Here is a 55,254-nt window from a genome sequence, read left to right as displayed (position 1 = left end):
GTTGCCTCATTATAGGTAGAATGCCCATGAAGCGATTTTGTTTCAAGAGAGCCGACCTGACACTGTTGCTAAAGAAGCGCCGCTATCTGTCATTAAGCTGTTGAATATATTTGATTTTTGTTGATTTCCGCAGGTTTCTGCCGTACGTTTGGGGGAGGGCAGTATGCGCAGAATTTCTGCGCGCTCGCTTGCGGCCCCCTAATCACTGACTGGCGAGCCCATGAAACCGACAATCGAGGCGTACACCGTGGCCATGCCTTGGTACGAGCCGGAGGATTTCCAGCAGCTTTGGGAACTCGCCCACGATCGTGACGAGATGCCTTCCGATTACGAGACCTGGCATCGGAATGCCGTCGCCGTCATGAATGCGTGGCTCGCAAGAGGCCGGGCGCTGGAAATCGTTACCGTTCGGCCAGCCGAGTTTCTGGCGTGGCTCGCGGAGGCCGGCCTTCCGAACACGGCCGAGACACGCCGCAGCTATGTCGAGCAGCGTGCGAGCCATTGTCACGACGTGGCTTGAACGGTCGGTCCGCGACGTGCCTTCCTTCGGCTGAAGGAGTGCGCGAAACGCGGGCGTTGGCCTATGCGCCGGTAGGGCCGCGGTGACGGGCGGATCATGCGCAGCGGTATTTCGTCTCCTCTGACATGGTATGATTGGGGATGCCAATCTCGGCGTATCTCCAGGCCGTCTTGTTCGTGGTCGCTGCGGCCATCGCATTGTTTGCCGCCGCCGGTACGGTCGCCATTCCGGGCTTTTGGGCGTATCTGGCAATCATTGCCGTCGTCGTGATCGCTTCATTCGCGGCGCTCGATCCGGACCTCCTGCGCGAACGCATGCGGCCTGGCGGCGGCAAGCCGCCGCTCGCACTGCGGGCCTTTTCACTGGTTCTGTTCGTGCACTGGGTCGTTGCCGGGCTCGATCGCGGCCGATTCCATTGGAGCGACGACTTGCCTGGCTGGCTGCAGGCGATTTGCCTGAGCGCGGTCGCGGGCGGTTACGCCCTGGCGCTTTGGGCAATGCGCGTGAACCGCTTCTTCTCCTCGGTCGTTCGCATCCAGACCGACCGTGGTCACCACGTGGTCACCACCGGCCCTTACGCCTTCGTCCGCCATCCCGGATATGCCGCCGGAATCCTGATTCTGCTGGCAAGCGGACCAGCACTCGGGTCGTGGCTCGCAGCCGCGCTCGTCGCCATTTTCAGCCTGCCGTTTCTGCTCTATCGCACGATCACGGAGGATCGAGTTCTTCAGGCAGCGCTCGCAGGCTACGCGAACTACGCTGCGCGGGTTCGGTGGCGGCTGATCCCTGGCATTTGGTGAAGGCTACAGCTGCCCGGGCTGACATTGGTAAACACAGGCATTCGGCCAAACCAAGTTCGGCCTCAACGCTGCTTGAGCGTGCGTGCCAGGCGTGCCCGCCGCTCCACAGGCGGCCAGTCCAGGGAGGCTCCGATGGCGAGTGGCAGTCCGGATCGGCCCCGCTCTCGCCACGAGGCCGGCTCGTTTTCGACCGAGTGGGCAGTCACCCGATAATGTTCCGAGAATACTGATGCGAATCGGCACTCATTTGACAATGCGCTCGCCAAACACCATCTTAGAGGAATCGATCTAGGCCGAACGAATTGGCCCCGCGCACCATCGCGCTTTGCTGACGAACTTCCTGCTCAAATCGAGACATGCGTTGCATTCCGCAGCGTGTGAGCGGTCGCTTTTACAGGAGGTCAGCATGGCCAGCGGCACAGTCAAATGGTTCAACACCGATAAGGGCTTTGGCTTCATTCAGCCGGAAGATGGCGGCCAGGATGCCTTCGTCCATATCAGCGCCGTCGAGCGGGCAGGGCTGCGCACGCTCCGGGAAGGCCAGAAGGTCTCCTATGAGCTGGTGCAGGACAAGCGCTCCGGGAAGGTCTCTGCGGATAACCTGCAGGCCGAGTGAGCTGAGATGCCGTCTGGCGCGGCAATCGAGATATGCGGCGACCGCGGATGCACCGGCGCCGTACGATTGAGCGACGGATGGCCACGGAGGGTCGGGATCAACCCGGCCCTTTTTTGTTTTCACCAGAAGGGAAGTTCGAATGCAGGTTCTTGTCCGCGACAACAATGTCGATCAGGCGCTCCGTGTTCTCAAGAAGAAGATGCAACGCGAAGGCGTGTTCCGTGAAATGAAGGCGCGCCGCTCATACGAGAAGCCGTCTGAACGGCGCACCCGCGAGAAGGCGGAAGCCATTCGCCGCGCTCGCAAGGCTGCTCGCAAGCAGGCCCAGCGTGAAGGATTGCTGCCGGCTCCGAAGCGCGTGGAGCGGCCCGCTCGTCCGGCGCGGCCTGCGCTGGCATAATAAGCGAGGTTTGTGGCTTGGGCTTCGATCTGCAGAATGTCGCCGATCGCCGGACCAGCCCGACCACTGCCAAACAGGCGCGGTTGGAGCGCTTCGAGACACGCCCCAACGGCGATGAGACGCTCTGGGTCCGGCGCGGGGCCGAGCGGCAGGCGGAGAAGACGGCCGGGCTCGCCGATACGGAGCGCCTCCCAGCGGCCGAACGTGAGCGCATCGCCCGGCCGAGCCGCCGAGAGGGGCGTGTGCGCCATGCCCCGCGACGGGCTGAACTGTCGTGGGTCGGCGTCGAGCGGCCTCGGAACGCCCCGCTCGAAACCGTTCGATCACTGCAGGAACGCGCTGCGCGGGAATGACGCTCGCGCTTTTGGCATCGCGCGGGCAGGAAGGAGTTAGCCGATGTCGGATAACAGGATCTCGCCGGAAGAGGCCCGACTACGAGCCCAGAGCAGGGCGACGCTGGCAGCGCAACGTCGCGCCGAGGCTGAAACCGCTCTTGACGCGTTGCGCAAGGAACAGATCGCCATTCGCGAGCGAACGGCGAGATTGCGAGCACAGCGGCTCGCCAAGGAGGCCGCCGACGCCAAGGCAGCTGGCGAAGCTGCAATGCAACCGAAGCCAAAGCGCAGCGCACGGACGAAACCGACTTCTCCCTGATCGTGAAGCAGGAGGTGGTTATGGATACGACAGTTCGCCCGAATCTATCCAATCGATGGGGCGTCACCGACCTGCTGGAGCGCTCGGTCTGCTCGATCGTCCGCGATCCTCATGACCAGTTCTGGATCGTCCTGACCATCGACGAGCTTCCACGGATGGTTGACGTGTTGCGTGGACCTTTCGAGGCGATCGATGGCGCGATGACTGCCATCGGGAAGAACCTGCATGGTTCCTGCCGGCACGGTGCAGCTGTCAGGCCTGCGAATTATTTCCCCTGACGCAGCTGCGGCAACTTCAAACGGCCACAATGGTTCACTAGAAGGTTTCATCGACCGAGCTATTCGGCTGGCCTCGCCGCGACAGGCGCGTTGCCCGATTTTTTACTCTTTCGACAATCGAACGCCGTTTCGCAGCTTACCGCTGCCTGCATTCTGCACGGCAGCCTTACAGGCAGCGCGGACAAGCCGCGCGCCACTGGAACCATATGAAAAATACGACTCGATACGAACATAAGAAATTGCGCGTAGCCGTCACGGCCTTGCAGCCATTGCCTCCGAAAGCTTCATCAAGCTGGAAGCCCGAACCTTGTGGCCTCTCGCGCGAAGAATTGCGCAAAATCGTCGCGCGGATCATGGGCTGAGGAGAAAGCCATGGACCTCCAACACCGCAAGCTGCCGGCTGGCGATATACGCAATCGGGCAGGGCGAGCGGCGGATTTGGATATTCGGGCGCATTTCGAGCGCGCCATGGGCTCCGCGCGAAAGCGTGAAGCGACAGGCGATCGCGTTGAAGCTGAACGCTTCTATCAGCAGGCGGATCATTTTCGCCGCTTGCTGAACCGCACAGCCGCATAGGAGGCGCGGCGCGCCTCCGACAGAAATCGATGCGGCCTCGTCCAAGGCGTGGGCCGGATCACCCCTGCGGTTCGACCGCATGTGCCTTCACTGTCGGTAGGGACGCGCGACGCGATCGAAGTCCTTCGGTCACGGGCAAGCGGCCCCACCATCGGACCAGCGGCCCCCGTCGGCACCCGAAGCTTGAAGGGGCGCCGCGGCCGGCGTTTCAGCGGGCGACCGCAGGTTCCGTCGTCGCCTCGGCGATTACGTAATCCGCAGCAAGCCTCAACTCACGCAGGGGCCGCACCCGTCTTATCGCTTCGGCATAGAGCTCGTGGGCCTTGTACGCCGCGAGGGCTGCGTGATCCGCGAATTCGCCGTAAACGACGATGTCGACTTCGGAACTCAGCGGATCCGACTTCCGATTTTCGGCAATCTCGAGCCTGAGGGCATGAGGGATGCCTGTCAGGATCGACAGGCCTCTGCGAATCGCCTCGATATTCTCCGGAGCCTTGGCGCTGAAAAATACGATGTGCCGGATCATGGCGGCTACTTCTCGACAAAAGCCTTTTCGATCACGTAGTCGCCCGGCTCCCCGTGATTGCCCTCGTGCAGGCCATGCGCCGCGAAGATCGATTTCAGATCGGCCAATAATTGCGGCGAGCCGCAGAGCATGAAGCGATCATTGCGTGGATCGAAGCCCGGCTGCCCGATATCTGAAAAGAGCTGGCCGGAGGTCAGCAAGTCGGTGATGCGTCCGCGATTGCGGAACGGCTCGCGAGTCACCGTCGGGTAGTAGACGAGCTGTTTGCGGATCATGTCGCCGAGGAATTCGTCCTGCGGCAACTGGCTCTGAATCCGCTCGCCATAGGCCAGCTCCGCGACCTGCCGGCAGCCATGCACGAGCACGACGCTCTCAAAGCGCTCATAGGTCTCGGGGTCGCGGATCAGCGAGAGGAAGGGTGCGAGGCCGGTTCCGGTGCCAAGCAGGAAAAGGCGCTTGCCGTCACGGAGATTGTCGAGGACGAGCGTGCCCGTCGCCTTCTTGCCGACGACGATAGGATCGCCGACCTTGAGGTTCTGGAGCCGCGACGTCAGAGGCCCGTTCGGTACCTTGATCGAGAAGAATTCCAGGCACTCGTCATAGTTGGTGCTCGCGACGCTGTAGGCCCGCAGCAACGGCTTCTCGTCGACCTTGAGTCCGATCATCGTGAACTGGCCGTTCTTGAAGCGGAATGCCGCGTCGCGAGTCGTCGTGAAGCTGAACAGCGTATCGGTCCAGTGATGAACGCTGAGAACCTGCTCCTCGTAGAAATTGCTCATCGGACCGCTTTTTCCTTGGCGACGATTCTTGTTTTGCTCGGCTTATCGGCGGCGTTTGATAAGCAGATTTGGCCATCGGAATCAACGGTGGCAATTTTATTCTAAAGAAACCTCTTTTGACATAAATCATTATTTGTAGAAGCGCTTTCGTATAGAATTTTGCTTGCGTCGCGCGCAGCCGATGCCGTCCGTCGATGCGGACGATAAATGGCTTCGGCTGCCCTCCGAAACGCGCTCCTGCGTCGAACAGGCTCGTCAACCGCGAACATGATCGCTGCCGGCGCAGCATGCTGTGGAAGTTGAACATTGCAGACCGTGCGTCGGATCGGCGCAGTATCAGGTTACGTCATTGGCGCTTCCACAAGGGCAAAGCTTCAGGTCGCGTCGCGCCGCGCTATCCGACACGGTCAATGGAGCCATGCCGCAGCCCCAGGCGCCAATTCGATCCGGCACGCATATGGTTGTGCGCCGTCGGGTCCGCCGCTCGCAATGAGGTGGCGCCGCGCGAGGTCGAAGGCAAAGGCAGCTATCTGCCTGAGCCAGCGCCTCGGTTTCTGTTCGATAGTGGTGCCTTGCGATGAATATGCATGTGTCTCGGGTCGATCGCGCGACCGGCCGCGTCGGAATTGGCCAGTCTGTCCCGCGCAACGAGGATGCCGCGCTGGTCCGCGGTCAAGGGCGCTACACCGACGATCTTGCGCTGGAAGGACAGCTCTACGCGGCTTTCGTCCGAAGCCCGCATGCGCATGGCGTCATTCGCGGCATCGATACCGAAGCTGCGAAAGCGATGAAGGGTGTCGTCGCGGTCTACACGGCCGATGATCTGGAGGGGCAGAACTACGGATCGCTGAAATGCCAGGTGGACCTGCCGAACCGGGACGGGACCGCGATGAGGAAGCCGGTCCGCAAGGCACTTGCCGCGGATAAGGTGCGCTTCGTCGGCGACCCCGTGGCGATGGTCGTGGCCCGCACGGCGCAGCAGGCGCGCGATGCCGCCGAGGCCATATCGCTGGATATCGACATCCTGCCCGCCGTCACCTCGGTGGAGGCGGCGCTTGCCCCGGACGCGCCGCAGCTGTTCGATGAGGTTCCCGGCAACCTCATCCTCGACTACCATTTCGGCGACGCTGCGAAGGTCGCGGCGGCCTTTGCCAAGGCCGCGCATGTCACGCGGGTGCAGATCGTCAACAACCGCATCATCGTGAATCCGATCGAGCCGCGCGCCGCGATCGGTACCTATGACCGCAAGACGAAGCGTTACACGCTCCACGCCCCGAGCCAGGGCGCTTTCGGCATGCGCAACAACCTGGCGGCGGCGATGGGTGTCCCGCATGACCGGATGCACTTGCTGACCGGCCATGTCGGCGGCTCCTTCGGCATGAAGTCGGCCGTGTTCCCGGAATATGTCGTGCTGCTACATGCGGCGCGGCTGCTGAATAAGCCGGTGAAATGGACCGACCAGCGGTCCGAGAGCTTCGTTTCCGACCATCACGGCCGCGACATGATCTTCGAGGCCGAGCTCGCCCTCGATGCGCGCGGGCGGTTCCTGGCGACGCGCTTCACCGGCACCGGGAATATGGGCGGTTATCTCTCGCCCCCCGGCCCAATGATGGCCACGCTGAACATCGGCAAGAACAGCGTCGGCATGTACCGCACGCCGCTGGTGGAGGTGCAGACGCGCTGTGCCGTCACCAATACCGTGCCGATCGCGGCCTATCGCGGCGCCGGACGCCCCGAGGGTAACTATTTCATGGAGCGGCTGATCGATACCGCGGCCCGGGAAATGGGCATCGACCGGGCTGTCCTCAGGCAGCGCAACCTGATTGCGCCGAAGCAATTGCCGTGGAAGACCCCGATCGGGACCGTCTATGACAGCGGCGACTTCCCGGCGCTCTTCGCGCGGGCGCTGGAGGCCGCCGACTGGAAGGGCTACCGGACGCGCGAGCGCGCCAGCCGCAAGGCCGGCAAGCTGCGCGGCCGCGGGATCGGCTGCTATCTCGAAGTCACCGCCCCTCCGACCAACGAGATGGGCGGCATCCATTTCGAGCCGGACGGAACGGTCACCATCGTGACCGGGACGCTCGACTATGGGCAGGGACACTGGACGCCCTTCGCCCAGGTCCTGACGAGCCAACTGGGCGTGCCCTTCGAGAAGATTCGCCTCGTTCAGGGGGACAGCGATCGACTGATCGCCGGCGGCGGCACCGGTGGCTCGAAATCGATCATGGCGAGCGGCTCGGCGATCATCGAGGCGAGCCTGCTCGTCATCGAGAAAGGCAAGCTGCTGGCCGCGCACTTCCTGGAGGCCGGTGTCGCCGATATCGAATTCGCCGATGGCCGCTTCGGCATCGCTGGCACCGACCGCTCGGTCGGCATCATGGAGCTCGCCCGCAAGCTGCAGGCGGGCGCAGCCTTGCCCGATGACCTGCCGCGGGCGCTGGATGTCGACCATGTCTTCAAGGCGGCGCCCTCGGCCTATCCCAATGGCTGCCACATCGCCGAGGTCGAGATCGATCCCGATACCGGGCATGTCGAGATCGCGAGCTATGTTATGGTCAACGACTTCGGGGTGCTGGTGAATCCGATGATCGTCGAGGGGCAGCTCCATGGCGGGGTCGTGCAGGGCATCGGCCAGGCGATCTGCGAAATGACCTCCTATGACGAAAGCGGCCAGCTGATGACCGGCTCCTACATGGATTATGCGATGCCGCGCGCGGCGGACGTGCCCTTCTTCACCTTCATCAGCGAGGGCGTGCCGACCCGAACCAATCCTGTCGGCGCCAAGGGCTGCGGGGAGGCCGGATGCGCCGGTTCCCTGCCTTCGGTGATGAATGCGATCGTCGATGCACTCTCGCCCCATGGAGTGCGCCATATCGACATGCCGGCGACGCCGCAGACCATCTGGAGAGCCATTCACTCGCGTTCTTAGTCCCGCGCCGGCACCGGCGCGCGACTAGCCAAGCTCCAACCATAACGAGGAGGAAGCAATGCGCGTCGGTGTACCCAAGGAGATCAAAGTCCACGAATACCGGGTCGGGCTGACCCCGGAAGCCGTGCGCGAATACACCGCAGCGGGCCATGAAGTCCTTGTCGAGACAACCGCCGGAGCCGGCATTTCTGCACCCGACACGGCCTATGAGGCCGCGGGCGCCAGGGTCGTTGCGAATGCAGCAGAAGTCTTCGCGAGGGCCGACCTGATCGTGAAGGTCAAGGAGCCGCAGCCGTCGGAGTGGGTGCAGCTCCGCGAGGGACAAATCCTGTTCACCTATCTGCACCTCGCCCCTGATCCAGAGCAGACGGCCGGGCTCCTGAAGTCGGGGGTCACGGCAGTCGCCTACGAAACCGTGACCGACAAGGCCGGCGGCCTGCCATTGCTGGCGCCCATGAGCGAAGTGGCAGGCCGGCTTTCGATCGAGGCTGCAGGGGCCTGCCTGCAGCGGCATGCTGGGGGGCGCGGCGTGCTGATCGGCGGTGTGCCGGGGGTGCCTCCGGCGCGCATTGCGATCATCGGAGGCGGTGTCGTCGGCACTCACGCGGCGCGCATGGCGGCGGGCCTGGGAGCGGATCTGGTGATTCTGGACCGGTCCCTGCCGCGGCTCAGGCAGCTCGACGAGCACTTCGGCGGCAGGGCGCGGACACGCTATTCCACGCTCCATGCGATCGAGGAAGAGGTCCTCGCCGCGGATGTCGTCATTGGTGCGGTGCTCATCCCCGGCGCGGCCGCGCCGCGCCTGGTGTCGCGCTCCCAGCTGTCCAGGATGAAACGCGGTGCGGTCCTCGTCGACGTCGCAATCGACCAGGGCGGTTGTTTCGAAACCTCCCATCCGACGACGCATGCGGACCCGACCTTCGAAATCGACGGCGTGATCCATTACTGCGTCGCCAACATGCCGGGTGCCGTGCCGCTGACGTCGAGCTACGCGCTGAACAATGCGACATTGCCCTTCGGCTTGGCGTTGGCCGCAAACGGTCTGGATGCGATCCGCAACGATCCGCATCTCGCCGCGGGCCTCAACGTGCATCGCGGCCAGATCACCAACGCTCAGGTCGCGGAGAGCCTGCGCCTGCCGTACACGCCCGCGCAAGCTGCGCTTGCCGCCTGACGGTGCGAGCCAGCGCATGGCTCGCTTTCGCAAGCCCAGGTTATCAGCGCGCTTCCATGAGACAGCCTATGAAATCGCGTACAAGCTGCGATTTAGGCCGGTCGGGCGGCAGGATGAGGAAGCTGCGGCTCAGCACCGGCGGCTCGAAGGGCCGCAGCACGAGGCGACTTTGATCATGGCCCGCGATCGCGTAAGGACTGATCAGCCCGACGCCTACCCCCTGTGCCACCAGCGCGCAAACGGTGGCGGCGTAGATCGTCTCGACGACGACACGCGGCGGCACTGCTCCTGCCTCTGACATGATCATGTCGAAGCGCTGCCGGGCGCGATCTTCCGGAACATAGGCGACGAAATCGATGCCGGACAGATCGTGGGGGCCGATCGTCTCCCGCGAGGCGAGGGGGTGGCCGAGCGGGATGGCGCAAAGGGCGCGCGGCTGGACGAAGACCTGGTGGACGACCCCGGTGACATCGATCTCGTCGGCGGCAAGACCGACATCGTAGATGCCGGCAGCCACTCCATCCCGGACGTCGCGCGAGGGCAGGACCATAAGCGTGACGGTCGCATCCGGGCGCAATTGGCGAAAGCGCAGAACGGCGTTCGGAACGATCGAAGAACTCAGCGCCGAGAGGGTGGCGACGCGAAGTTGACCGGCACCATAGTCGCGAATACGTGCCGCGCTGGCGCGCAGCCGGTCCATCCCGCGGAAGTTCGCCTCGACCTCCGCGAAGAATGTGCGTCCCTCCGGAGTCGGCACGATGCGGTTGCGCACCCGGTCGAAGAGGGCAAAGCCCAGCGACTTTTCGAGCTCGGCTATCAGCCGGCTGACACCGGGCTGGGTGACGCCCAAAATCTCCGCGGCTCGCGAGACCGTGCCCGCCTTCATCACGGCGGCAAATACCTCGATCTGTCGGCTGTTCACATTCGGTCCACCCAGCGCATCCTATTCACGTAGGTGCTCGTACATGCCGAGCACAAGCGGAGATCCTCCCAGGCTCCGCGGTGGCGGCATTTGGATGCTCTTTCCAGATCCAGGCGTCGCCGTTGCCCGACATGCTGCGGTGCCGCGCCAGTTTGCCGCTAATGACGATATTGCGGCTCCTCCAGATCAAGCTGCCGCCGAATGGATGCGAGATGAAGCCGGGCTGACTCGGGATCTCCCTCGCGCATCTGTCGATACGTGGCTTCGGCGATATCGGACGGGACGGATCTGACCGGGCGGCCGGTCGACATGGCCAGAACCTGGACCTGTGCTGCGCGTTCCAGATAGTAGAGGTCGTCCCAGGCTTCCGCGACATTGGGAGCCAGCACCATCACCCCATGATTGCGCATGAACACGATATCCGCGTGGCCCACCGCGTTGGCTATGCGTGCGCCCTCCCCATGATCGAGCGCCAGCCCGTTGTAATCGCTGTCGACGACCGTGCGACCGTAGAATTTCAGAGCGGTCTGGCCGGCCCAAATAAGCGGATCGCCCTCGGTCATGCTCAGCGCAGTCGCGTAGGGCATATGCGTATGGAAGGCCACCTTGGCCCGAGGAACGCGCCTGTGAATCTCCGCGTGGATGTAGAAGGCCGTCGCCTCAGGCTGGCCATCGCCCGCGATGACATTCCCTTCGAAATCGCAGATCAGAAGCTCGGAGGCGGTGATCTCGCGAAAAGCCCTTCCGTAGGGATTGACGATGAAGAGATCATCGTGCCCGGGCACCACGGCCGAGAAGTGATTGCAGATGCCTTCTTCGAAGCCGTGGCGCGCCGCGGCGCGAAAGCAGGCTGCCAGATCTTCCCGAACCGTCCGGATCGCCTCCGAGGAGAAGTCCGGACGATTGTCCTGGGTCCGCACGGCCGCCGGCGTGAACTTGGGGTTGAGGCTGTGGGCCATCGCAAATCCTCTAAGGCGTTTCGGGTACGAAGGTCGTTCAGCGGCGCTCATGCCAGCATTTTTCGTACCATATCCAGGCGTGCTGGCCAGTGCCGAGCCGAGCTGCATCATCCGCGGGAAACGCGGTCGCGGCATCGACATCGTCGATGGCGAACAGTTCGCGAGCGGGAATCTCGCGGCTGGTCTTCTCCAGCAGGAGTGTCGATCCGGGAGTGCCCGAAGCGGTGCGTGTCGAGGGCGGGCCGGCTGCAATCGCGTGCACGCGGATCCCACGGGTCTGGCGCGCAGCGCGCGGGCACGGCCGCGCCCTTGCATACCGACAGCGATCGATCCTTGACATAGCGCAAACGGCGGGCTTCATTCGTTATAAGCATTAACTCGATAAGTTGATGCATGAAGGGAATTGCTATGACCCAGACCGTCGGTCCCGAGGCGTCTCCCTGGCTCGAAGCGGAAGCTCTGACCGCGGCGCACGCGCGCGCCAACATCATCGAGATGAGCCGCCAAGCCGAAGCCGCGGTAATCCAGCCGCGGGATCCCGGTGGGTTTCCAGCTCAGTGGCGCACGGCGATGGCCGCGCGCATCGCAACCCTCAATGGCCAGACGAAACTGGCCTCGCACTACCTCGCGGCGATTGCCGAGCCGGCTGTCCGCAATCTCGCCGATCCGGCTCAGACCAGCAGCGACGCGCGGGAACGGGCTGCCATCGCCTTTATGGACAAGGTCGCAGCCGAGCCACGTGCGGTCGTCTCCGAGGATATCGAGAGGCTGAAGGCAGCCGGCGTCGCGGAGGCCGACATCGTGCGCCTTTGCGAGCTCAACGCCTTTATGAGCTACCAGTGCCGGGTCTTCGCCGGGCTCGCTGTCCTCAAAGGAGCTGTGGCATGAGCCGGATCGTCCATCGCTTCACCCGCACCGTTCCTGAATGGCAGCCGCGGGTCACCCCGGTCGATCTGGCCAGCGCCACTCCCGAGCAACGCGACGCGCTGAAGATCACGCCGTCGAACACCAAGGTCTCGGATTATGTGCTGGTCCTGGCGCATGATCCGGAGACGCTGTCGGTACGCTCGCCGCTGTTCAACGCGATCATGTACGATCCGGGCGGCATGAGCCGGGCCGAGCGGGAGCTCGGTGCCATCGGCGCCTCGATCGTCAATCGCTGCATCTACTGCGCAGCCGTGCACGCCTCCCGCCACGCACAGCTCAGCAAGGACACCGCCGTCACCGACGAGCTCTTCGCGCGTGGCGAGCAGGCACAGCTCTCGCCGCGCGACCAGGCGATCTTCGACTTTTCGGTCAAGCTCTCGCAATCGCCGCCGGCGGTCACTGAAGCGGATGCCGCCAAGCTGCGCGAGGCCGGCATCAGCGAGGCCGAGGCTGTCGACCTCATCCTGTCAACGGCGCTGTTCGGCTGGGCCAACCGGCTGATGCACGTGCTCGGCGACCCCGTCCGCAACGACTGACGCGATGAGCCGCCTCAAGACCCTCGAGGCGTATCTGCAGGTTGCCTCCCTGGGCAGCGTCACCGCTGCCGCGCGCCATCTCGGCGTGTCGCAGCCTTCGGTGAGCCGCATGATCCAGGAGCTCGAGCGCGACCTCGGCCAGCCGCTCTTCGAGCGCGCCGGCCAACGGCTGGTCCTAACGCCGAAAGGCGTGGTGCTGCGCGACGATGTCGAGCGGGCGCTGGCCGGTTTCGTCAATCTCTGGGAGCGTGCCCGCGAAGTCGTCGGCGAGTCCGAGCCGCCCATCAGTGTGGCGGCGGTGTCGGCGCTGGCCTTCGGGCTGCTGACCGGTGCCTGGAAGGCGCTCGGATGCCTCGACGAGCCGCCGCGGCTCGCGATCGAGGTCGAGAATCCCGACCGCGTCCAGAACGCCGTGATGTCCGGCACGGCCCAGATCGGCGCGACCAGCGCGCCCCTGCTGCATCGCGACCTGACCGTCGAATGGCTGGGCACCGCACCTTGCGTGCTGGCCGTGCCCGAAGGCGACGCTCTGGCGCGTCTCGAAGGCCCGGTGGAGCTGCGAGCGCTGGCCGGGCGCAGCCTCGTCGGGATGTCGATGCGCCGCGGAGTGCCGGCGCGCATTCGCGCAGCTCTCAACGCGGCCGGTGTCGATGTCCGCGTCCGCGTCCGCACGACCTCGACGATCAATGCGCTCTCCTTCATCGAGGCCGGAGCGGGCGTGGCGATCGTCGAGCCGCTGACATTGACCGGCCGCCCGACGCCGGGCGTCCGCATCCTGCCGCTGGCGACGCCGATCCCCTATTGCTTCGGGGTGGTGACGGCACGCGGCGTCGCCGTCCCCGACAAGGTCCGCGAGCTGATCGCGGCGCTGCAGATGGTGGCACAGCAGCGGCTGGACGATTTCACCCTGATCCCGCCCGAGGAGCACCACGCCCTCCTCGCTTCGCTGACCAAACAGGAGACGCGGCTGTGACAGCCGATCAAGGCAAGGTTCCCGAAGGGCTGGCAGCGCTGAACCGCCGCGTCGCCCGTGAGCTTGAGTTGCTGACCCTTCCGGCAGCGCCCTGGGTTCCGCAGCGCGACATTGCGGGCGAGCCGCTGCTCGACGTCGCGATCATCGGCGCCGGCATGGCCGGGCTGGCCGCCGCCGGGGCGCTCCGCAACATCGGCCTGCGTGCCGTCAACTTCGACCGCCGGCCGAAGGGCTTCGAAGGACCATGGGCAACGACGGCGCGCATGGAGACGTTGCGTTCGCCCAAGACCCTGACCGGGCCGGCACTCGGCATTCCGTCGTTGACCTTCCGCGCCTGGTTCGAAGCTCAGTTCGGCGCCGAGGATTGGGAACGGCTCGACAAGATCCCGCGGCTGATGTGGATGGACTATCTGCGCTGGTTCCGCGACGTGCTGCGTCTCGATGTCCGCAACGATCACGACATCGCTGCGATCCATCTGGGAGCGGACTACGCGACGCTGGAGATCGACGCGGCCGGGAAGCGGCAGCGCGTGCGGGCGCGCCATGTCGTGCTGGCCACGGGGCGCGACGGGCTCGGCGGTCCCTTCGTGCCGGCGATCGCCGACAGCCTGCCGCGCGAGCGCTGGGCGCATTCCTCAGACGCGAACGACTATGCCGCGCTGCGTGGCAAGCGCGTCGCCGTAGTGGGCGCCGGCGCCTCCGCGATGGACAGCGCAGGCACCGCGCTGGAGGCGGGGGCGGAGCGCGTCGACCTGCTGATCCGCCGCCGCGACATTCCGCGCATCAACCGCGGCAAGGGCATGGGCCATCCCGGTTCGATCGCGGGCTACCGCTATCTGCCCGACGATTGGAAATGGCGGATCAACAGCTACATCGCTCGCGAGCAGGTGCCGCCGCCGCGTGCGAGCGTGCTGCGCGTCTCGCGGTATCCCAACGCCTTTTTCCGTCAGGGCACGGCGTTGCATTCCGCACGGATGGACGGCGACGAGATCGTCGTCGAGACCAGCGCGGGTACGATGCGCTTCGATTTCATCATCTTCTCGACTGGTTTCCGGGTCGACTGGGACAATCGCCCCTTCCTCGCCGAGATCGCGGCGAGCGCCCGGCTGTGGAGCGATCGCGGCGTGCCCGCCGATGCCGATGCGGGTCTCGGTTCTCTGCCCGATCTCGGCACCGCCTTCGAGTTCCAGCCGAAGATTCCAGGTGCCTGCCCCGGCCTCGAACGCGTCCATTGCTTCTGCTATCCGGCGATGATGTCCCACGGAACCGTATCGGGCGACATTCCGGCGATCAGCGACGGCGCCGTGCGGCTGTCGCAGGCCGTCGCGGCGCGACTGTTCGTCGAGGATGTCGAGGCGCATTTCGCGCGTGGCCAGGAGTATTCCGAGCCGGAAATCTTCGGCGACGAGTGGGAGCCGATCCTGCCCGAACAGGCCGCGGTACCGGTCTGATGCTCGGCTGGCTGCTCCAGCGCATCGCGCAGGCGCTCCTCGTCGTGGTGGCGATGTCGCTCGTCGTGTTCCTGGGCATGCACGCCATCGGCAATCCCGCCGACATCCTGCTGGCTCCGGATGCGACGCAGGCCGACAGGGCCGCGCTCGTGGCGCAGCTCGGCCTCGACCGGCCGCTCTGGCAGCAATATCTCAGCTTCGCAGGCAGTGCCCTGCAGGGCGATCTCGGCCGCAGCTTCGTCTACAACGTCCCGGCCGTGACGCTCATCCTGCAGCGCCTGCCGGCGACGCTTGAACTCGCCATCGCCGCGACGGTCTTCTCGGTCATTCTCGGCGTGCCGCTCGGGCTCTATGCCGGGCTCTACCCGGAACGCCGGCTCTCCAAGCTGATCACGACGGGCAGCATCCTCGGCTTCTCGCTGCCGACCTTCTGGGTAGGCCTCCTGCTGATCATGACCTTCAGCGTCTATCTCGGCTGGCTGCCGGCGAGCGGGCGCGGCACCACGGTCCGTTTCCTGGGCGCGGACTGGTCCTTTCTGACCTTGAACGGCTGGCGGCACATGCTCCTGCCGGCGATCAACCTGTCGCTCTTCAAGGTCTCGCTGGTGATCCGGCTGACACGGGCCGGGGTGCGCGAGGTGCTGCCGCTCGACTATGTCCGCTTCGCGCGGGCCAAGGGGCTGCGCCGCGGCCGGATCATGACGATGCATATCCTGCGCAACATCATGATCCCGCTGGTGACGGTGCTCGGGCTCGAGCTCGGCTCGACCATCGCCTTCGCGGTGGTCACCGAGAGCATCTTCGCCTGGCCGGGCTCGGGCAAGTTGATCCTCGACAGCATCAACGCGCTCGATCGGCCGGTGGTGATGGCCTACCTGCTGGTGGTGGTGACGCTCTTCGTCATCATCAACCTCGTCGTCGACATCCTCTACCGCATCCTCGACCCGCGCGTTCGCGAGGAGGCCTCGACATGACGAGCGTTCCCGCCGCCACCGCCCGCCGACCGGCCGTCAATGCGCTCAGCCGTTTCCTGCGCGCGCCCACGGCTGTCATTGGCCTTGGCCTGCTGACGCTGCTGATTCTGGGCGCGGTCTTCGCCGCGCAGATCGCCCCGCAGAACCCGTTCGACCTCGCTGCCATCGATGTGCTCGACGCAAGGCTACCGCCCGGCTCGGCTTCCTCGGGCGCCGATCTCACCTACTGGCTCGGTACCGATGGACAAGGCCGCGACCTGTTCTCTGCTATCCTCTACGGGTTGCGGACCAGCCTGACCGTCGGCGTCGGCTCGGCCGTGCTGGCGGGTATCCTCGGCATCATGCTCGGGTTGATCGCGGCCTGGAGCGGTGGCTTCGTCGACGCGCTGATCATGCGGCTCGTCGACCTCTTGATGTCGCTGCCCTCGATCCTGATCGCCCTCTTGATGCTTGCGCTGCTGGGCCGGGGCATCGGCAATGTCGTGCTGACGCTGGTGCTGCTGGAATGGGCCTATTACGCCCGCACCGCCCGCGCCCAGGCGCTGGTCGAGCGCAAGCGCGATTATTTCGAGGCGGCGCGGGGGCTGGGCCTGCCGACCTCGCGCATCCTGCTGCGCCATGTCTTGCCCAACTGCCTGCCGCCGCTGCTCGTCATCGCCGCCTTGCAGGTGGCGCGCGCCATCACGCTGGAGGCGACGCTCTCCTTCCTCGGCCTCGGCGCACCGGTGACGCAGCCCTCGCTCGGCCTGCTGATCGCCAACGGCTTCCAGTTCATGCTCTCGGGCGAATATTGGATCAGCTTCTTCCCCGGGGTGACGCTGCTGCTGGCGATCGTCGCGATCAACCTCGTCGGCGACCGCCTGCGCGAGGTGCTCGATCCGAGGGCGCTGAAATGAGCGCGCCGCTGCTCGAAGTCCGCAATCTGCGCACCCGTTTCCACACTGATCGCGGCGATCTCGACGCCGTGCGCGACGTCTCCTTCACGCTGCGGGCGGGACAGACGCTCGGCCTCGTCGGCGAAAGCGGCTCGGGCAAGTCCGTGACGGGCTTCTCGATCATGGGGCTGATCGATCCGCCCGGCCGGGTTGTCGACGGCGAAATCCTGTTCAACGGCCGGGATCTGACGCGGCTCGACGAGGAGAGCCTGCGTCGCCTACGCGGCAATCGCATCGCCATGGTCTTCCAGGACCCGATGATGACGTTGAACCCGGTGCTGCGGATCAGCACGCAAATGATCGAGACGATCCGGGCGCATGAGGCCGTCGACGCGGCGACGGCCCGCGTCAGAGCGCGGGACATGCTGGGCACCATGGGCATCCCGAGCCCGGAAGCGCGGCTCGATGCCTATCCCCACCAGCTCTCGGGCGGCATGCGCCAGCGCGTCTCCATCGCCATCGCGCTGATCAACCGGCCCGATCTGATCATCGCCGACGAGCCGACGACCGCCCTCGACGTCTCGATTCAAGCGCAGATCCTGGCCGAGGTGCAGCAACTGACACGCGAGAGCGGCACGGCGCTGCTCTGGATCACGCATGATCTCTCGGTCATCGCCGGCATCGCCGATGAGATCGCGGTGATGTATGCCGGCCGCATCGTCGAGCAGGGCCGCGTCGATGCCGTGCTGGACAATCCCCGCCATCCCTATACGGCCGGGCTGATCGGCAGCCTGCCGGGAGCGAGCGCACCGGGCTCGATGCTGGTCCAGATACCCGGCACAACGCCGGACATGGTCGCCCCGCCTGATGGCTGCGCCTTCGGGCCGCGCTGCGCGCGCCGTGCCGATGATTGCGCGCGGCAGCCCGCCTTCACGCAGGGCGCGCACAAGCTGCGTTGCTTCCACCCTCTCACAGGCCCGGCTTCGCTTGCCGAGGTAGCGGCATGACGACGACCGCTTCTTATTCGGCCCCCGCGCTTGAGACGCGCGACCTGAGCCGCCGCTTCGGCCGTGCGGACGGGCTTGCTGTAAAGCTGCATCTCGCCAAGCGTCAGCCTGTCATCCATGCGCTGGACGGTATCGACCTCACCATCCCGACCGGCGAATTCGTCGGTCTCGTCGGCGAATCCGGCAGCGGCAAGTCGACGCTTGGGCGCATCGCCGCCGGGCTACTGCCGCCGAGCGGCGGCGATGTCCGCGTCTTCGGGCGCGATCCGCGGGGTGACCGCTCGGTTCATCGCGACGTGCAGCTCATCTTCCAGGACCCGCAGGCGAGCTTGAACCCGCGCATGCGCGTCGCCGCGGCGATCGGCGAGGCGCCTCTCGTCCACGGCATCGTCGGTCGCTCCGAGCTCGACGATTATGTCTGCGCGCAGATGCGGCGGGCCGGGCTCGACCCGGTCTATCGCCAGCGCTTTCCGCACCAGTTCTCCGGTGGACAGCGCCAGCGTATCTCGATCGCCCGCGCGCTCGCCATGCAGCCGCGCTTCCTGGTCTGTGACGAGTCCGTCGCCTCGCTCGACGTCTCCATCCAGGCGCAGATCCTCAACCTGTTCATGCAGCTCCGGCGCGATCTGGACCTGACCTACCTGTTCATCAGCCATGATCTGCGCGTGGTGCAGCACATCGCCGACCGCGTCGTCATCATGTATCTCGGCCGCATCGTCGAGGATGCGCCGGCGCGGCAGTTCTTCGCCCACCCCAACCACCCCTATACGCAGGGCCTGCTCGCCGAAATTCCCGATCTCAAGCAGCGGCGGCGGGTCTATGCTCCCGTTAAAGGCGAGATCCCGAGTCCGGCCGCGCCGCCGCCCGGCTGCCATTTCCATCCGCGCTGCCCGGCCGCTTTCGACCGCTGCCGCGTCGAGAAACCCGCCCTGCGCGAGATCGCGCCGGGCCATCGTTCCGCCTGCCACCTCAACGATACGCCCGCGGTCCAAGCCCGCGCGCTAACAGGAGTGATCGGATGACGACCAAACTGAGCACGCTTGCCCTGTCCGCGGCGCTGATCGTCGCCGCTGGGACCGCCTCGGCGGAAGACCTGCGCATCGGCTTCGCCGACCCGGTCTCCGCGATCGACCCGCAGCTCAACAACTATGCCGGCGACCACTCGGTTGCGCAGCATTTCTTCCCCGCCATCGTCGCGCAGAAGACGATCGGCGGCATGGCTCCCGGTCTCGCCTCGGCCTGGAAAAGCACCTCGCCCACGACCTGGGAATTCAAGATCCGCGACAAGGCGGTCTGGACCGACGGCAAGCCGGTGACGGCGGAGGACATCGCCTTTTCCTATGAGCGCGCCCAGAACGTGCCGGGCTCGGTCGCGAGCTTCAAGAGCTTCCTGCGCAGCGTCGCCAAGGTCGAGGTCAAGGACCCGCAGACGCTGGTGATCACCACCAAGGAACCCGACCCGCTGCTGCCGATCAACATCTCCAGCATCTACATCGTCAGCAAGCATATCGGCCAGACGGCGACGACCGACGACTACAACAGCGGCAAGGCGATGGTAGTCGACGGCCCCTATGCCTTCGTCAGCTATACGCCGGGCGACCGCATCGAGATGAAGCGCAACGACACCTACTGGGGCGACAAGGCCGAGTGGGACAAGGTGAGCTATCGCTATATCGCCAACCCCGCGGCGCGCACCGCCGCGCTGCTCTCGGGCGATGTCGATATGATCGACAAGGTCTCCTTCTCCGACATCGAGAAGCTGGAGAAGAATCCCAAGGTCAAGGTCTGGTCCTATCCCGGCCTGCGCGCGCTGATCCTGCAGCCGAGCTTCAACCCGGCGCCGTCCAAGTTCATTACCGACAAGGCCGGCAAGCCGCTCGACAAGAACCCCCTGCTCGACCAGCGTGTCCGCCAGGCTCTCAACATGGCGATCAACCGAGAGGCCATCGCCGACCGCGTTGCGCGCGGCGGCGTGACGGTCGCGACGCAGTGGATGCCGGCAGACACCTTCGGGTACAATCCCGACTACGCCAAGATCGCGGTTGATCCGACCAAGGCCAAGGCGCTGCTGGCCGAGGCCGGCTATCCCAACGGCTTCAAGCTGACCATGCATGTGCCGGGCGAGCGCTATCCGCTGGCGCCCGAGACCGCGCAGGCCGTCGCGCAATTCTGGACCCGCATCGGCGTCGAGACGCAGGTCGAGGTCGTTCCCTTCCCGGTCTATGTGACCGGCGCCAACAAGAACGAATATGCGATGAGCATCGTCGGCTGGGGCAACGGCACGGGCGAGGGCACTTATGCCATGACCTCGATCCTGGCGACGGTCGACCCGGCCAAGGGGCTGGGAGCCTCGAACTGGGGCCGCTACAGCAATCCGAAGCTGGATGAGGCGCTCGCCAAGGCCGGCGCCGAATTCGACGATCCCAAGCGCGAGGCGATCATCAAGGACGCCGTCAAGGTGGTGATGGACGATGTCGGGATCATCCCGCTCTACCATTACAAGAACATCTGGGCGAGCCGGCCGGACCTGAAGGTCGTGCCCTGGAACAGCGACCGCACCGTCGCCATGCAGGTTAGCAAGGCGAAGTGACTTCGGAGCCCGCCTTGCGAGGTCAGCCTTCATCCAAGGGAACTCGGACGTCATCCCGGACAAGCGGCGAAGCCGCACCGATCCGGGATCCATCGTAGAGCTCCGCAGCCCTTCGATGGATCCCGGCTCAAGGCCGGGATGACATCGTGGTTCCACTCTCAAACACGGTCCGGACTTAACGGAGACGAAAGTCGCCATGCCCGCCGCTTTCTCCGTCAGCCCTGCGATCGACCTGATCGACGTGCCGCGCCGGATCGCCCTCGCTGGGCTACCGGTTGGCGGGGAGGTAACCATTGCAGCGGAAACGCAGCGGGGCGGTCATCTCTGGCGGGCGCAGGCCGTGTTTGCGGCGGATGCTGCGGGCACCGTCGAGCTCGATCGCGACGCGCCGCTGCGGGGCGATTATGCCGGCATCGCCGCGATGGGGCTGATCTGGGCGCAGCAAGGTGAGGGCGAGCTGTTCCATGCCGACATGGCCCGGCCGCTGGAGACCAGGCTCACCGCCCATATCGGCGGCGAGCTTACGGCGTCGGACGGCTTCACGCAGATTCTCATGGCAGAGGGCGTCACCCGGCATCCGCTTGCCGAGGATGGGCTCGTCGGCACGCTGTTCCTGCCGGCAGGCGAGGGGCCGCATCCGGCGATCATGATCCTCAACGGCTCCGGCGGTGGCATCAACGAGCCACGCGCGGCGCTGTGGGCCTCGCGTGGCGTAGCGGCGCTGGCGCTCGGCTATTTCGGCGCTCCGGGGCTGCCGCAATACATCTCGAACACGCCGCTCGAGTATTTCGCCGGAGGGCTCGACTGGCTGCGTGCCAATGTGAGCCCCCTGAACGATTTCGTCGCCGTTGCCGGGCAATCGCGCGGCGGCGAGCTTGCGCTTCTGCTGGGCGCGACTTTTCCCGAAAAAGTCTCGGCGGTGCTGGGCTATGTGCCGAGCGCCTTCGTCCATGGCGGTCAGGCGGCAGCCGACCCCGCCCCGGGGCTCGGCCGGGACGGTCCGTGCTGGACGCTCGGCGGCAAGCCGCTCGTCCATCAATGGCAGGACAACGCCACGGCGAGCTGGAAGCCCTATGACGAGGCGACTGAAATCCGCCGCAACGCCGATGCGATGCGCACCGCGCTGGGCGATCCCGATGCGATGGCCCGCGCCCGCATCCCGGTCGAGCGGATCGCCGGGCCGGTGCTGCTGTTGTCGGGCGGCGACGACGGGGCGTGGCCTTCCGATCTCTATTCGCTGATCGTGCAGTCGAGCCTGCTGGCCGCCGGCCATCCGCATGAGGTCGTCTGGAAGAACTGGCCCGAAGCCGGGCATTCCATCCTGTTCCCCTACACCCCGGCGACGCGCATCTCCCATCGCCATCCGATGAACGGAACCTCCTCGACCATGGGCGGAACGCCGGCCGCGAATGCCGAAGCGAATGCGGGCGCCTGGGCCAGCGCCTGGGCATTCGTAAAGCGTCACACGGGGTTGGGCGGTTGAGGCCAACAAATATGGAGCGTGGGCTATGCGCGCTCCAGGCCGGGCCGCGACCTCCATGAGGTCACGATCCTCATGCCAGCGGCCAGCAAGCTACTCGGCCACCAGGGCCGGGGTGATCGCGCTGACCAAGAGCACGGCCAAGGAAACGGCCTGTGACGGCATCGTCGTCACCGCCATCACCCCCGCGGCGGCTGAGACCGCGATGGCGAAGGAGATTTCCGCCGAGCGGCGCGCCGACATCCTGTCCCGTATCCCGATGGGGCGCTTCGTCGAGGTCGAGGAAGTCGCGCGGATGGTGCTCTGTCTGACGAGTGTTCCTTCTCGACCGGCGGCGTCTTCGATCTGTCAGGCGGCCGGGCAACCTACTGACCGGCGGATGCCGGCGGCATCAGCTGCCCGGCGGCGAGAGCGCCGAGCGACGGCAGGAAATCGTCGTCCTCCGCGATGGCCTCGCCCTGCGTGAAAACAGTCAAGGTGAACTCTTGCCCGCCCGGGAGGATCGCGCGAAGGGCGTCATGGCGCCGGAAATCGGCACGCTCATCGCCGAGCCAGCGCGTGCGGCCGGCCTTCGACCAGATCTGCGTGCCCGCCGGCATGCCGCCTGCGAGATATCCCGAGACCTGATAGGCGCCGCGCTTCACAAACGGGCTCGCGAGATCGCGCGCGAGCAGCGGTTCGACCGCCCGTCGCGTTGTCGTGCTCAGCGCCGAGCCATGGAAGATCTCGTGCATCAGCCGGGCCATGGCGACCGGCGTCAGGGCATTGTGGCCGCCGGGCGAGCGGTCGAGGCCGATCTTCTCGCGGCCATAGCGGAGGTCGTCCATCAGCTTCTGGTTGAGGTTGATGCCGGCGAGCTCCGGCCAACCCAGCTGGTCGAAGAAGCGATTGACGGCCTCGCGCCGCTCGCCCCAGGCCGTCATCTCGGCGCTGGAGAGGAGGGTGTCGCCGCTCGTTCCCGAAAGCAGGTCGATGACGTAGTTCGTCGCGCTGTTGGAGGACCAGAGGATCATGTCGCGCATGGCGCGATCAAGCTCCTCATGCTCGACCAATTGTCCCGCTTCCAGAGCGGCTTGCGCGGCGACCAGGAAGAAGACCTTGACCAGCGAGCAGGGATAGCTGCGCCAGCCCGCACGCAGCGCCGTACCGCGCGGCCGTTCGCCCTGCTGGCCCGGTTGCAGCAGCACGAAGCCGAACTGCTCCTCCGGCACACCGCGCTCGCGGAATGCGGCGACCGCCTTTGCGGTCAACAGCGCGCTGATGCGCTGCAGGTTTTCATCCTCGTCGAAAAAGCTCATGGCACACCTGTCGAAGGCGGGTCGGAAAGAACGGATCAGCCCTTCGGCCGAAGCGCGGTGTCGAGGCCTTCGCCGATCAGCGCGAAGGTGACGCCGGTGTAGATGATCGCGAGGCCGGGAAAGGTCGCGATCCACCAGGCGTCGAACAGGAATTGCCGCCCGTCCGCGATCATCAGCCCCCATTCGGGAGTCGGCGGCTGGATGCCGAGCCCGAGGAAGCTGAGCGAGGTCACGGCGAGGATCGTCAGCACCACGTCGGCCATGGCGTAGACGATGGCCGGATTGATCGCATTCGGCAGGATATGGGCGGCGACGATCCGCGGCGTCGTGCAGCCGAGGCTGCGCGCCGCCTGCACGAATTCGAGGTTGCGCAGAACCAGAACCTCGCCGCGCACGATGCGGGCGAAGGAGATCCAGTTCACGAGAAGGAAGGCGAGGTAAAGATTGGTCTCGCCCGGTCCGAGCACGCCGACGATGGCGATGACGAGCACGTAGAAGGGAAAGGCCCAGAAGATGTCGGTGACCCGCATGATGAAGGTGTCGACGCGCCCGCCGACGAAGCCGGAGATCGCGCCGATCATCACGCCGAGGATCGCCGGCGCGGCGACGCAGATCAACGCGACCTTGAGGTCGACATAGCCGCCGGCCAGCACGCGCGATGCCACGTCGCGGCCGAGATCGTCGGTGCCGAACCAGCTAGCCAGGGAAGGCGGCTGCAGCGTGTTGCCGTAATCGACCGCGAAGGGATCCTGCGGCGTCCAGACCTGGCCGAGCGCGACGAAACCGGCGAGCAGCGCCAGCATGCCGAGCCCGGCCATGAGGCTCGGATTGGAGCGAAGACGGTCCATCGACTCACTCCAGCCTGATGCGCGGATCGGCGAGCGCATAGGCGAGATCGGTCGCCAGATTGATCAGCACGACGAGGACGGCGAAGACGATGGTGAGCCCCTGGATCAGCGGGTAGTCGCGAGCGAAGATCGACTCGACGAACAGCGAGCCCAGGCCCGGCAAGGCGAAGACGGTCTCGATCACCACCGTGCCGCCGATCACCCAGCTCGTATGCGCGCCGAGCACCGAGATCGAACTGATCAGCGCATTGGGCAGCACATGAACGCCCATCAGCCGGCCGGTGCCTGCGCCCTTGGCGCGGGCCGTGGTGACATAGTCGGAGCCGAGCACGGCCAGGATGGCGCTGCGCAGGCTGCGGATCGTCAGCGAGGCCGTCGCGAGCGCGATGACCAGTGCCGGCAGGGTGGTGTGGTGCAGCCGGGAGAGGACATCCTCGCCATAGCCCGAGGTCGGAAACAGCGGCAGCCAGATCGCGAAGAGGATGACGAAGATCAGGCCGAGCCAGAAGGAGGGCATCGCGATCACGATCGTGAAGGCGAGCTTGATCGCGAGATCGACCGGCCCGCCGCGGCGCAGCGCCGACCAGAGCGCCAGCGGCACGGTCATCGCGACGGCGAGCGCCGTCGAATAGGCGACGAGCCACAAGGTCGCCGGCAGCCGCTCCAGCACGAGTTGCATCACCGGCCGGGCATGCACGACGGAACGGCCGAGGCTGCCTGAGCCGATATCGGCGAGGAAAAGCAGATATTGCCGCCACAGCGGCAGGTCGAGGCCGAGCCGCTGCTTCATCAGCGCGATCTCCTCCGCGCCGCCGCGAGCGCCGAGGAGGAGCGTCGCAGGGTCGCCGGGGAGGGCACGCAGCAGCAGGAAGCAGGCCAGCGTGATGCCGAACAGGACCGGCACCAGCTGGACGAGGCGCTTGATGATGTAGATCAGCATGGCAGGAGGGTGGGCCGAGGGGCGCCGGGGCGCCCCTGCCTCACTTCAGCTTCACGTCCTCGAGGCGGAAATTCGAGGTCGGAAGCACCTCGAAACCTTCGACATTGCTGCGATAGGCGTAGGAGGTGCCGGGATAGAAGAGGAAGACGGACGGCGCGCCGTCATGGGCGAGCTTGACGATCTCCTGGAACATCTTGCCCCGCTCGGGCCCGTCGGCCGTCACGCGCTCCTTCTCGTAGAGCTCGTTGAGGCGCTCGTTCTTCCACTCGGTATGATAGGCGTTGGCGCGCTCGGGGTTGACGAGCAGGAAGCCGACGAGCTGGTCCGGGTCGATCGTGTCGCTGGTCGCATAGGCCACGGCCATCTCGTAGTCGCCGGCCTTCGTCGTGGTCCAGTGGGTGCCGCCTTCGACGAGGCGGATATCGGCGGTGACGCCGATCTGCTTCAACGCGGCCTGCAGGGCCTGGCCGAGCTGACGATGCAGCGGCTTGCTGGAATCGACGAGCAGCGAGGTCTTGAAGCCATCCTTGTAGCCGGCTTCCGCCAGCAGCGCCTTCGCCTTGGCAACGTCGTGCCCATAGGGCTTCAGGCCCGGATCCGCATAGGCCATCGGCGGCATCGGCGAGTTAGAGACCTTGCCGGTGCCGTAGAGCAGCGCCTTGAGCAGCCCTTCCTTGTCGATGGCGTAGTTGAGGGCCTGCCGGACGCGAACATCGTCGAACGGCTTCTTCCGGGTGTTCATCAGCACGAAATCGGTGCGGAAGACGTTGGCTACCGCCGTCTTGATCTTGCCGTCGCGCCCTAAGCCCTGAAGCTGGTTCAGCGGGATGTCGATCGCTGCGTCGACTTCGCCAGCCTGCAGCTTCAGCACGCGGCTGTTGCCCTCCGGGATGACCATCAGCTCGGCCCCGTCGAGGTCGGGCTTGCCGGCCTGCCAGTAATTCGCATTCTTTTTCAGCGAGAGGCCCTGGCCCTTGTTCCAGGCCGCGACCGTGAACGGGCCGCTGCCGATCGGCTTTTCGAAGAACTTGTCGCCAGCCGCCTCGAACGCCTTCTGCGGCAGGATCGCCGAAGAAAACAGGGCGAGGTTGTTGAGGAGCGGCGTGAACACCTTCTTGAGCTTGAGCACGACGGTGCGGTCGTCCGGCGTCTCGATCGTGTCGATGCCGGAGAAGAAGCGCTTCCAGCTCGAAGCATCGCTGCCGGCGCGCTTCAGGGAGAAGGCGACGTCGGCCGCCGTGACGGGCGTGCCATCCGAGAACTTCGCCTCGCGCAGCCTGAAGCTGTAGGTCATGCCGTCGTCGCTGACCTTCCAGCTCTCGGCGAGGCCGGGCTCGAGCTTCGTGGCGTCCTTGCTCGGCCGCAGCAGCGTGTCGAAGATCAGGAGCTGGGCGTAGATGGAGGCGTTGTCGCTGGTCGCGATCGGATCGAGCGAGACGAGGTCCTGCGTCTGCGCCAGCCGCAACGTCCCCTTGGCGAAGGCAGTGGAAGGCGCTGCCACCAGAGCGGGGGCACCGAGTGCGAGCGCCAGCGCGCCGGCCGAAAGCAACGAGCGAAACTTGGTCATGCCGATCCCCTGATTCATTGGCCGCATTGCGGCGGCGGCTTGCATCCTTCCATAACGACAACTAGTCCTTCCAATGAAACATTCGGCAAGATCATCAACCGTCTGGAATACTCCATGAAGCTGGGCTCCCTGCTGGCGGTCGACATCTTCGTGAGGCTCGGCGGAACGGGCGAGGCGGCGCAGGGTCTGGGCATCAGCCAGTCCGCCGTCATCAAGGCGCTGCGGCAGGCGGAAGACGAGTTCGGGCTCAGCATTGCCACGACCATCCAGGGCCGGCTGGTGCCGACGCCGGAAGCACAGTCGCTGGTCGGGCGCGCTCAACCGCTCTTCAGCGTGCTGCGCCGCGCCCGACATGAGGCGGACATGATCCGCGTCGGCATGGCCGACCGGCTGAGGGTGGCGACGGTCCCGGGGCTGGCCCATAGCATCCTGCCGCCGGCCATCACCCGGACGCGCCGGGACCTCGGCGAGGCCGCCGCGGTCGAAATCATGTTCGACCATGTGCGCGAGCATCTCGGCGCCGGCGAAGCCGATCTCGGCATCTCCTATGGGCCGATGGCGGCGGAGGAGATCGAGGACGTAGCTCTCGGGCACAGCCCGCTTGTCTGCGTGCTCTCGCGAAGGCACCGGCATGCCGGGCGCACGGTACTGTCGCGGGGCGATCTCGAGGGCGAGCGCCTGATCAGCTACGGGCCTGATGGCGTGAGCGCCTCCGACAGCTTCCAGGACGCGTTGATCGGCGCGGGGCTGGCCGGTCGCGTCGCAATCACGGTCCGCCACACCGACACCGCCTGCCATCTGGCCCGCGAGGGCGTCGGCATCGCGCTGGTCGATGGCTTCGTCATCAGCAGCAACCTCGTCGAGGGCCTTGCCGCCTTGCCGCTGGAGCAGAGCCCGCTGGTGACGGCCTTCGCCCATTACCGGCGGGGATCGCTGCTCGATAGGGCTGCCCGGCTGCTCCTCGCGCAGCTTCAGGAACGCCCGGCTCCATGAGACCGTTCACGCCAGCCCACGCCGCCGTGCTCCGTGCGGTGCACCGCTTCGGCACCACGGTCGAGGCCGCGCGCCAGCTGAACCTGACGCAGTCCGCGATCAGCAAGATCATCGCGCGCAGTGAGGCGAGCCTCGGGGTCGAGGTCTTCGAGCGGCGCGAAGGCCGCCTGAGCCTGCGCCTGGAGGCCAGTGCCCTGATGGTTGCCCTCGATGCGGTCGACCAGGAATGGCGCGCCTTGCGGAACGCCGCGGCCAGATTGCGCGCCGGCCAGGAAATGCCGCTGCGCATCGCCTCCACGCCGAGCATCGGCCATGGCATCATCGCCCGCGCCCTGCGCCGCCTGACCGACGAATACCCCCAGGCGCGCGTCGAGCTGATCATGGGCGATGCTCCGACGGAACTCTCGCGGGGGACGGCCGATATCGGCCTGATGTTCTCCCCTCGTGTCACCGACGATATCGCGCTGACACCGCTCGCCGGCGGCTCGATCATCGCTCTGGTGCGCGAGGATGATCCCCTCGCCGGACAGGGCACGGTCAACCTGCACCAGCTCAAGACGCGGCGCATGATCTGCTTCGATCGAGAGAAGTCGCCGCTCGGCTGGCTGATCGCTCAGGCCTATGAACGGGAAGGGCTCGACTATGCGCCCTTCATAACGGTTCCCTACAGCATCTCGGCGGCGCATCTGCTCGCAGAGCCCGGCGATGTCACGCTGATCGACAGTCTGCTGACACAGGCGCAGCGCTTCGATGGTCTGGCCCAGCTTTCGCTTCAGCCCGAGATTCCCACCACGATTTGCCTGATGACCGTGCGCAGCAGGCCGCTCTCGCAACTGGCCGCCCGCTTCGTGGAAATCGTTCGGCAAGGATGATCATCGCGGCGATTGCCGAGTTGACTGCGCTCGTGCAAGGAACTGCAGCCTCGCAGCAAGCGGGTGGCGGAACCTCGCATCGCCGAGCGGGTTGCTGTCATCATCAGTGCGTTGTGTGAGGTGCGAAATGGTCGCTTTGAGGAAGGCTGCGGGGCCGCCCGCGCGCCGGCCCATGCCCGCAAAGCGCGAGCTGTATCGGGAGCGCTGCGAGGACGAATACGGCGACCACTACACCGTCATCGTCTGGCGTGACTGGCCAGGTCTCTCCATGACGTCGTACACGCTCAAGGACGGAAGCCCGGTTCGCTATGAAGATGAAAGCATCTTCTCTCTCCCATCGGGAAAGCTTCTGATGCGATGTATGCGCTGATTGAATGGGTATTTCGGCGGAAATACAAACATTGGACGAGTCGATGTGATCGTCATGTCGATGTTAAATGTGTTGATATCGGCTGATATTCTGTCTCAGAATTTATTGTTGATGTAAGTTTTGCGAGCTTTCCATTTGGCGGAGCGACTCGGCAACGGCCTGTTTCAGATTTCGAGGTTAGCTCAGCGATGACCGATCTCAATCCTCCAGAGGCAGAACTCATCGCCCGGCTTCTGGAGATCATCGCGAGGGAGGGGCTCGTAAAATCCGAATTGCTGGAGCCGCATGCGGCAATCGATGAGATCGGTCTCACTCTCGACGACCTGACCCTGATCGGCAATGTCATCGAACGCGAATTCGATTGCGATATGGTGCCCGACGAAGAAATGCAGGCGTGCAAGACGGTTCGCGAACTCGTCATGTTGATCGGGCTAAGGCTTCAGGCCGCCTCTCGGGCAAGCAAGGACGACGAGGGTTAGGCCGCCTTTCCCTGAGCTTTTCGCCTTGATGGAGCCCGGTCAGGTGCCGCGCTGGCGCGGAGCGCTTCCATGAGGTCGACGACCTTGGGAGACTTCATCTTTTTCGCGATCCTGACTGGCTTGCCTGCCAACTTCGCCTTCACCAGCTGGGCGAGAGCCGCCTCATACCTGTCGTCGAACATGGCCGGGTCGAACTCGCCTCGCTTGGTCTCGATGATGTGCTTGGCGAGATCGAGCATCTCCTTGCGAATCTTGAGCTTTGGAATCTCGTCGAAGGCTTCCGAAGCCGAACGCACCTCGTAGTCGAAGTTCAGCGTATGGGCGACGAGTCCTGGCCCCTGTGCGCGAATCATCAGCGCGCGGTAGCGACGGAACAGAACAGCATGCGCGAGCGCGCCGACCTTGCTCGCTCGAAGAGCTTCCCGGATCACCGCGAAGGCCTCGTCGGCAATCTGCCCCGCGGGCGCCAGATAGTAGGGCTTGTCGAAGTAGATCGTGTCGATGTCGGTGCAGGGGATGAAAGCGGCCACCGCCAGCGTCTTGTCGCTTTCCGGCACAGCCTTCGCGATTTCGTCCGATTCGATCTCGACATAGCGGTCCTTGTCGATCTCGAAGCCCTTGATCTGGTGATCCCTATCGACAGGCTCGTCGGTAACGGGATCGATGAACTCGCGCCGGAGGCGATGGCCGGTGTCGCGGTTGATCATGTGGAACGACACGCGTTCGGCCGTGCTGGCGCCGGTATAGAGCGCGACCGGGCAACTGATCTCGCCGAACTTCAGGTAGCCCTTCCAGTTCGCCCGCACCGCAGCCATGGCACCCACTCCTGACGCAACACCGTCGATTCAATGCATCCGCCGAAGGCAAGTTCCGCCGCGCCGGACCCGTTTCGGATGCCCGGCCAAGTTCCGCTGCGCCGGAACCGTTTCGGATGCCCGGCATTGATCCGCAGTTTCGTTCGCGGAGTCGCGTCGCCATGCCCGCTCGGACCTATTGGAAGGGCTACCTCAAGCTGTCCCTCGTGACCTGCCCGGTCGCCATGACCCCTGCGATGTCGGAGGGCGAAAAGGTTCGTTTCCACACTTTGAACCGCGATACCGGGAATCGTGTCGTCAGCCGCTATGTCGATGCGGAGAGCGGCAAGCCGGTAGACACGGAAGACCAGGCCAGGGGTTACGAGGCGGAGCCCGGTCGCTTCGTCGTGATCGAGGACGAGGAGATCGAGGCGGTCAGGCTCGACACGGTCCGTACCATCGATATCGACAAATTCGTGCCGAAAGACTCGATTCCCTGGATCTACCTCGACAGTCCGCACTATCTGGTGCCTGACGACGAGGTGGCGATCGAGGCCTTCTCCGTCATCCGCGATGCCATGGCGGCGGCGAAGATGGTGGGCATCTCCAGGGTCGTGCTTTACCGGCGCGAGCGGGCCGTGATGCTCGAGCCGCGCGACCGCGGAATCGTCGTTTGGACGCTGCGCTACGGGGACGAAGTTCGCGACGAAAAAGCCTATTTTTCCGATATCGAGAAAGACAAGCCGGAAGCGGAACTTCTGAAACTCGCGCAGAAATTCATCAAGGCCAAAAGCGAAGACTGGTCGCCGGAGATGGTTAAGGATCCCGTCCGGGAGCACCTGCTGAAGCTGATCGCGTCGAAGAAGCGCCGGAAGGGCGCGAGGGTTTCGGCCAGCCGCGACGACGGGAGGCCTGCCAACGTGGTGAATCTGTTCGATGCCCTGAAGAAGAGCCTGCAAGGCGACAAATCTCTGCGAAGTTGAATTCAAGCGGAACAGAATCAGCGGTCCGATCGTTCTAAGTATATCCGCGGCTGAGCCGCGAATATCGAGGTGTCCGAATATGAAGAAGTTTTTGATCGCGTCGCTGATCGCGACGTCGACGACGTTTGGTGCGTTTGCTCAGACTGCTACCACTTCCCCAGTTCCGTCGCCGAAGGGCGACGCGGACAAGAATGCTCCGCTCCCCGGTGCGAATAGTTTCACCGAGGGCCAGGCCAAGAGCCGGCTCGAGGCCAACGGCTATTCGCAGATCGGTCCCCTGACCAAGGATGCGGACGGCGTTTGGAAGGGCAGCGCTTCCCATGGCGGAACGAAGGTGAATGTGACCGTCGATTACCGCGGCAACGTCACGCGCAAGTAAACCGGGAGGCAGCAAATGACTCAGACACTCACCCGTTCCTACGACAGCTACGAAACCGCTCGTTCGGTGGTCGAGGCGCTCGAAGCCGGCGGCGTAAGCGCCGCCGACATCAGCGTGGTCGGCCGGCACGCCAAGGCCGATGACAGCAATGCCGGTGAAGGCGCCGGAATCGGCGCGGCGCTTGGCGGAGCGGCCGGTCTGCTCGCAGGTATCGGACTGCTCGCCATTCCCGGGATCGGCCCGGTGGTCGCGGCGGGCTGGCTCGCCTCCACGGCTGCTGGCGCCGCGGCAGGGGGCGTAGCCGGCGGCATCGTCGGCGCTCTGACCAGCGCCGGTCACAGCGAAGAGGATGCCAACTACTACGCTGAAACGGTTCGTCGTGGCGGCACCGTCGTTTCGGTCCGCGTTGCCGATGAGCAGGTCCCGGCAGTCGAGGCCATCCTCGACGGAGCGACGCCGATCGACCGGAATGCGCGCCTCGCAGAATACCGTGCAGCCGGCTGGAGCCGCTTCGACGAAACGGCGGCTCCGCATCGTTCCACGGTCATATGAGCCGGACCCCCGCCAGCCCTCGAGAGAGGGCTGGCGGGGCGACTTAAAGAGAGGCAAGAGCTGGGGGACCCCTCCTACGAGATGGAGCGACAGCCATGGGTTGGTTTTCCAAGGACATCGCAACGATGGACGACCTCTTCGTTCATACCTTGCGCGACATTTATTACGCCGAGAACCAGATCAAGAAGGCGCTGCCGGATATGGTCGGGAAGGCGACGAGCCCTGAGCTCAAGCGCGGTTTCGAAAACCATCTCCGGGAGACCGAGGGCCAGATCACCCGCCTGAAGGAAGTCTTCCGGCTGCACGGGGTCGAGGAAAAGGGCGTCACCTGTCCCGCTATCGACGGCATCCTCGATGAGGCCAATGAGGTCGCGGGCGAGGTCGAGGACAAGCAGGTGCTCGACGCCGCCCTGATCGCTGCTGCACAGGCGGTCGAGCACTATGAGATCACGCGCTACGGCACGCTGGTGGCCTGGGCAAAGCAGCTGGGTCGAAACGACTGCGCATCGCTGCTGAAGCAGAATCTCGACGAGGAAGCTTCCACCGACGAAAAGCTTACCAAGCTCGCGCTGGATGCGATCAATCGTCGGGCCGCGTGAGGATTTGGGCCCTGCAGAATCCTGGTGGCGCCTTTCACTGGGCCGAGCGGTTTGGATCACTCCGCAAGGCTCGGTGCCGCGGCGTCACATCCCGGGCCCTGCCGAGGTCGGGTCGACGATCACGCGCCCGGAACGGCCGATGCGGTCTCGGGCGGCACCGCCGGGAGCATGGCCGTTTCCCGGAACATTCGAGAGCCGGCCGGGTTTTCATCGCGCGGGATGAGGCAGACCAAGAGATTGGACTGGGGCTGGGGATGCCGGGAGGCAACGAGCGGGCGGCGTGACTTGCGCCTCGCGGCGCATCCGGGACGATGTCAATGAGCAGTTCCATCGAGCATCTCATCCACAAGAACAACAAGGCTTCCCTCTTCACACGACTGGCTCAAGCGGTTGCAAGCTGGACCGGCAAGCCGTTGACGTTCTTTGCTGCCGTCGCTCTGATCGCCGTATGGGCGGCGTCGGGACCTGTCTTCGGGTTCAACGATACATGGCAGCTCGTCATCAACACCTCGACGACGATCGTCACCTTCCTGATGGTCTTCATCATCCAGAACAGTCAGAACCGCGATACAGCCGCGATGCAGATCAAGCTCGACGAGCTGATCATCAGGCTGGAAGGCGCACGCGAAGAATTGCTTGATCTCGAAGAGCTCGACGAGGCCGACCTTTCCGAGATCCGCAAGGACTTTTGCGGGCGGGCTTCAAAGGCCCGGGACCGAGCCGCTGGCCAGAAGCTGCGGCGCACCGCCAGCGAAGCCCCGAACCGCCGACCGGCGCGCGGCGCCGATCCGGCGGTTGGCTGATCGGCCGAAGACGCTCGCAAAAGGCAGGTGGCCAAGACGAGAGGTCCTCTCCGCGCTGGAAGGCAGGAGATTTCGGTGTTCTCCGGGCGATGAGCTTCTTTCGTGCCGTGCCTTCCGAAGACCTCGCCTGACCCTTCGTCCTCGGAACACAGGTGCGAGGATCAATTGTCATATCGGTCGAGCCTCGACTGGCTGAATTTCCTGCTCGCGGATCTGCGCGGAGGCCTCGGGCCTTATGTCAATGTCTTCCTGCTGACGGAGGCTGGCTGGGACCAGGCGACGATCGGTGCCGTGCTGTCCGCCAGCGGTTTGATGGGCATCGTCTTTCACACGCCAATCGGCGCCTTGATCGACGCCACGCCTGCCAAGCGCGGCCTCATCGTTGCTGGATCCTGGTGCCTGGCGGTGCTCGGTGTGAGCATCGTGACGTATCCGACGCTCGCGGTCGTGTTCGCGGCGGATATCAGCATGGCGCTCCTGGGCGCCGTTTTCGCGCCGACTGTCGCTGCGATCACGTTGGGGCTGTTCGGCTCCCACGACATCGCCGGGCAGCTCGGGCGCAATGCCGCGTTCGACCGTTCCGGCAACCTGTTCATCGCCGCGGTCGCCGCGGCGGTCGGCACGCAATTCGGACAACGCGGCGTGTTCTACATGCTTCCGCTGTTCGCCGGATTGTCGATGATCGCGGTCCTTTCGATCCCGGCAAAGGCCATCGATCATCAGCGCGCTCGCGGTCTCGATGACGTCCGTCCAGCTGCCGGTCAGCCTTACGCATGGCGGCGCCTGTTCGCCGAGCGGCCCTTTGCCGTGCTCGCGATCGGCACGGCGCTGTTCCATTTCGCGAATGCGCCAATGCTGGCCCTCGCGAGCCAAAAGCTCGCTTTGGAGGCCAGGGGATTCGAGTCCGCCGTCACCTCGGCGGCGATTATCGTTGCCCAGCTCGCAACGATTCCGATGGCGTTCCTCGTCATGCGCGCCAACCGGATCGGCGGAAAGCCATTGCTCATCCTGGCATTCGCAGCTCTCCCGCTGCGCGGTATCCTTTTTGCCGGAGTCGACAGCCCGTACTGGATGATCGCGTTCCAAATTCTCGATGGGATGGGGGCCGGGCTGTTCGACGTGCTGTTGCCGCTGGTTCTCTACGGCGCCGTCCTAGGCAGCGGTCGCTACAATATGGCGCGCGGCATCATCGGGACCACTCAAGGTATCGGGGGCGCATCGAGCTATGCGTTCGCCGGAGGCCTCGTCGTCTGGGGCGGATACTCAGTCGCCTTCGCCGTGCTCGCCGGGGTGGGGCTGGCGGCTCTCGTTCTGATGCTGATCGCCATGCCTGAGACGATCCCGCGGGGGACGACGGAAATTCACTCCCCGGGAAACTAGCCCGAACTTTCGGCGGGGACAGGCGTTGCTAGCTCGCCGCATTCGCGATGCCGGCGGCGGGAGACAGGCAGATGCGGATCGCCCAGGTTGCGCCGCTGTCGGAGGCAGTTCCTCCCCGAAAATACGGGGGGACGGAACGCGTTGCGTCATGGCTCACCGAGGAACTCGTCCGGCTCGGACATCACGTCACCTTGTTCGCCTCGGGCGATTCCCAAACCTCTGCCGAACTGGTCGCATGCTCGCCACAGGGTTTGCGGCTGGCAGGAATTCGCGATCATACGGCCAGTCATCTCGCCATGTTGGCAAAGGTCCGTGAGCGGCATGCGTCGTTCGATGTCATCCATTTCCACCTCGACCTGCTTCAGCACGCGCTGTTCTCGGACCTGGCCCATAAATGCGTGACGACGCTGCATGGCCGCCTCGATCTGCCCGATTTCCTGCCGGTCTATCAGGCCTTTCCGCAGATGCCGTTGATTTCGATCTCCCAGGGCCAGCGGAAGCCGATGCCTCCAACCGTCAACTGGCTGGCCACGGTACATCACGGCCTGGGGCCGGGGCTGTGTCCCTTCGATGCGAAGGGAGGAGATTACCTGACGTTTCTCGGCCGCATCACGCCGGAGAAACGTCCGGACCGCGCGATCGAGATTGCCAAGCGTGCGGGGATGCCTCTCAAGATCGCGGCGAAGATTGATCCTGTCGACGAGGACTACTTCCGCACCCGGATAGAGCCGCTGCTCGACGATCCGCTGATCGAATTCATCGGCGAGATCGACGAGGCCAGGAAGGCCACACTGCTGGGCGGAGCCAGGGCGTTGCTGTTTCCGATCGATTGGCCCGAGCCATTTGGCCTCGTCATGATCGAGGCCATGTCGGCAGGAACGCCTGTCATCGCATGGCGCAACGGCTCCGTGCCGGAAATCGTGGAGGATGGGGTATCCGGGTTCATCGTCGACACGATCGCGGATGCCGTCGCCGCCTGTCGGCGCTGCGCTGCCCTGGATCGTTGGCGGGTACATGTCCACTACGAGAGTCATTTCACTGCCGCGCGGATGGCGCGCGACTATCTTGCGGCATTCGATCGTTTGCTGGCGTCCCCCCGGAATTCTCGCGGGGCCGCAGAAACGACGCAGTGACGTGAACCAATCGTCTGAACGCACCGCGCGACCTCCGGAGAAGGGCGCTTCCGATGCATGAACAGAACGCCCGGCCAGGGCACCCCCAGATTGCGCCGCAGCATGAGAGGCCGATCGAGCATGCCCTCGATGCCCATCCGTCCCTGGTCGAACGCCCGCTCCGCACCTTGAAGTCCGGCGATACCTTCGCCGTCCTCGACAGCTACGGCGACATCGGGATCACCCCGAACACGTCCGAGGGGCTGTTCTGCAACGACACCAGGCATCTTTCGCGGCTGCAGCTGTATTTCGAGGGCAAGCGGCCCTTGATCCTTTGCTCCGTAATCCAGGACGACAATACCGCCCTGACGGTCGATCTGGCCAATCCGGAAATCGAGCGGGGGGACGGTTCAACCGTGATCCCGCGCGACGCGATCGCGATCGAGCGGACGAAATTCCTCTGGAACGCGGTCTGCTATGAACGCGTCGGATTGCGCAATTTCGATCGGATTCCGCACGAATTCTCGCTGTCGATATCTTTCGAAGCGGATTTTCGCGACCTCTTCGAGGTCCGCGGGATGAAGCGCTCCCGTCGTGGCGAGACGGAGACCGAGATCGGTTCAGGCGCCGCGCGCTTCGCCTATCGTGGTCTCGACGACAGGGTGCGAAGAACGGTCCTTCGCTTCAAGCCGGAACCGTATCATTTGACGAAAGGATTTGCCTCGTTCCGGTTCCGCCTGGAACCTGGCGAGCGAACCTCGCTCCTCGTCACCGTCGCCTGCGATCTCATCAATGATTCGGAACGGCAGATTCCGCCGTTCAGCGACGCCCCCGGCATACCGCCCCAGGACTTCGCCAAGGCCTATCAGGACGCCCGGCGGGATCTTCGTGCGCTGACGGCCAACATCTCCAAGGTGACATCGTCGAACGCCCCCTTCACCGATCTCATCAGGCGATCGACCTCGGACCTGTACATGCTCATGACCCGCGGGGCCGATGGGCTTTATCCCTATGCCGGCATTCCATGGTTCTCGACGATGTTCGGCCGCGACGGGATCATTACCGCCATGATGCTGCTGTGGGCCGATCCTTCGGTCGCGCGCGGCGTCCTGCTGCAGTTGGCGCGGGCACAGGCTGCGATCATCGATCCCGCTGCCGACGCCCAGCCGGGCAAGATTCTGCATGAACGACGAAGCGGAGAGATGGCCAATCTCGGCGAGGTTCCGTTCAAGTTCTACTATGGCTCGGTCGACGCCACCCCGCTGTTCGTCATGCTGGCCGGCCAGTATTTCGATCGCACTGGCGACCTCGCCACCGTCGAACGGCTCTGGGCCAATATCGAGGCCGCGCTCCTCTGGTGCGACACATTCGGCGATCGCGACGGGGACGGATTTGTCGAGTATTTTCGCGAGACGGAAAGCGGGCTGGCCAATCAGGGCTGGAAGGACAGTCACGATTCGATTTTTCATGCCGACGGATCGCTGGCGCGAGGTCCGATCGCCCTCGTCGAAGTCCAGGCCTATGTCTATGCCGCCAGACGGGCCGGAGCGAATATCGCTCGTGCCCTGGGGCTGCGCGACCGTGCCGACGTGCTCGCACAGCAAGCATCGGTTCTGCAGGAGCGCTTCGATCGAGCCTTCTGGTGCGAGGAGCTCGGCTCCTATGCGCTCGCCCTCGATGGCGACAAGCGGCCCTGCCGGGTTCGTTCGTCCAACGCCGGACATGCCTTGTTCGGGGGCATCGCCCTTCCCGAGCGCGCGACCCGGGTTGCTCGCACCCTGATGAGCGAGGGAAGCTTCAGCGGCTGGGGCATCCGGACGCTGAACGTCGGGGAAATACGCTATAATCCGATGTCGTATCACAATGGCTCGGTCTGGCCGCACGATAACGCGCTGATCGCAATCGGCTTTGGTGCCTACGGCTTCAAGTTCGAGGCGGCACGATTATTCGAAGCCCTCGCCAACGTTGCGACCTATCAGGAGCAGCAGCGCCTGCCGGAGCTGTTCTGCGGCTTCCTCAGAAAGCCACGACGTGGTCCGACCGCCTATCCCGTGGCCTGTTCGCCTCAGGCCTGGGCCGCTGCGGCTCCCTTTGCCATGCTGGCCGCTTGCCTCGGGCTGCAGCTTCCGTCCGAGGCAAACGAGATAAAGCTGGTCGACCCGGTACTGCCATCATTTCTCGATGACGTGATCATTCGCGGCCTGACGCTGGGTTCCTCGCAATTCGATCTGCGCGTGCATCGTCACCAAAGCGACGTCACGATCAACATCTTGAAACGCTGGAACGACAGCAACGCACAGGTCACCATGATCAAAACCAAATAAGCTTTCCATCCACGAAACTGCCGTCGGAACCGGCATCTCTCTGCCGTCAGGATGAAGCGCGATCGTCCAGCCATCTCAGGATGTTGTCGACCGTGTCGCGATAAAAGCGCTCATACAGATTTTGCGAGACGTAGCCGATATGCGGCGTCGCGAGCAGGTTTGGCAGGCTCCGCAGCGGATGGTCTGCCGGAAGCGGTTCCTGATCGAAGACATCGATGGCGGCGCCGGCAATCGTCTTGTTTTTGAGCGCGGCGATCAGATCCGCTTCGACCACGATCGGGCCACGCGACGTGTTCACGAGCCGGGCGGTGGGCTTCATGAGCGCCAGCTCCGCGGCGCCGACCAGCCCGCGGGTGCGTCCGCTCAGGACCAGATGGATGCTGAGGATGTCCGCTTGCCGGAACAGGTCCTCCTTCGAAACCCATGTCGCGCCTGCCGTCTCCGCCCGTTCGGCGGTCAGATTCTGGCTCCAGGCGATGACGTTCATGCCGAAGGCCTGGCCAATGCGGGCCATGGCGCCGCCGATATTGCCGAGGCCGAGCAGGCCCAATGTCCGCCCGTGGAGGTCGCTGCCGATCCGGCGCTGCCAGCCGCCGCTGCGAAAGGAGGCGTTCTCCTCAACGAGCCCGCGTGCGCTCGCCAGGATGAGCGCCCAGCTCATCTCGATGGTCGGCGTCGGGAAATAGCCGGTATGGACGACCTGAATGCCATGCTCCTCGGCCGCCTTGGCATCGATCGAGGCATTGCGTGCGCCGGTCGAGGCGATCAGGCGCAGCCGCGGCAGCCCTTCGATGATCGCGCGCGTCATCGGCGTGCGCTCGCGCATCAAGCAGACGATCTCGAAGGGCTGGAGCCGGTCAATGACCGCGTCGGGATCGGCAAGATGATCGTTGAACACGGTGACGCGGGCGCGTCCGCCAAGCGCGGACCAGTCCGCCATCGACAGGGCTACATTCTGATAATCGTCCAGCACGGCGATGTTCACGGGCGCGGAGTGGGCGGACATGCGCTTTCTCCTCATGATCCTGACAGGCGACCGACCCGAGACGCTAACCGTCTCGCGAGCCCGCGACAATCGGCGGTATCTCAGGCCGCGCCGCCGGCGCCGTTCAGCACCTCGCCCGCCCGGACGGCGAGCCCGATCGTGCCGGGCTGTGCCGCCGGATGCTCAGCCGCGTCGGGCTCGGGCAGCGGTTCGCCGTTCAGGGCTGCCCGGAGCTTTCCCTGATCGAGCTCACCCTCCCAGCGGGCCATGACGAGCGTCGCGACGCCGTTGCCGATCATGTTCACCAAAGCGCGGGCCTCGCTCATGAAGCGGTCGATGCCGAGGATCAGCGCCATGCCGGCGACTGGGATCGCCGGGACGACCGAGAGCGTGCCGACCAGTGCGATGAAGGAGGCCCCGGTGACGCCGGACGCGCCCTTCGAAGTCAGCATGGCCACGGCGAAGATCGCGAGCTGCTGGTGCAGGGAAAGGTCGGTGTTCGTCGCCTGTGCCACGAACAGCGCGGCAAGCGTCATGTAGATCGAGGTGCCGTCGGTGTTGAAGACATAGCCTGTCGGCACGACGAGCCCCACCACCGGCTTCGAGCAGCCGGCGCGCTCCAGCTTCTCCATCAGGCTCGGCAGGGCCGGGTCGGAGGAGGAGGTGCCGAGCACGATCAGGATCTCTTCCTTGATGTAAGCCAGGAACTTCAGGATGCTGAAGCCGGCCCAGCGAGCGATGAGGCCGAGCACGCCGAGCACGAAGATCAGGCTCGTCAGGTAGAAGGTCGCGATCAGCAGGAAGAGCGGGCCGAGCGAGCCGACGCCGTAGCGGCCGATCGTGAAGGCCATGGCCCCGAAGGCGCCGATGGGGGCGAGCTTCATGATGACGTTGATCGCCCCGAAGACGAGCTTCGAGCCGGCATCGATGACGTCGCGGACGGGCCGCGCCCGCTCGCCGAGATGCGAGAGCACATAGCCGAACAGGATCGAGATCAGCACCACAGGCAGGATGTCGCCCTTGGCGAAGGCATCGACCACCGTGTTGGGGATGACGTTGAGCAGGAAGTCCGTGATGGACTGCTCGCCGGCCTTGCCGGCATAGGCGGCCACGGCCTTGGCATCGAGCGCCGAGGGGTGGGCGTTGAAGCCGGCGCCGGGCTTGACGACATTGGCGACGACGAGGCCGATGACCAGAGCCAGCGTCGAGACCACCTCGAAATAGATCAGCGCCTTGCCGCCGACGCGGCCGACCTTCTTCATGTCGCTCATGCCGGCGATGCCGGAGACGACGGTGCAGAAGATCACCAGTGCGATCACCATCTTGATCAGTTTGATGAAGCCGTCGCCGAGCGGCTTCATCTCGACACCGATCGATGGCCAGAAATGGCCGATCACGATGGCGGCGGCGATGGCGATGAGGACCTGAACGTAGAGGATATTGTACCAGCGCTTGGCCGGGCGTGGGGAAAGATGATCTGCAGCCATTTGGTCCTCCCTTGGCGCATGGTTGCGCCACCGCGGGGTGCGCCCGCGGCTGGTTTGTTTCTTGGCTAGGCGGTTCGCGGTCTCTTCATGGTCGCGCCGGCTCAGGCCGGCGGAGTCTGGAGCGGCATGACGAGCAGGATGGAGGCGGGCTCGCCGGTGTCGTTGCTGAGCTGACGTCCTTCGCCTGGGGCGATCCGGCAGGAATCCCAGCGTTGCAGGCGGACCTTGTCCTGCCCGTTCGAAACGGTGACGGTGCCGTCGAGCACGACATAGAGCTTCTCGACGCCGGAGGCGTCGAGGGTGGTGCCGCCGCCGGGCGCGATGGTGGAGACGCCGAGCCAGGCGGTGTCGGCCGGGCCGGCCTCGCGGCCCTGCAGCCGCACCATCGCCATCAGCGCATGGCCGGGAGCGTCATAGGGGGGAGCCTCGTTGAAGCGGACGACATGCATGGCGTCAGGCTCCCGGCACCAGCACGACGCGGTCGCGCGACGAACCCATCACCGCCTGATAGGCGGCATGGGCCTGCTCGAGCGGGTAGACCGCGCTTTCCTTGATCGGGAAGGGCTTCAGGATGCCGGCGGCGAAGCCCGGCGCGAGATTGCGCAGGATCGCGCCGGTCTCGACGGAGCCCAGCGCTATGGTGTCGATCCCGACATAGGTGTGGCGGCCCTTGTAGAAGGCGAGGATGTCGAAGGTGACGAAGCGGTCGACCACAGCGATGAAGATCGCCCGGCCGCCGACGGCCATCGATTTCTGGCCGATCTCGTAGAAGGGGTCGCCGACCGTGTTGAAGACGATGTCGGCGCCCTTACCGCCGGTCAGTTCGCGCACCCGCGCCGGCACATCCGTCCCGCTGGCGGAGACGACCTCGACCGGGGTGCTGGCATGGCCGGCATAGGGCTCCTCGCGGCGCACGACGCCGATCACCCTGGCGCCGCGCCAGCTCGCGATCTGCGCAGCGGCCTGGCCGACCTTGCCGTTGAGGCCGAGGATCAGCACGGTCTCGCCCGCCTTCGGCAAGCCGGCGCGCCGCAGGCCCTCCCAGGCGGTGACGAAGGGGACGCCGATACCGGCGGCTTCTCGCATCGTGATGCCGGCTGGAATCTCGACGACCGCATCGGCCTCGACGATGAGATGGCTCGCCTGGGCACCGTCCTGGCGGATGCCGAGATCGCCGGAGGAGCCGAACACCGACTTGCCGAGGAGCTCTTCCGGTCCGGCGATGACCTTGCCCGCGAAGTCGCGGCCCGGCGTGCGCGGGAAGACCGCGTAGGGCATCAGCCCGGTCGCAGCCTTGGCATCGGAGGGGTTAACCGCCGCGGCCTGGATTTCGACCAGGACCTCACGAGCGGCGAGCGGGCGCAGGGGCCGCTCCTCGATCGGTAGCGCGATCTCCTCATAGCTCGCGGCCTTGGCATGGAGCCGCAGGCCCCGCACGGTCTGGACGCGGGCAGCCTTGGCTTCGCGAATGAGGGTTTCGGTGGCAGGGGACATGGCGGTGCGATCCTGATGCAAAGGGTCACGCCACCCGCTTCGCGCCGGGGGCGCGAGCGGGCAGGCCGATGAGGGCGCGGGCTTCCCGCGGCGTGGCGATCTCGCCGCCGAGGTCCTCGACGATGCGGCGGGCCTTCTCGACCAGCGCGGCGTTCGAGGGCGCGAGCACGCCGTGCTCGATATAGACGCCGTCCTCGAGCCCGACGCGGACATGGCCGCCGGCGAGATAGGAGAGCGCGACCGACTGGAAGGCCGAGCGGCCGATGCCGATCGCGGTGAACAGCGCGCCTTCGGGCAGAAGGCCGCGGGCGTAGAGCACGGTCTCCGGCGAGGGCTGGAAGCCGTAGCGCACGCCCATCACGAAGGAGGTGAGCGGGCGCGGCTGCAGCGTGCCGTCCTTGATCAGGTCGTTCAGCAGCGCGATGTCGCCGGAGTCGAACAATTCGATCTCAGGACGCACGCCGGCTTCCGCGATCACCCTGGCCATGCGGCGGACATTGCCGGGCGTGTTGATCACGACCTCGCCGCCGGAGTTCATGGTGTTGAGGTCGAGCGTACAGATATCGGGTTTGAGGGCCGCGACATGGGCGACGCGCCCTTCCGGCACCATCAGCGTCGTGCCGGGACCGGCGATTTTCGGATTCTGCTCCGAGGGCACGAAGCGCCCGCCCGGACCCGTGGTCAGATTGATGATCAGGTCCGGATTGCGGGCGCGGATGCGCTCGACCACCTCGCGATAGAGCGCAAGCTCGATCGAGGGACGGCCGCTTTGCGGGTCGCGGACATGGATATGGGCGATCGCGGCACCGGCCTCGGCGGCTTCGAGCGCCGAATTGGCGATCTGCTCGGGCGTGATCGGCAGATGCGGGCTCTGCTCCGGCTTGGTCAGGTTGCCGGTGATCGCGCAGGTGATGAAGACCTTGGGCAGCGGGGCGCGCATGGTGCTTCTCTCTCAGAGCGCCCGGCCGCCATCGACCTGGATGATGTGTCCGGTCGAGTAGCCGAGCATGGTGGCGCAGGCGGTGATGGCGGCGGCGATGTCCTCGGCCGAGCCGATCCGCTTCAGCGGCGTCGAGGCGCTGACCTTGTCGTTGAAGTCGGCGCCGCGGCCGGGCACGAACTCGGTATCGACCACGCCCGGCGAGACCGCGAGGACGCGGACCTCCGGCGCCAATACTCGCGCCAGCGCCTTGGTCATCACGTCGATGCCGGCCTTGGCGGCGCAATAGGCGATCGAGGATCCCACGGCGGTGAAGGCGGCGATCGAGGAGATCGAAACCACCAACCCGTCGCCGGAGGCCTTCAGCATCGGCGCGAAGGTGCGGACCGTCGCGAACTGACCGCGCCAGTTGACCTGGAGCATCCTGTCGATCAGCTCGTCGGTCAGTGCGTCGAGATCGGCATGCGGCACGGGTTTGGTGTAGCCGGCCGCGTTGATCAGGATGTCGAGCCGGCCGAAGCGGGCCTCAATGGCATCGCGCAGGGCGACCAGCGAGTCGGTGTCGACGACATCGGCGACATAGGCCGCATGGCCGTCGCCAAGATCGGCGATGAGAGCCTCGGCGGCTTGCGTATCGCGCTCGCCGGCGAGATGGGTGACGATGATCGTCGCGCCGGCGGCGGCGAGCATGCGGCTGGTCGCTGCACCGATGGCCCCTGTGCCGCCAATGACGAGCGCGACCTTGCCGTCGAGCGAACGCGGATAGAGCTTCCGAAGCGGCGCGGCGGCGTCCGGCTGGGCGAGATGAGACATGGCTGTCCCTGCTTTTGAGTGTGAGGGGAAAGGCGCGGATCAGCGGATCGGCGGGATCGGCAGCTTCGCCTCGCCGGGTTCCATCACGAAGGCGTAGTCGAAGAGGTACCAGGGCCCCTCGACATCGGCGTCGGGAGCGGGGCCGTTGCCCAGCCGGAAGTCGCCGATGAGGTGGCGGGTCACGCCGAAGACGACATCGCTTTCGAGATGCTGGTCGTCATCGACGAAGACCTGGGTGATGAGCGTCCGGAAGCCGGGCTTGTAGGCGAGGAAGTGCAGATGGGCGGGGCGGTAGGGGTGACGCTCCTGAGCCCGGAGCAACTCCCCCACCGGGCCGTCGGTGGGCACGGGATAGCCGGCGGGCTTGACCGAGCGGAAGGCGACGCAGCCGTCAGCGTCGGTGGTGAACTTGCCGCGCAGGTTCATCTCCGCCTGGCCGGGATCCTGGTTTTCGTAGAGCCCGACCGGGGAAGCTTGCCAGACATCGACCTCGACGCCGGCAAGGGGGAGGCCCTGCGAGTCGGTGATCCGGCAATTGGCGAAGAGCGCGGGGCCGGGCGTCGGCGAGCGGATGATCGAGCCGCCATTGGGCGTCGCCGGTGAATGCATCCGCCAGAACGGGCCGAGCAGGGCCGCGGCCGTCTCGGTTGCGCCGTTCTGGCCGTTGTTCAGCATACAGACCAGCGTCGAAAAGCCGATCGCGTCGGAAAAGAGCACGGCTTCGTTGTGGCTGTCGTTCGTCGCCTGGCCGATCCGGTTGAGGACATCGAGGCCGAACTCGAATTCCTCCTCGGTCAGCCGGACTTCCCGGGCGAAGGCATGCATGTGCCGGACGAAGGCGGACATCACCTCAGTGAGTCGCGCATTCGGTGCCCGCGACATCGCGTCGAGCACCACCGGCGTCACCGCCTCCTGGGTCTCGATGATGTGGGAGCGGCGCGCCGGATCCGGCGCCACGGTCCTTACCCTCGCATTCATCGGCGTTTCCTCCGTCGCTTGTCGGAGCGTGTCAGGCGCAACGACGTGCAATCGATTGCATTTCAACTATGCGATCGATTGCACGTTGTCAAGCGAGGCGAAAAATGCTCTGTTCCGAATGGTGATTCAGTCAGCAGAAAACCCATGAAATCCAAGACCCTGGCAGCGGGCCCGCCGCGCGCGGCGACACTCCAGTCGATCGCCGAGGCATCCGGCGTGCATCGGTCGACGGCCGCGCGCGCGCTCGATCCTGCCCAGGCGCACCGAATCTCTCCGGAGGTCGTCGAGAAGGTGAGGGCGGAGGCGGTGCGGCAGGGCTATCGCCGCGACTCGATCGCAGCCTCGCTGCGGACCGGGCGCTCGCGCCTGGTCGGCGTGGTGCTGCCGGATCTCGCCAATCCCGTCTTTGCGCCGATCCTCGACGGTGTCGGCGCGGCGCTGGCGAGAGACGGCTATTCGATGCTCGTCGCGGAGGGTGGGGCCGATGAAGCCCGCCAAATCGCGATCGTCGAGGAGTTGATCGCGCGTCGCGTCGACGGGCTCGTATTGGCCACCGCCCGGCGCAGCGACCCGGTGCTCACCGTTTGCCTGGCGGCGAATATCCCGACCGTGCTGGTCAACCGCGCCGAGGATCGGCCGCGCGCCGCCACCGTCGTCTCCGATGATATCTGCGGCATGCGGCTGGCGGTCGAGCATCTCGCCGGCCTCGGGCATCGCCGGATCGGACATCTGGCCGGCCCCGAGGAGCTCTCGACCGGCATTCTCCGCCGCCGTGGTTTCGAGGCGGCGATGACGGCCGCGGGGCTTGATCCCTCGGCGGTCGCGGTGGCGCAAGGTTACAGCCGGTCCGAGGGACAGGTGGCGACGACGGCACTTCTCAGCAGGTCGCCTGGCCTGACCGCAATTGCCGCCAGCAACGACCTGCTCGCCCTGGGTGCTTACCAGGAGCTGAAACGACGAGGACTTTCCTGTCCGCGCGACATCTCGATCGTCGGTCACAACGATATGCCGCTGGTCGACATGGTCGATCCGCCGCTGACCACCATCCGGATCGCCCATGCCGAGATGGGTGAGGCGGCGGCGCGGCACCTGCTGGAGCGTCTTGCCGATCCGGACATGAGCGCCTGCGTGAAGCTGATGCCGGTCGCGCTGATCGTGCGCGCATCCACGCGCGCCTTGGCGTAAGCTGGGCTGCGGCGCGGCGATCGACAGATCAGGCAAAGGATCGTTCAAACCGACAAGACTTGTACCCGCCTGCGCCCCAGCCTGTCCGCGCATGGCGGTTGTCCGGAGCGTTGGACGGGCGGCCTTCACTTTCGGGCATGGGTGCGCGCATGAAGATTTATCTGCTTTCGCTCGGCGCCGGGCTCCTGGTTGGCGTGATCTACAGCCTCATCAATGTGCGCTCCCCGGCGCCGCCGGTGGTGGCGCTGGTGGGGCTGCTCGGCATCCTGATCGGCGAGCAGTTGCCGCCGCTGCTGCGGGGCTTCTGGGCGAAGGCGCCGGCGGCGCAGTCCTGGGAGCATCAGGTCAAGCCGCATGTCTTCGGCCATCTGCCAGCTGGTGCGAAGCCTTCGCAGGTGACCGCGACAGAGAAGGAACGCGGTTGATGCCGACGCGCCGCACCGTTCTGGGCGGGCTAGCCCTTCCTGGGCTCGCTTCCTCGGCCCTCGCCCAGGGCCAGCCCCAGCCATCCGGAGACAAGCCGATGACCGCCGATCTCATTCTCCGCAACGGCCGCTTCACCACGCTCGACCGCAGCAACCCGACCGCGAACGCCGTCGCGGTTAAGGACGGCGTGTTTCTGGCCGTCGGCAGCGAGGCCGAGGCGATGGCCCATGCCGGGCCGAACACCAGGATCATCGACCTGAAGGGCCGCGGCGCCTTGCCGGGGCTGATCGACAACCACCTGCACATCATCCGCGGCGGGCTGAACTTCAACATGGAGCTGCGCTGGGACGGCGTGCGCTCTCTGGCCGACGCGATGAGCATGCTCAAGCGCCAGGTCGCGGTGACGCCGCCGCCGCAATGGGTGCGCGTCGTCGGCGGCTTCACCGAGCACCAGTTCGCGGAGAAGCGCCTTCCGACCATCGAAGAGCTCAACGCCGTCGCGCCCGATACGCCGGTCTTCATCCTGCATCTCTATGACCGCGCCTTGCTGAACGGGGCGGCGCTGCGGGCGGTCGGCTATACCAAGGATACGCCGCAGCCGCCCGGCGGAGAGATCACCCGCGACGCCAATGGCAACCCGACCGGGTTGCTGCTTGCCCGGCCGAACGCCGCCATCCTCTACGCGACGCTCGCCAAGGGCCCGAAGCTGCCCTTCGACTACCAGGTCAACTCGACCCGGCATTTCATGCGCGAGCTCAACCGGCTCGGCGTCACCGGCGCGATCGATGCCGGCGGCGGCTTCCAGAACTATCCGGACGACTATGCCGTCATCCAGAAGCTCTCCGACGACAACCAGCTCACCATCCGCCTCGCCTACAACCTGTTCACCCAGAAGCCGAAGCAGGAAAAGGAGGACTTCCTCAACTGGACGAAGACCTCGCAGTACAAGCAGGGCGACGACTATTTCCGCCATAACGGCGCTGGTGAGATGCTCGTCTTCTCGGCTGCCGATTTCGAGGATTTCCGCGAGCCGCGTCCGGACATGCCGCCCGAGATGGAAGGCGACCTCGAAGGCGTGGTGCGCATCCTCGCTGAGAACCGCTGGCCCTGGCGCCTGCACGCGACCTATGACGAGACGATCTCGCGCGCGCTCGACGTCTTCGAGAAGGTCGACAAGGAGATTCCGCTCAAGGGGCTGAACTGGTTCTTCGACCATGCCGAGACGATCTCGGAGCGCTCGATCGACCGCATCGCCGCGCTCGGCGGCGGCGTCGCCGTGCAGCATCGCATGGCCTATCAGGGCGAGTATTTCGTCGAACGGTACGGCGCGGCCGCGGCCGAGGCGACACCGCCCGTAGCGCGCATGCTGGAGAAGGGCATCAAGACCTCCGCCGGCACCGATGCCACTCGCGTCGCCTCCTACAACCCTTGGGTCTCGCTCGCCTGGCTGATCACCGGCAAGACCGTCGGCGGCTTGCGCATCACGCCGCAGCGCAACTGCCTCGACCGCGAGACGGCGCTGAGGATGTGGACCGAGAACGTCACCTGGTTCTCGAACGAGGAGGGCAAGAAGGGCCGGATCGCCGTCGGCCAGTTCGCCGATCTAATCGTGCCCGATCGTGATTTCTTCGCCTGCCCGGAGGACGAGATCTCGCATATCTCGGCCGACCTCACCGTGGTCGGCGGCAAGGTCGTCTATGGCGCCCGTGATTTCGTCAGCGCCGACCAGAGCGCCCCGCCGCCGGCGATGCCCGACTGGTCTCCCGTTCGCACCTTCAAGGGCTATGCCGCCTGGGGCGAGCCGGAGGGGGCCGGCAAGAATTCGCTGCGGCGGGCGGCCATGACCAACTGCGGCTGCGCCAGTTCCTGCAACGTCCATGGCCACGACCATGCCGGCGCCTGGTCGAGCAAGCTGCCAGTCGGAGACCTGCGCAGCTTCTGGGGCGCGCTCGGCTGCGCCTGCTGGGCGGTGTGAGATGGCTGGGAGCGACCAATCGGTGGCGGTGCCGCGAACAGGCGTGCTGCGCTGGATAGCGCTGCTGCTGCTCTGCGCCGCCTATATCCAGGGGCCGGTCACGAAGATTCTCGATTTTCAGGGTGCGATCGCCGAGATGGATCATTTCGGCCTGTCGCCGGCGCCGCTCTTCGCGGTCGGTGTCATCGTCTTCGAACTCGCGATGAGCGCGCTCATCCTCGTGGGTCGCTGGCGCTGGCTCGCCGCGCTGGCGCTCGCCGGCTTCACGCTCGCTGCGACCTTCCTCGCCCTGCGCTTCTGGGAGATGCCGGCAGGGCAGGGGCGGATGATGGCGATGAACGGCTTCTTCGAGCATCTCGGCCTGATCGGCGGCTTCATCCTGGTCGCGCTCGACGATCTGTCGCGGCGCAGGGGAGGCACGCGATGAGCGCCGTCACATCGCCGGCCCCGTCCTCCGGCTTCGCGCCGCTGCGCCAGAAAGTCTTCGCCGCGCTCTGGGCGGCGACGATCATCGGCAATATCGGCTCGTTCATGCGCGACGTCGCCAGCGCCTGGCTGGTTACCGACCTCTCCGGCGCACCGGCAGCCGTCGCGCTGGTGCAGGCGGCGGCGACGCTGCCGATCTTCCTGCTCGCCATTCCCGCCGGCGTGCTTTCCGACATTCTCGACCGGCGCAAGTTCCTGATCGCAATCCAGATCCTGCTCGGCTGCGTCAGCCTCTCGCTGATGCTCCTGGCCGGAACCGGACAGCTCAGCGTGCCCGCTTTGGTGGGGCTGACCTTCCTCGGCGGTATCGGCGCGGCGCTGATGGCGCCAACCTGGCAGGCGATCGTGCCCGAGCTCGTGGGCAAGGCCGATCTCAAGAGCGCGGTGGCGCTGAACTCGCTCGGCATCAACATTTCCCGTGCCATCGGCCCGGCTCTGGGCGGGCTGATCCTCGCCGCTCTCGGCGCCAGCGTGACCTATGGCGCGGACGTGCTGAGCTACGTCATCGTCATCGGCGCCCTGATCTGGTGGCGCCGCACGCCGGGAGCCGACGATGCGCTGAGCGAGCGCTTTGCCGGCGCGTTCCGCGCCGGGTTGCGCTATGCCCGGGCGAGCCGGGAACTGCATGTCGTGCTGCTGCGCGCGGCGATCTTCTTCGCCTGCGCCAGTGCCGTCTGGGCGCTCTTGCCGCTGGTCGCGCGCAACCTGCTCGGCGGCGGCGCCGGCTTCTACGGGATCCTGCTCGGCGCGGTCGGGGCTGGTGCGATCGGCGGYGCCGTCCTGCTGCCGCGCCTGCGCGCCCGGCTCGATGCCGACGGGCTCTTGCTGTTCTCGGCCGTTCTGACCGCAGTCGTCATGGCAGGGCTGACATCGGGCCCGCCGCAATGGCTCGCCGTGGTCATTCTGCTGCTGCTCGGCGCGGCCTGGATCGTGGCGCTGACCACGCTCAACGGCGTCGCCCAGGCGATCTTGCCGAACTGGGTGCGCGGCCGGGCGCTCGCGGTGTACCTGACCGTGTTCAACGGCGCGATGACCGCCGGCAGCCTCGGCTGGGGCGCGGTCGCGCAAGCCGCCGGCATTCGTGGCACCCTGCTGATCGGCGCGGCGGCGCTGCTGGTCGCCGGGTTGATCATGCATCGGATCAAACTGCCGGCCGGCGAAGCCGATCTCGCGCCCTCCAATCACTGGCCGGAGCCGCTCACCGCCGCTGCCATCGAGAACGATCGCGGCCCGGTTCTGATTCTCATCGAATACCGCGTGCCGTCTGCCGATCGTGAGGCCTTCCTGCGCGCGATCAACGCCCTCTCGGCCGAGCGGCGGCGCGACGGCGCCTATGGCTGGGGCATCACCGAGGATACCGCCGATCCGGACAAGCTCGTCGAATGGTTCATGGTCGCGTCCTGGGCCGAGCATCTGCGCCAGCACCGCCGCGTTTCGAAGGCCGATGCCGATCTGCAGAAGGAGGTCGCGCGCTTCCATGCCGGGGAGGGCGGGCCGGTCGTGCGGCACTTCCTCCATGTCGATCCGCCACCGAACCCGGTGAAGCATCGCGGGGAAACAGAGCCATGAGAGATTGCGTCTAACGCGGACCGCACGGACGGCGCCTGCGCAAAATCTTCAACCGCTGCGCCTCATCAAGCATTCACCCGGTCGCCCAAAGGAGGGCAACATGTCCAAGTACCTGGAAGTCCTGACTCCCAAGAACTGCCAGCTCATCTTCATCGACCAGCAGCCGCAGATGGCGTTCGGCGTCCAGTCGATCGACCGGCAGGTGTTGAAAAACAACGTCGTCGGCCTCGCCAAGGCGGCGAAGGCCTTCAACGTCCCCACGACGATCACGACAGTCGAGACGAACAGCTTCTCCGGTCATACCTATCCCGAGCTGCTGGCGGTCTTCCCCGAGCACAAGATCCTGGAGCGGAGCTCGATGAACTCCTGGGACGACCAGAACGTCCGCGACGCGCTCGCCGCCAACGGCCGCAAGAAGGTGGTCGTTTCCGGGCTCTGGACCGAGGTCTGCAACACGACCTTCGCGCTCTGCGCCATGCTCGAGGGCGGCTACGAGATCTACATGGTCGCGGATGCCTCCGGGGGCACCTCCAGCGACGCGCATAAATACGCGATGGACCGCATGGTGCAGGCTGGCGCCGTGCCGGTGACCTGGCAGCAGGTTCTGCTCGAATGGCAGCGCGACTGGGCGCATCGCGAGACCTACGATGCCGTCATGGCCATCGTGAGGGAGCATTCCGGCGCCTACGGCATGGGCGTCGACTACGCCTACACGATGGTCCACAAGGCGCCGGAGCGCGTCACCCATGGCGAGACCATCGGGCCGAACGCTGCCAAAGCGAGCTGACCGGGAGCGAGCTGACCGGGCGATGATGCCGCTGCGGAGGGCTCGCGGCGGCATCATCCTGATGGCGTCGATCCGCGCTCCCCCTCGCGACAGGTTCCAGCCGAGCTAGGCTTCCGTCAGGGCGAGCTGCTGCACCGCGTCATCGGAATACCGTTCCCAGGACACGTTCAGGTGGTGAGCGCCTCCCTTTTCAGGTCATCGCCTTTGTTGCTATTCGTGACCGCAAATCATCGATCGGGCACGATTCTCATCGATGAGCGATAAAGGCACAACCGCGCGGTTGGCCAAGGCGAGGAACCGGATCCAAGGGCGAACGATATGAGATCGCCGCGGCTTTGGCAGGCCAAGGCATTGCCGGGGGTTGCGTTCATGCGGTTGTCGAGAGCAGCAGACCCGAAGGGCTTTTTCGGCGCGTGTATCGCCGATCATTTCGGGATGCAGGGGCGGGTCGTTTCCGAGTTCCATCTCGACGGCCGGTTGGGGTTGGCGGCGACGAGACTCTCCTGTGGGCGGCGCTTCAGGGAGCGCACCGACCAGACCCGGAGCGAGAACGCATTTTCGATCCTCCAGCAAGTGGACGATCTCGAATGCCATTCCGGCTGGCTCGGAGGGCGGCGCTATCGATCGGGTCGCCTTCACGCGAAATCCGTCGACGTCGTGGATTTGCGCGACGATCCGCAATGGCAGTTCAAGGGCCGTTTCGACGCCCTCCAGTTCTACATTCCTTCCGAAGCGCTAGGCGCGATGGCTGCACAACATGGCGGCCGCGCTCCCTCGACGCTGCGTTCGGAGAACGACGCTCAGGACGATATTTTGTGGGGGCTGTCGCAGGCGCTGGTCCATGCCTCGGCCTTGCCCGGCGCCAACCAGCTTCTGACCGATCAGATCGCCATGGCCCTGCTGATCCATTTCGCCCGGGCCTTTGGCGGCCTCGAACCCTCAGCCAGCGCCGGACATGGCAGGCTGGCCGGCTGGCAACAGCGCAGGGCGCAGGAGATCATGATGGCTCGCCTGGCATCGAACCTGACGATCGCGCAAGTCGCCAGCGAGTGCCGGCTGACGGCCAGCCATTTCGCCCGTGCGTTTCGGCAGAGCGTCGGTGTGGCCCCGCAGCGCTATCTCATGCGGTTGCGGGTCTCGGAGGCGAAGAAGCATCTCGTCCAGCAGCATCTGCCGCTCTCCGACATTGCGCTGATGTGCGGCTTCGGGGACCAGAGCCACTTCACGCGCGTCTTTCGCCAGCTTACCGGCGCGACGCCGGGCGCATGGCGCCGGAATGCCGGGGGCAGTGACGCCGAATAGCGGATTGGCGCGCAGCCGATGCGTGCTGTTGCGCCCGCGCTCAATCGCGGCGGGCGTTCATGGTTCCAGAGCCACTGTCGCCTCCGGGCGCCTTCGTGCGGGCCAATGATCGGCGCAGGCCTCGCCGTCGCTGGCTGCGTCCTGTCCACCCAATCCGGCGCCGAAGCGCCGCAGCTATCACCGGTCGCAGCGGTGATAGCTTGTCTCCACCTCCGGGAATTCGGGGTCGAAGCGGACGAAGGTGCCGTCTTCCTTGAAGCGGATCGAGACCGTCATGGTGTCGAACATGATCTTGTCCGCGCAACTGAGAAGGAGCGTCGTCACGTCGCCCTTCTGCTTGGAGGATTTCACGTTGCAAGTGGCGTTCGCGCCATTGATCCGGTTGCCGTTGACGATGAAGGCGCTCCAGCCATCGAGCGTGCGCTTGAGCGCGAGCTTGCCCTTGCTCTTGACGAAGACCTGATCGCAGGTCGAAGCGGTCGTCGTCCAGGCCCCGTCCATGCGGTCCACGGCGTGCGCCGCACCACTCAGCAAGGGAAGGGCGAGAACAAGGATCCCAAGGCCGGCCAGTCGCTTTCCACTTTGCATCTGCACTCTCCCATGCGTTGAAAAAAACAAGAAAATCTGCGGCAGGCCGGGCAGAGGGGCAGGTCATGCACTTCGCCGATTGGCCGCGTCGAGACCACTATCAGGTCATTCTTGCCGATATCTTCCGCCACGGAAACGTGCCCCCGACGTCTCGGGCGTTGCGCCCAGCCTGAATCCGTTCTGATGAGTGCTTGGTGGGAAGGCTATGATGATTGTCGTCTGCGGTGTGTCTTGATATCAAGATGTACCAAGACATTCCCGTCAATCACGAGGCGCGGATCGTGGTTGCTCTGCGGTTGAGGATGGCTGGCGGCGACGTTGCGGCATCTGGCAGCGGCTGCGCGAGAGGCCGGGCTGCGGAAGCGATCAGACTTTGAAACAGGGTGCCGCCAGCAAGCCGGCTCGGCGCGCAAGCCTTGCACGCGAGATTGCCAGGGCGGCTGGCCGCGAAGGGGTTGTCCTTGCGGTCGGGGCGGCGGCATCGATCGGCCTGCTAGACCTTGTCGGAGAGGCAAGGGCAGCCGGCAGGCCGCCGACCCTTCTGCGAAGCTGCACCATCGCGGCACCGGACCTCGAGCCCCTCCTGCCCGAACCACCCTCCATCTCCCCTGGCAAGGCGGGTGCCGACGATACGGGAGATGACGACGAGGAAGACGAGACGGACGACGACGAGAATCCTCCGCCCTCCGGCTTCGTCTCGCCCGGCTTGGGCGGCTGCATCGTCGTCTCCGGAACGGTGAATGCCGGGCTCCAACGCGACAACTATCGAGCGAATGCCCTGGCGCGCGCGACGGGGCTCGTGCCGAAGAATACGGTGAGCTTTCCGCTCAGCACGACCTTTCGGATCGAAAGCGGTCAGTCGCTTGCCAATGGCCATTATCTCGCGACGGCCTTCGAGTTCTCGATGGACACGAACAGCGGCGGTGGCACCGACGTCACGATCGGCGAGGCGAGCATCACGCTGGGGGCGTTCAGCGCCGGGCTGGCCAGCTCGCGCTTCGATTTCTGGACTGGCGACGAGTTCGCCCTGATCGGGCGCATTCCCAGCCGCACCGTTGCCTTGATCGGCTATGAGCGGCCGCTCACCGAAGAGCTGAGCCTCTCGCTGTCGGCCGAAGACGTCTCCGTCGATCGGCGCATTCCGCTGCCGACGGTGGGGCAGCGGATACCGGATGGCGTGGCGCGCCTGGTCTATGAGGGGGAGGCGCTGACCGTGCACGGCGCCGTCGCCCTGCGAGAGGTTCCGCGCATCGGGGCTTCCAGCCTGACGGGCCGGGCCGCCATCATCGGCGCGACCTGGGAAGGCAGCGTGCTCGACCGGTCGTTCACCCTGTCCGGCCAGATCGCCGGCGCTGTCGATGCGCCGGCCTATGTCGGCTCGCTGCTCGACCGGCGCACGGCATTACCGTTCTTGACCGGCGACCAGACGACGCGCGGGTGGTCCGGCGTCGTCTCGATCGGTTGGGATTGGTCGGACGAATGGTCCAGCAACGCCTATATCAGCCGCTACAGCCTGACCTTGCCGCGTGTAGGCGATATTGGGGGGCAGGTTCGGATCGATCGAACGTCTGCGAATGTGATTTGGAAGCCGGTGGAAGGCCTGCGCCTCGGCCTGGAAGGATCACTGGCCTGGCAGCGCCTGGACATCGTCGGGTCTGCGCGTGCCGCGGCGCTTTCAGGCACGCAGAGCACCGCGCAAATCTTCATCGAGCGGGTATTCTAGCTCTCGTTACGGCGATCCTGCCGACGGGACGTTCTTCAGCGAAGGCCGCAGCCCGCTTCTCGGCACGTCAACGGGTCTGAGCCGCTGCGAAGGCGAGGTTCTCGGCGAGCAGCGCTTCGGCGAGAGCGGGCGTGGCAGCCTCCACATAGACGCGCAGCTCGGGGGCATTGCCCGAGGCCCGGAAATGCACCGTGCTGCCATCGGCCAGGGTCAACCGCAGCCCGTCGCGGCGGTCGCGTGCGACCACCCCGCCATGGGCCGAGAAGCTGTCGTCGCG

Annotated in this window: 57 protein-coding genes and 1 pseudogene; 39 read left to right on the top strand and 19 right to left on the bottom strand. The window is 65.5% G+C overall.

Annotated elements, in window-relative coordinates; all coding sequences use genetic code 11:
- The first annotated feature begins 220 nt into the window (after positions 1 to 220).
- The 7 genes from AC1DE3_RS16035 (at position 221) to AC1DE3_RS16005 (ending at position 3,844) form a co-directional block, all read left to right on the top strand.
- Entirely contained in the window at positions 221 to 520 is a 300-nt protein-coding gene (locus AC1DE3_RS16035) for a hypothetical protein (RefSeq protein ID WP_441510594.1), read from the top strand.
- Between the two features lie 176 nt (positions 521 to 696).
- Positions 697 to 1,320, top strand: coding sequence for a methyltransferase family protein (locus AC1DE3_RS16030; RefSeq protein ID WP_441510719.1), 624 nt, complete (start codon positions 697 to 699; stop codon positions 1,318 to 1,320).
- A gap of 406 nt (positions 1,321 to 1,726) precedes the next feature.
- Positions 1,727 to 1,936 (top strand): cold-shock protein, encoded by a 210-nt coding sequence (locus AC1DE3_RS16025; protein ID WP_441468576.1) that lies wholly within the window; start codon positions 1,727 to 1,729, stop codon positions 1,934 to 1,936.
- Between the two features lie 139 nt (positions 1,937 to 2,075).
- Positions 2,076 to 2,336: a 30S ribosomal protein S21 gene (gene rpsU, locus AC1DE3_RS16020; protein WP_441510593.1), complete on the top strand. Its 261-nt coding sequence runs from the start codon at positions 2,076 to 2,078 to the stop codon at positions 2,334 to 2,336.
- A gap of 17 nt (positions 2,337 to 2,353) precedes the next feature.
- Positions 2,354 to 2,689 (top strand): hypothetical protein, encoded by a 336-nt coding sequence (locus AC1DE3_RS16015; protein WP_441510592.1) that lies wholly within the window; start codon positions 2,354 to 2,356, stop codon positions 2,687 to 2,689.
- Between the two features lie 321 nt (positions 2,690 to 3,010).
- Entirely contained in the window at positions 3,011 to 3,268 is a 258-nt protein-coding gene (locus AC1DE3_RS16010; protein WP_441510591.1) for a hypothetical protein, read from the top strand.
- A 372-nt stretch (positions 3,269 to 3,640) separates the two neighbouring features.
- On the top strand, positions 3,641 to 3,844 hold the full coding sequence (locus AC1DE3_RS16005; RefSeq protein ID WP_441510590.1) for a DUF4167 domain-containing protein: 204 nt from the start codon (positions 3,641 to 3,643) through the stop codon (positions 3,842 to 3,844).
- Positions 3,845 to 4,052: 208 nt separating this feature from the next.
- On the opposite strand, the gene AC1DE3_RS16000 is transcribed toward AC1DE3_RS16005, so the two are convergent.
- Positions 4,053 to 4,370, bottom strand: a complete 318-nt coding sequence (locus AC1DE3_RS16000) for a Dabb family protein (protein WP_441510589.1) — start codon at positions 4,368 to 4,370, stop codon at positions 4,053 to 4,055.
- Between the two features lie 5 nt (positions 4,371 to 4,375).
- Positions 4,376 to 5,149 (bottom strand): ferredoxin--NADP reductase, encoded by a 774-nt coding sequence (locus tag AC1DE3_RS15995; protein WP_441510588.1) that lies wholly within the window; start codon positions 5,147 to 5,149, stop codon positions 4,376 to 4,378.
- A 583-nt stretch (positions 5,150 to 5,732) separates the two neighbouring features.
- Here AC1DE3_RS15995 and AC1DE3_RS15990 point away from each other — a divergent pair.
- A complete protein-coding gene (locus AC1DE3_RS15990) occupies positions 5,733 to 8,078 on the top strand; it encodes a xanthine dehydrogenase family protein molybdopterin-binding subunit (RefSeq protein WP_441510718.1) in 2,346 nt (781 codons plus the stop codon).
- A 58-nt stretch (positions 8,079 to 8,136) separates the two neighbouring features.
- The gene (gene ald, locus AC1DE3_RS15985) at positions 8,137 to 9,252 is read left to right on the top strand and encodes an alanine dehydrogenase (protein ID WP_441510587.1); all 1,116 of its coding nucleotides are present in this window, start codon (positions 8,137 to 8,139) and stop codon (positions 9,250 to 9,252) included.
- Positions 9,253 to 9,295: 43 nt separating this feature from the next.
- Here the strand turns inward: ald and AC1DE3_RS15980 are convergent, their stop codons facing one another.
- The 3 genes from AC1DE3_RS15980 to AC1DE3_RS15970 form a co-directional block, all read right to left on the bottom strand.
- A complete protein-coding gene (locus AC1DE3_RS15980; protein WP_441510586.1) occupies positions 9,296 to 10,174 on the bottom strand; it encodes a LysR substrate-binding domain-containing protein in 879 nt (292 codons plus the stop codon).
- A 158-nt stretch (positions 10,175 to 10,332) separates the two neighbouring features.
- Positions 10,333 to 11,133: an aldolase gene (locus AC1DE3_RS15975; RefSeq protein WP_441510585.1), complete on the bottom strand. Its 801-nt coding sequence runs from the start codon at positions 11,131 to 11,133 to the stop codon at positions 10,333 to 10,335.
- 37 nt (positions 11,134 to 11,170) lie between these two features.
- Positions 11,171 to 11,473, bottom strand: a complete 303-nt coding sequence (locus tag AC1DE3_RS15970) for an SDR family oxidoreductase (protein WP_441510584.1) — start codon at positions 11,471 to 11,473, stop codon at positions 11,171 to 11,173.
- A 68-nt stretch (positions 11,474 to 11,541) separates the two neighbouring features.
- Here AC1DE3_RS15970 and AC1DE3_RS15965 point away from each other — a divergent pair, with 68 nt between their 5' ends.
- The 11 genes from AC1DE3_RS15965 to AC1DE3_RS15915 all read left to right on the top strand — a co-directional run bounded on the left by AC1DE3_RS15965 (position 11,542) and on the right by AC1DE3_RS15915 (position 22,412).
- Complete coding sequence (locus tag AC1DE3_RS15965) at positions 11,542 to 12,021, top strand: hypothetical protein (RefSeq protein WP_441510583.1); 480 nt, start codon at positions 11,542 to 11,544, stop codon at positions 12,019 to 12,021.
- Positions 12,018 to 12,596, top strand: coding sequence for a peroxidase-related enzyme (locus AC1DE3_RS15960; protein ID WP_441510582.1), 579 nt, complete (start codon positions 12,018 to 12,020; stop codon positions 12,594 to 12,596). The genes AC1DE3_RS15965 and AC1DE3_RS15960 overlap by 4 nt, the downstream gene beginning before the upstream one ends.
- A 4-nt stretch (positions 12,597 to 12,600) precedes the next feature.
- Entirely contained in the window at positions 12,601 to 13,569 is a 969-nt protein-coding gene (locus AC1DE3_RS15955; RefSeq protein ID WP_441510581.1) for a LysR family transcriptional regulator, read from the top strand.
- Positions 13,566 to 15,020, top strand: coding sequence for a SidA/IucD/PvdA family monooxygenase (locus tag AC1DE3_RS15950; RefSeq protein WP_441510580.1), 1,455 nt, complete (start codon positions 13,566 to 13,568; stop codon positions 15,018 to 15,020). The genes AC1DE3_RS15955 and AC1DE3_RS15950 overlap by 4 nt, the downstream gene beginning before the upstream one ends.
- Positions 15,020 to 15,994, top strand: a complete 975-nt coding sequence (locus AC1DE3_RS15945; RefSeq protein WP_441510579.1) for an ABC transporter permease — start codon at positions 15,020 to 15,022, stop codon at positions 15,992 to 15,994. The genes AC1DE3_RS15950 and AC1DE3_RS15945 overlap by 1 nt, the downstream gene beginning before the upstream one ends.
- Entirely contained in the window at positions 15,991 to 16,890 is a 900-nt protein-coding gene (locus AC1DE3_RS15940; RefSeq protein ID WP_441510578.1) for an ABC transporter permease, read from the top strand. The genes AC1DE3_RS15945 and AC1DE3_RS15940 overlap by 4 nt, the downstream gene beginning before the upstream one ends.
- Positions 16,887 to 17,876 (top strand): ABC transporter ATP-binding protein, encoded by a 990-nt coding sequence (locus AC1DE3_RS15935; RefSeq protein ID WP_441510577.1) that lies wholly within the window; start codon positions 16,887 to 16,889, stop codon positions 17,874 to 17,876. The genes AC1DE3_RS15940 and AC1DE3_RS15935 overlap by 4 nt, the downstream gene beginning before the upstream one ends.
- Complete coding sequence (locus AC1DE3_RS15930) at positions 17,873 to 18,898, top strand: ABC transporter ATP-binding protein (protein ID WP_441510576.1); 1,026 nt, start codon at positions 17,873 to 17,875, stop codon at positions 18,896 to 18,898. The genes AC1DE3_RS15935 and AC1DE3_RS15930 overlap by 4 nt, the downstream gene beginning before the upstream one ends.
- The gene (locus tag AC1DE3_RS15925) at positions 18,895 to 20,466 is read left to right on the top strand and encodes an ABC transporter substrate-binding protein (protein ID WP_441510575.1); all 1,572 of its coding nucleotides are present in this window, start codon (positions 18,895 to 18,897) and stop codon (positions 20,464 to 20,466) included. The genes AC1DE3_RS15930 and AC1DE3_RS15925 overlap by 4 nt, the downstream gene beginning before the upstream one ends.
- 196 nt (positions 20,467 to 20,662) lie before the next feature.
- Positions 20,663 to 21,949 carry an acyl-CoA thioesterase/bile acid-CoA:amino acid N-acyltransferase family protein gene (locus tag AC1DE3_RS15920; protein ID WP_441510574.1) on the top strand — a complete coding sequence of 429 codons (1,287 nt, stop codon included), beginning with the start codon at positions 20,663 to 20,665 and terminating at the stop codon, positions 21,947 to 21,949.
- Positions 21,950 to 21,974: 25 nt separating this feature from the next.
- A complete protein-coding gene (locus AC1DE3_RS15915; protein WP_441510573.1) occupies positions 21,975 to 22,412 on the top strand; it encodes an SDR family oxidoreductase in 438 nt (145 codons plus the stop codon).
- Here the strand turns inward: AC1DE3_RS15915 and AC1DE3_RS15910 are convergent.
- From AC1DE3_RS15910 to AC1DE3_RS15895, 4 genes are read right to left on the bottom strand one after another with little or no spacing between them, the layout of a single operon-like run.
- Complete coding sequence (locus AC1DE3_RS15910) at positions 22,312 to 23,244, bottom strand: serine hydrolase (protein ID WP_441510572.1); 933 nt, start codon at positions 23,242 to 23,244, stop codon at positions 22,312 to 22,314. The genes AC1DE3_RS15915 and AC1DE3_RS15910 overlap by 101 nt on opposite strands.
- Positions 23,245 to 23,279: 35 nt before the next feature.
- Entirely contained in the window at positions 23,280 to 24,092 is an 813-nt protein-coding gene (locus tag AC1DE3_RS15905; RefSeq protein ID WP_441510571.1) for an ABC transporter permease, read from the bottom strand.
- Between the two features lie 4 nt (positions 24,093 to 24,096).
- A complete protein-coding gene (locus tag AC1DE3_RS15900) occupies positions 24,097 to 25,032 on the bottom strand; it encodes an ABC transporter permease (RefSeq protein ID WP_476779917.1) in 936 nt (311 codons plus the stop codon).
- Positions 25,033 to 25,072: 40 nt separating this feature from the next.
- Positions 25,073 to 26,599, bottom strand: coding sequence for an ABC transporter substrate-binding protein (locus AC1DE3_RS15895; protein WP_476852553.1), 1,527 nt, complete (start codon positions 26,597 to 26,599; stop codon positions 25,073 to 25,075).
- Positions 26,600 to 26,713: 114 nt separating this feature from the next.
- Here AC1DE3_RS15895 and AC1DE3_RS15890 point away from each other — a divergent pair, with 114 nt between their 5' ends.
- The 3 genes from AC1DE3_RS15890 (at position 26,714) to AC1DE3_RS15880 (ending at position 29,313) form a co-directional block, all read left to right on the top strand.
- Entirely contained in the window at positions 26,714 to 27,592 is an 879-nt protein-coding gene (locus AC1DE3_RS15890) for a LysR substrate-binding domain-containing protein (protein WP_441510568.1), read from the top strand.
- Complete coding sequence (locus tag AC1DE3_RS15885; protein WP_441510567.1) at positions 27,589 to 28,464, top strand: LysR substrate-binding domain-containing protein; 876 nt, start codon at positions 27,589 to 27,591, stop codon at positions 28,462 to 28,464. Before AC1DE3_RS15890 ends, AC1DE3_RS15885 begins: the two co-directional genes overlap by 4 nt.
- Positions 28,465 to 29,022: 558 nt before the next feature.
- Positions 29,023 to 29,313 (top strand): hypothetical protein, encoded by a 291-nt coding sequence (locus AC1DE3_RS15880; RefSeq protein WP_441510565.1) that lies wholly within the window; start codon positions 29,023 to 29,025, stop codon positions 29,311 to 29,313.
- Here AC1DE3_RS15880 and ku (AC1DE3_RS15875) read toward each other — a convergent pair.
- Positions 29,310 to 30,128, bottom strand: a complete 819-nt coding sequence (ku, locus tag AC1DE3_RS15875) for a non-homologous end joining protein Ku (RefSeq protein ID WP_441510564.1) — start codon at positions 30,126 to 30,128, stop codon at positions 29,310 to 29,312. The genes AC1DE3_RS15880 and ku (AC1DE3_RS15875) overlap by 4 nt on opposite strands.
- A gap of 161 nt (positions 30,129 to 30,289) precedes the next feature.
- Here ku (AC1DE3_RS15875) and ku (AC1DE3_RS15870) point away from each other — a divergent pair, with 161 nt between their 5' ends.
- The 8 genes from ku (AC1DE3_RS15870) to AC1DE3_RS15835 all read left to right on the top strand — a co-directional run bounded on the left by ku (AC1DE3_RS15870) (position 30,290) and on the right by AC1DE3_RS15835 (position 38,239).
- Positions 30,290 to 31,090, top strand: a complete 801-nt coding sequence (gene ku / locus AC1DE3_RS15870; protein WP_441510563.1) for a non-homologous end joining protein Ku — start codon at positions 30,290 to 30,292, stop codon at positions 31,088 to 31,090.
- 79 nt (positions 31,091 to 31,169) lie between these two features.
- Positions 31,170 to 31,469, top strand: coding sequence for a hypothetical protein (locus AC1DE3_RS15865; RefSeq protein WP_441510562.1), 300 nt, complete (start codon positions 31,170 to 31,172; stop codon positions 31,467 to 31,469).
- A 15-nt stretch (positions 31,470 to 31,484) separates the two neighbouring features.
- Positions 31,485 to 32,021, top strand: a complete 537-nt coding sequence (locus tag AC1DE3_RS15860) for a hypothetical protein (protein WP_441510561.1) — start codon at positions 31,485 to 31,487, stop codon at positions 32,019 to 32,021.
- 95 nt (positions 32,022 to 32,116) lie between these two features.
- A complete protein-coding gene (locus AC1DE3_RS15855) occupies positions 32,117 to 32,620 on the top strand; it encodes a YciE/YciF ferroxidase family protein (protein ID WP_441510560.1) in 504 nt (167 codons plus the stop codon).
- A gap of 317 nt (positions 32,621 to 32,937) precedes the next feature.
- Positions 32,938 to 33,423 (top strand): low affinity iron permease family protein, encoded by a 486-nt coding sequence (locus AC1DE3_RS15850; RefSeq protein ID WP_441510559.1) that lies wholly within the window; start codon positions 32,938 to 32,940, stop codon positions 33,421 to 33,423.
- A 102-nt stretch (positions 33,424 to 33,525) separates the two neighbouring features.
- On the top strand, positions 33,526 to 34,803 hold the full coding sequence (locus AC1DE3_RS15845; RefSeq protein ID WP_476852552.1) for an MFS transporter: 1,278 nt from the start codon (positions 33,526 to 33,528) through the stop codon (positions 34,801 to 34,803).
- 71 nt (positions 34,804 to 34,874) lie between these two features.
- On the top strand, positions 34,875 to 35,936 hold the full coding sequence (locus tag AC1DE3_RS15840) for a glycosyltransferase family 4 protein (RefSeq protein ID WP_441510557.1): 1,062 nt from the start codon (positions 34,875 to 34,877) through the stop codon (positions 35,934 to 35,936).
- Positions 35,937 to 35,989: 53 nt separating this feature from the next.
- Entirely contained in the window at positions 35,990 to 38,239 is a 2,250-nt protein-coding gene (locus tag AC1DE3_RS15835; protein ID WP_441510556.1) for an amylo-alpha-1,6-glucosidase, read from the top strand.
- 46 nt (positions 38,240 to 38,285) lie between these two features.
- Here the strand turns inward: AC1DE3_RS15835 and AC1DE3_RS15830 are convergent, their stop codons facing one another.
- The 7 genes from AC1DE3_RS15830 to AC1DE3_RS15800 form a co-directional block, all read right to left on the bottom strand.
- The gene (locus AC1DE3_RS15830; RefSeq protein ID WP_476779915.1) at positions 38,286 to 39,245 is read right to left on the bottom strand and encodes a D-2-hydroxyacid dehydrogenase family protein; all 960 of its coding nucleotides are present in this window, start codon (positions 39,243 to 39,245) and stop codon (positions 38,286 to 38,288) included.
- 80 nt (positions 39,246 to 39,325) lie between these two features.
- Entirely contained in the window at positions 39,326 to 40,711 is a 1,386-nt protein-coding gene (locus tag AC1DE3_RS15825) for a dicarboxylate/amino acid:cation symporter (RefSeq protein ID WP_476779914.1), read from the bottom strand.
- Positions 40,712 to 40,812: 101 nt separating this feature from the next.
- The gene (locus AC1DE3_RS15820) at positions 40,813 to 41,160 is read right to left on the bottom strand and encodes a cupin domain-containing protein (protein ID WP_476779913.1); all 348 of its coding nucleotides are present in this window, start codon (positions 41,158 to 41,160) and stop codon (positions 40,813 to 40,815) included.
- A gap of 4 nt (positions 41,161 to 41,164) precedes the next feature.
- Complete coding sequence (locus AC1DE3_RS15815; protein ID WP_476852551.1) at positions 41,165 to 42,205, bottom strand: quinone oxidoreductase family protein; 1,041 nt, start codon at positions 42,203 to 42,205, stop codon at positions 41,165 to 41,167.
- A 25-nt stretch (positions 42,206 to 42,230) separates the two neighbouring features.
- On the bottom strand, positions 42,231 to 43,145 hold the full coding sequence (locus AC1DE3_RS15810; protein ID WP_476779911.1) for a beta-keto acid cleavage family enzyme: 915 nt from the start codon (positions 43,143 to 43,145) through the stop codon (positions 42,231 to 42,233).
- 12 nt (positions 43,146 to 43,157) lie between these two features.
- A complete protein-coding gene (locus AC1DE3_RS15805) occupies positions 43,158 to 43,958 on the bottom strand; it encodes an SDR family NAD(P)-dependent oxidoreductase (protein ID WP_476779910.1) in 801 nt (266 codons plus the stop codon).
- Between the two features lie 39 nt (positions 43,959 to 43,997).
- The gene (locus AC1DE3_RS15800; RefSeq protein WP_476779909.1) at positions 43,998 to 44,936 is read right to left on the bottom strand and encodes a dioxygenase family protein; all 939 of its coding nucleotides are present in this window, start codon (positions 44,934 to 44,936) and stop codon (positions 43,998 to 44,000) included.
- A gap of 18 nt (positions 44,937 to 44,954) precedes the next feature.
- Between AC1DE3_RS15800 and AC1DE3_RS15795 the strand changes: the two genes are divergently transcribed.
- From AC1DE3_RS15795 to AC1DE3_RS15765, 7 genes are all read left to right on the top strand, one after another.
- Entirely contained in the window at positions 44,955 to 46,121 is a 1,167-nt protein-coding gene (locus AC1DE3_RS15795) for a LacI family DNA-binding transcriptional regulator (RefSeq protein WP_476852550.1), read from the top strand.
- Positions 46,122 to 46,270: 149 nt separating this feature from the next.
- Positions 46,271 to 46,546: a XapX domain-containing protein gene (locus tag AC1DE3_RS15790; protein WP_441510547.1), complete on the top strand. Its 276-nt coding sequence runs from the start codon at positions 46,271 to 46,273 to the stop codon at positions 46,544 to 46,546.
- Positions 46,546 to 48,522: an amidohydrolase gene (locus AC1DE3_RS15785; protein ID WP_476779907.1), complete on the top strand. Its 1,977-nt coding sequence runs from the start codon at positions 46,546 to 46,548 to the stop codon at positions 48,520 to 48,522. Before AC1DE3_RS15790 ends, AC1DE3_RS15785 begins: the two co-directional genes overlap by 1 nt.
- Before the next feature lies 1 nt (position 48,523).
- Entirely contained in the window at positions 48,524 to 48,949 is a 426-nt protein-coding gene (locus tag AC1DE3_RS15780) for a DoxX family protein (RefSeq protein WP_476779906.1), read from the top strand.
- Entirely contained in the window at positions 48,946 to 50,577 is a 1,632-nt protein-coding gene (locus AC1DE3_RS15775; protein ID WP_476779905.1) for an MFS transporter, read from the top strand. The genes AC1DE3_RS15780 and AC1DE3_RS15775 overlap by 4 nt, the downstream gene beginning before the upstream one ends.
- A gap of 100 nt (positions 50,578 to 50,677) precedes the next feature.
- Complete coding sequence (locus AC1DE3_RS15770; protein WP_476779904.1) at positions 50,678 to 51,364, top strand: hydrolase; 687 nt, start codon at positions 50,678 to 50,680, stop codon at positions 51,362 to 51,364.
- Between the two features lie 369 nt (positions 51,365 to 51,733).
- Positions 51,734 to 52,666, top strand: a complete 933-nt coding sequence (locus AC1DE3_RS15765; protein ID WP_476779903.1) for a helix-turn-helix domain-containing protein — start codon at positions 51,734 to 51,736, stop codon at positions 52,664 to 52,666.
- 177 nt (positions 52,667 to 52,843) lie between these two features.
- On the opposite strand, the gene AC1DE3_RS15760 is transcribed toward AC1DE3_RS15765, so the two are convergent.
- Positions 52,844 to 53,254, bottom strand: a complete 411-nt coding sequence (locus AC1DE3_RS15760) for a hypothetical protein (protein WP_476779902.1) — start codon at positions 53,252 to 53,254, stop codon at positions 52,844 to 52,846.
- Between the two features lie 373 nt (positions 53,255 to 53,627).
- On the opposite strand from AC1DE3_RS15760, the gene AC1DE3_RS15755 reads away from it, so the two are divergent.
- On the top strand, positions 53,628 to 54,977 hold the full coding sequence (locus AC1DE3_RS15755) for a porin (RefSeq protein ID WP_476852549.1): 1,350 nt from the start codon (positions 53,628 to 53,630) through the stop codon (positions 54,975 to 54,977).
- A gap of 67 nt (positions 54,978 to 55,044) precedes the next feature.
- Here AC1DE3_RS15755 and AC1DE3_RS15750 read toward each other — a convergent pair.
- Positions 55,045 to 55,254, bottom strand: a pseudogene (locus AC1DE3_RS15750) (phosphomannomutase); the annotation flags it as partial.

The organism is Allobosea sp. 10L417, assembly GCF_056395485.1.
This window is presented reverse-complemented; position numbering and strand designations above follow the sequence as displayed.

Coding starts and splice junctions, on each gene's coding strand:
- AC1DE3_RS16035 (WP_441510594.1), top strand. CDS start 221: ATGAAACCGACAATCGAGGCGTACACCGTGGCCATGCCTTGGTACGAG.
- AC1DE3_RS16025 (WP_441468576.1), top strand. CDS start 1,727: ATGGCCAGCGGCACAGTCAAATGGTTCAACACCGATAAGGGCTTTGGC.
- rpsU (WP_441510593.1), top strand. CDS start 2,076: ATGCAGGTTCTTGTCCGCGACAACAATGTCGATCAGGCGCTCCGTGTT.
- AC1DE3_RS16010 (WP_441510591.1), top strand. CDS start 3,011: ATGGATACGACAGTTCGCCCGAATCTATCCAATCGATGGGGCGTCACC.
- AC1DE3_RS16005 (WP_441510590.1), top strand. CDS start 3,641: ATGGACCTCCAACACCGCAAGCTGCCGGCTGGCGATATACGCAATCGG.
- AC1DE3_RS16000 (WP_441510589.1), bottom strand. CDS start 4,370: ATGATCCGGCACATCGTATTTTTCAGCGCCAAGGCTCCGGAGAATATC.
- AC1DE3_RS15995 (WP_441510588.1), bottom strand. CDS start 5,149: ATGAGCAATTTCTACGAGGAGCAGGTTCTCAGCGTTCATCACTGGACC.
- AC1DE3_RS15990 (WP_441510718.1), top strand. CDS start 5,733: ATGCATGTGTCTCGGGTCGATCGCGCGACCGGCCGCGTCGGAATTGGC.
- ald (WP_441510587.1), top strand. CDS start 8,137: ATGCGCGTCGGTGTACCCAAGGAGATCAAAGTCCACGAATACCGGGTC.
- AC1DE3_RS15975 (WP_441510585.1), bottom strand. CDS start 11,133: ATGGCCCACAGCCTCAACCCCAAGTTCACGCCGGCGGCCGTGCGGACC.
- AC1DE3_RS15970 (WP_441510584.1), bottom strand. CDS start 11,473: ATGTCAAGGATCGATCGCTGTCGGTATGCAAGGGCGCGGCCGTGCCCG.
- AC1DE3_RS15965 (WP_441510583.1), top strand. CDS start 11,542: ATGACCCAGACCGTCGGTCCCGAGGCGTCTCCCTGGCTCGAAGCGGAA.
- AC1DE3_RS15960 (WP_441510582.1), top strand. CDS start 12,018: ATGAGCCGGATCGTCCATCGCTTCACCCGCACCGTTCCTGAATGGCAG.
- AC1DE3_RS15955 (WP_441510581.1), top strand. CDS start 12,601: ATGAGCCGCCTCAAGACCCTCGAGGCGTATCTGCAGGTTGCCTCCCTG.
- AC1DE3_RS15945 (WP_441510579.1), top strand. CDS start 15,020: ATGCTCGGCTGGCTGCTCCAGCGCATCGCGCAGGCGCTCCTCGTCGTG.
- AC1DE3_RS15940 (WP_441510578.1), top strand. CDS start 15,991: ATGACGAGCGTTCCCGCCGCCACCGCCCGCCGACCGGCCGTCAATGCG.
- AC1DE3_RS15935 (WP_441510577.1), top strand. CDS start 16,887: ATGAGCGCGCCGCTGCTCGAAGTCCGCAATCTGCGCACCCGTTTCCAC.
- AC1DE3_RS15930 (WP_441510576.1), top strand. CDS start 17,873: ATGACGACGACCGCTTCTTATTCGGCCCCCGCGCTTGAGACGCGCGAC.
- AC1DE3_RS15925 (WP_441510575.1), top strand. CDS start 18,895: ATGACGACCAAACTGAGCACGCTTGCCCTGTCCGCGGCGCTGATCGTC.
- AC1DE3_RS15920 (WP_441510574.1), top strand. CDS start 20,663: ATGCCCGCCGCTTTCTCCGTCAGCCCTGCGATCGACCTGATCGACGTG.
- AC1DE3_RS15915 (WP_441510573.1), top strand. CDS start 21,975: ATGCGCGCTCCAGGCCGGGCCGCGACCTCCATGAGGTCACGATCCTCA.
- AC1DE3_RS15910 (WP_441510572.1), bottom strand. CDS start 23,244: ATGAGCTTTTTCGACGAGGATGAAAACCTGCAGCGCATCAGCGCGCTG.
- AC1DE3_RS15905 (WP_441510571.1), bottom strand. CDS start 24,092: ATGGACCGTCTTCGCTCCAATCCGAGCCTCATGGCCGGGCTCGGCATG.
- AC1DE3_RS15900 (WP_476779917.1), bottom strand. CDS start 25,032: ATGCTGATCTACATCATCAAGCGCCTCGTCCAGCTGGTGCCGGTCCTG.
- AC1DE3_RS15895 (WP_476852553.1), bottom strand. CDS start 26,599: ATGACCAAGTTTCGCTCGTTGCTTTCGGCCGGCGCGCTGGCGCTCGCA.
- AC1DE3_RS15890 (WP_441510568.1), top strand. CDS start 26,714: ATGAAGCTGGGCTCCCTGCTGGCGGTCGACATCTTCGTGAGGCTCGGC.
- AC1DE3_RS15885 (WP_441510567.1), top strand. CDS start 27,589: ATGAGACCGTTCACGCCAGCCCACGCCGCCGTGCTCCGTGCGGTGCAC.
- AC1DE3_RS15880 (WP_441510565.1), top strand. CDS start 29,023: ATGACCGATCTCAATCCTCCAGAGGCAGAACTCATCGCCCGGCTTCTG.
- ku (WP_441510564.1), bottom strand. CDS start 30,128: ATGGCTGCGGTGCGGGCGAACTGGAAGGGCTACCTGAAGTTCGGCGAG.
- ku (WP_441510563.1), top strand. CDS start 30,290: ATGCCCGCTCGGACCTATTGGAAGGGCTACCTCAAGCTGTCCCTCGTG.
- AC1DE3_RS15865 (WP_441510562.1), top strand. CDS start 31,170: ATGAAGAAGTTTTTGATCGCGTCGCTGATCGCGACGTCGACGACGTTT.
- AC1DE3_RS15860 (WP_441510561.1), top strand. CDS start 31,485: ATGACTCAGACACTCACCCGTTCCTACGACAGCTACGAAACCGCTCGT.
- AC1DE3_RS15855 (WP_441510560.1), top strand. CDS start 32,117: ATGGGTTGGTTTTCCAAGGACATCGCAACGATGGACGACCTCTTCGTT.
- AC1DE3_RS15850 (WP_441510559.1), top strand. CDS start 32,938: ATGAGCAGTTCCATCGAGCATCTCATCCACAAGAACAACAAGGCTTCC.
- AC1DE3_RS15840 (WP_441510557.1), top strand. CDS start 34,875: ATGCGGATCGCCCAGGTTGCGCCGCTGTCGGAGGCAGTTCCTCCCCGA.
- AC1DE3_RS15835 (WP_441510556.1), top strand. CDS start 35,990: ATGCATGAACAGAACGCCCGGCCAGGGCACCCCCAGATTGCGCCGCAG.
- AC1DE3_RS15830 (WP_476779915.1), bottom strand. CDS start 39,245: ATGTCCGCCCACTCCGCGCCCGTGAACATCGCCGTGCTGGACGATTAT.
- AC1DE3_RS15825 (WP_476779914.1), bottom strand. CDS start 40,711: ATGGCTGCAGATCATCTTTCCCCACGCCCGGCCAAGCGCTGGTACAAT.
- AC1DE3_RS15820 (WP_476779913.1), bottom strand. CDS start 41,160: ATGCATGTCGTCCGCTTCAACGAGGCTCCCCCCTATGACGCTCCCGGC.
- AC1DE3_RS15815 (WP_476852551.1), bottom strand. CDS start 42,205: ATGTCCCCTGCCACCGAAACCCTCATTCGCGAAGCCAAGGCTGCCCGC.
- AC1DE3_RS15810 (WP_476779911.1), bottom strand. CDS start 43,145: ATGCGCGCCCCGCTGCCCAAGGTCTTCATCACCTGCGCGATCACCGGC.
- AC1DE3_RS15805 (WP_476779910.1), bottom strand. CDS start 43,958: ATGTCTCATCTCGCCCAGCCGGACGCCGCCGCGCCGCTTCGGAAGCTC.
- AC1DE3_RS15800 (WP_476779909.1), bottom strand. CDS start 44,936: ATGAATGCGAGGGTAAGGACCGTGGCGCCGGATCCGGCGCGCCGCTCC.
- AC1DE3_RS15790 (WP_441510547.1), top strand. CDS start 46,271: ATGAAGATTTATCTGCTTTCGCTCGGCGCCGGGCTCCTGGTTGGCGTG.
- AC1DE3_RS15785 (WP_476779907.1), top strand. CDS start 46,546: ATGCCGACGCGCCGCACCGTTCTGGGCGGGCTAGCCCTTCCTGGGCTC.
- AC1DE3_RS15780 (WP_476779906.1), top strand. CDS start 48,524: ATGGCTGGGAGCGACCAATCGGTGGCGGTGCCGCGAACAGGCGTGCTG.
- AC1DE3_RS15770 (WP_476779904.1), top strand. CDS start 50,678: ATGTCCAAGTACCTGGAAGTCCTGACTCCCAAGAACTGCCAGCTCATC.
- AC1DE3_RS15765 (WP_476779903.1), top strand. CDS start 51,734: ATGCGGTTGTCGAGAGCAGCAGACCCGAAGGGCTTTTTCGGCGCGTGT.
- AC1DE3_RS15760 (WP_476779902.1), bottom strand. CDS start 53,254: ATGCAAAGTGGAAAGCGACTGGCCGGCCTTGGGATCCTTGTTCTCGCC.